We start from the raw sequence: 57,671 nt of genomic DNA, 5'->3' as shown, positions 1-57,671 counted from the left end.
CCGCCGGTAGACGTCGGAGAGCAGCACCGACGGCTCCCAGCCGTCGGGGTCCGCCCCGGTCGCCCGCAGCGCCACGGTGAGCGCGGCGTGCGCCTCGTCCAGCGACAGCAGCACCACCCCGGCGAGCACGAAGACGTCGCCGGCCTCGGCGGGCGAGGCGATCGCCAGCGCCCAGTCGACGGCGTCGCGGGCCTCCGCGGGCCGCTGCTCCTGCGCGAGCACCCAGGCGCGCAGCAGGTACCCCGCGCTGCCGTTGCGCTCCACGAAGGCGTCACTGATCAGCGCGTGCGCCTCGGCGAACCGGCCCTGGCCCACCAGGGAGTGCACGCGCTCACCGCTGCTCGCGTCGTCGTCCGGCGCGTCCGCCGCACCGAACGCGCCGCTGTCAGCCGTTGCCGCCCCTTCCGGACTTGCCGGAGCCGGACTTGTCGTTGCCGCCGCCACCGGCCGGCATGCCCTCGTAGATCTCCTTGCACATCGGGCAGACCGGGTACTTCTTCGGGTCCCGGCCGGGGACCCAGACCTTGCCGCAGAGCGCGACGACGGGCGTGCCTTCCAGCGCGCTCGCCATGATCTTGTCCTTCTGGACGTAGTGCGCGTAGCGCTCGTGGTCGCCGTCACCGTGGGAGAGCTGCGGAGTCGGCTCGACCAGTGTGCCGGTGCCCGCCCCGCGCTCGGGCTCAAGAGTGCTCATAACCGTCAAGCCTAATTGAGAGAGGGATCGTCGGGATACGTGGCCACCATCGCGAGCTTGCCGCGCTGCCGGCGCAGTACCGCCCGCCACATCCTCTCCGGGTCCGGCGCGGACACGTCACCCGGCTCGGACTCGACGACGTACCAGGCGCCGTCGGCCAGTTCCTTCTCCAGCTGGCCCGGTCCCCAGCCCGCGTACCCGGCGAAGATCCGCAGCGAGCCCAGTTCCGCGGCGAGCAGTTCGGGCGGCGCCTCCAGGTCGATCAGGCCGATCGCGCCGTGCACCCGGCGCCAGCCCAGGATCGCCTCGTCGCCGTCCGCACCGGGCTCGCCGGGGACGACGGCCAGGCCGAGCGCGGAATCCAGCGAGACCGGGCCGCCCTGGAAGATCACCGGCGGGGCGACGGTGAGCGCCGCCCACGACTCCAGGACGTCGCCCACGCCGACCGGCGTCGGCCGGTTCAGGACGACGCCGAGCGACCCCTCCGCGTCATGGTCGAGGAGGAGCACCACCGCCCGGTCGAAGTTGGGGTCCGCGAGCTTCGGCGTGGCCACCAGCAGTCGTCCGGTGAGCGAGGACACCTCGGTCATGGTGCACATGATCCCCCAACCGATGCCCGTTCGGAGGGTCAACGGCGGGGTAGGCGGACCCGTCAAGCGCATTACCATCTCTTCTGGTTCCCGCGCGGCGGCGAAAGACCCGCGGCCGTGCACGCCGAAGCCCGTACGACTTCTGAAGAAGATCGCGAGATCCATGACCGACATCGCCGATGTGCTGCTTGTCCATGGTGGGACCCCCCTGGAGGGCGAGATCAAGGTCAGAGGTGCGAAGAACCTCGTGCCGAAGGCCATGGTGGCCGCCCTGCTGGGCAGCGAACCGAGCCGGCTGCTGGGCGTGCCCGAGATCCGCGACGTGCGGGTGGTGCGCGGCCTGCTCCAGCTGCACGGCGTCACCGTGGAGAGCGGCGACGCGCCCGGTGAGCTGGTGCTGGACCCGCGCCGGGTGGAGAGCGCCAACGTGGCCGACATCGACGCGCACGCCGGCTCCTCGCGCATCCCGATCCTGTTCTGCGGCCCGCTGCTGCACCGGCTCGGGCACGCGTTCATCCCGGGCCTGGGCGGCTGCGACATCGGCGGCCGGCCGATCGACTTCCACTTCGACGTGCTGCGCAAGTTCGGCGCCACGATCGAGAAGCGCGCCGACGGCCAGTACCTGGAGGCGCCGCAGCGGCTGCGCGGCTGCCGGATCAGGCTGCCGTACCCGTCGGTGGGCTCCACCGAGCAGGTGCTGCTGACCGCGGTGCTCGCCGAGGGGGTGACCGAACTCACCAACGCCGCCGTGGAGCCGGAGATCGAGGACCTGATCTGCGTGCTGCAGAAGATGGGCGCGATCATCTCGGTGGACACCGACCGCACCATCCGGATCACCGGCGTGGACTCCCTGGGCGGCTACGTCCACCGGGCCATCCCGGACCGGCTGGAGGCCGCCTCCTGGGCGAGCGCGGCGCTGGCCACCGAGGGCGACATCTACGTGCGCGGCGCGCAGCAGCGCTCGATGATGACCTTCCTGAACACCTTCCGCCGGGTCGGCGGCGCCTTCGAGATCGACGACGAGGGCATCCGCTTCTGGCACCCGGGCGGCCCGCTGAAGGCCATCGCGCTGGAGACCGACGTGCACCCGGGCTTCCAGACCGACTGGCAGCAGCCGCTGGTGGTGGCCCTCACCCAGGCGTCGGGGCTGTCGATCGTGCACGAGACGGTCTACGAGTCCCGGCTGGGCTTCACCGAGGCGCTCAACCAGATGGGCGGGCACATCCAGCTCTACCGCGAGTGCCTGGGCGGCAGCGCCTGCCGGTTCGGGCAGCGCAACTTCCTGCACTCCGCGGTGGTGTCGGGGCCGACCAAGCTCCAGGGCGCCGACCTGGTCATCCCCGACCTGCGCGGCGGCTTCTCGTACCTGATCGCGGCGCTGGCCGCGCAGGGCACCTCGCGGGTGCACGGGATCAGCCTGATCAACCGCGGCTACGAGAACTTCCTGGCGAAGCTCCAGGGGCTGGGCGCCGACATCGAGCTTCCGCCGCTGCCGGACAGCGGGGCCGCCGAGGTGGCCTGAGAGCCACGACCCGAGCCGTGGCCGGAGCCGTGGGCCCCGGTCCCGCCGCTGGAGCCCCGACCCGAGCCTTCGTACGGCCCGCAGCGCCCCCGTACGGGCCGTACGAGCCGTATGCCGCCGGTACGGAGCCCGGCCCGGCCGGTACGGCGCCTGCGGGCCCCTGCCGGCCCGGCACACGCCGAGGGCGGCCGTCTCCCTCGGGAGGCGGCCGCCCTCGGCGTTTCGGTGCTACTGCACCACCGGGCTCACTTGCCCTTGGCGGCTTCCTTCAGCTTGGAACCCGCGGACACCTTCACGCTGTAGCCCGCCGGGATCTCGATCGGCTCACCGGTCTGCGGGTTGCGGGCGGTGCGGGCACTGCGGTGGGTGCGCTCGAAGGTCAGGAAGCCGGGGATGGTGACCTTCTCGTCACCCTTGGCCACGATCTCACCGACGGTCTCGGCGAACGCGGCCAGCACGGCGTCGGCGTCCTTGCGGGTCACCTCGGCGCGGTCGGCCAGCGCGGCCACCAGCTCACTGCGGTTCATATCTGTACTCCCGTGTTCTTGCTGCCATGGGGGCGCGAGCCGAAGCTTTTGCTGTGTGCCTCACCGCCCAGGTGTGCATCCTGCCCCCATATATGGGGGGAAAGCCAATCGCCTGCCCGCGCGAGTCGCGGAAAAAGCGCTGGGAGAGGCCAGGCGGCGGCACCCTGGGGCGAGAGCATCACGCGCTGTCGTCAGAGGGTCGACGCTGGGAATCCGTTTCCGCGCTCCGGGGTGACCGCCTTGGCCGCGTTCCTGACCGCGTCCGCGACCGCGCCGGCCACCTTGTCGTTGAAGACGCTGGGCACGATGTAGTTCGGGTTCAGCTCGTCGTCGCCGACGACCGAGGCCAGCGCACGTGCGGCGGCCAGCATCATCTCGGTGTTGACGGTGCGGGACTGCGCGTCCAGCAGGCCGCGGAAGACGCCCGGGAAGACCAGCACGTTGTTGATCTGGTTCGGGAAGTCGCTGCGGCCGGTGGCCACCACGGCGGCCGTCTCGCGCGCCTCGGCCGGGTCCACCTCGGGGTCGGGGTTGGCCAGCGCGAAAACGATGGCGCCCTCGGCCATCCGGGCGATGTCCGCGCCTTGCAGCAGGTTCGGCGCGGAGACCCCGATGAACACGTCGGCGCCCACCACGGCGTCCTTGAGGGTGCCGGTGGCGCCCTCGGGGTTGGTGTTCTCGGCGATCCAGCGCAGCGCGGTCTCGGGGCCGGCGTCCTTCAGGTCGTCCCGCTCGGCGTGCACCACGCCGTGGATGTCGGCGACCACCGCGTGCTTCACCCCGGCCGCCAGCAGCAGCTTGAGGATCGCGGTGCCGGCCGCGCCCGCGCCCGACATGACCACCCGCAGGTCGCCGATCTGCTTGCCGACGCAGCGCAGCGCGTTGGTCAGCGCGGCGAGCACCACGATCGCGGTGCCGTGCTGGTCGTCGTGGAAGACCGGGATGTCCAGCGCCTCGCGCAGCCGCGCCTCGATCTCGAAGCAGCGCGGCGCGGAGATGTCCTCCAGGTTGATGCCCGCGAAGCCCGGCGCGATGGCCTTGACGATCGCGACGATCTCGTCGGTGTCCTGGGTGTCCAGGCACAGCGGCCACGCGTCGATCCCGGCGAACCGCTTGAACAGCGCCGCCTTGCCCTCCATCACCGGCAAGGCCGCCTTCGGCCCGATGTTGCCCAGCCCCAGCACCGCGGAGCCGTCGGTGACCACGGCGACCGAGTTGCGCTTGATGGTCAGCCGGCGGGCGTCCTCTGGGTTCTCGGCGATGGCCATGCAGACCCGCGCCACGCCGGGCGTGTAGACCATCGACAGGTCGTCACGGTTGCGGATGGGGTGCTTGGACTGCATCTCGATCTTGCCGCCGAGGTGCATCAGGAACGTACGGTCGGAGACCTTGCCGATGGTCACGCCGTCGATCGAGCGCAGCTTGCTGACGATCTCGGCGGCGTGGTCGGTGGAACTGGCCGCGATGGTGACGTCGATGCGCAGCTTCTCGTGGCCCGACGCGGTCACGTCCAGGCCGGTGACCGACCCGCCGGAGGACTCGACCGCGGTGGTGAGCCGGCCGACCGCGCCCCCGCTGGCGGGGACCTCCAGCCGTACCGTGATCGAGTACGAGACGCTTGGCGCCGTTGCCATGACTGCCTTCTTCCGGTTCCTGCCTGAGGGATTCTCGTGATGGTCGCACCTACCGGCGGGTACGCGTAAACCCGCCCACAGCAGTGGAATCGTACTTCCGCGATACGGGAGCGGGCCACGCGCGGGGTGCACAGCGGCGGAAGAACACGTGGCGGGCGGGTGACGGACGACCAATTCCGGCCTGCGGGAAGAGGTTCGCAGGAGGGTTTGTTAGCCTGGATACGGCACCGGCTCGATCCAAGCCCCCGGGCCCAACCTTAGGCGCTTCGAGCGCCCACTTGCCGCGAGGCGAGCATGGCGGGTCGGTGTCGCAAGCGTCATTCGGGCGCCCCCTTCGGCGAAGGGGGCGCCCGATGTGCGTCCAGCCGGCCCGACTCGGTCCGCGCGCCGCCCGGCCGGGTTCTGGTCCGCCGCCCGGCCGGGTTCCGGTCCGCCCGGGGCGCGCCGCGGCCGGGCTCAGTCCGCCCGCAACAGGTCCGGCACGCCTGCCGCGTCGGGCAGGTCCGCGGGCACCGCCAGCACCGTGAGCCGCTGCGTGGCCCGCGTCAGGGCGACATACAAGGTGCGCAGCCCCGCCGGGGACTCCTCCGCGATCTCCGCCGGCCCGACCACGACCGTCGCGTCGTACTCCAGCCCCTTGGCCTCCAGGCTGCCCAGCGCGACCACCCGGTCGCCGAGCCCTTCCAGCCAACGCCGGGCCTGCGCGCGGCGGTTCATCGCCACCACGACCCCGATGGTGCCGTCCACCTCGCCGAGCAGCCGCTGCGCGGCGGCCCGCACGTCGGCGCCCAGATCCTCGCCGGCCACGTCGTAGCGCGGCGCGATCCCGGTGGAGCGGACCGCGCGCGGCGACGGGCTGCCGGGCATCGCCAACGCCAGCACGGTGGAGGCGACTTCGGCGATCTCCGCGGGGTTGCGGTAGTTGACGGTGAGGGTGAACCGGCGGCGCGGACGGGTGCCCAGCGCCTCGTCACGCGCCCGGGCCGCCTCGTCGACGTCCGTCCACGAACTCTGCGCCGGGTCACCGACGATGGTCCAGGTGGCGGTGCGGCCGCGCCGGCCGACCATCCGCCACTGCATCGGCGTGAGGTCCTGCGCCTCGTCCACGATCACGTGCGCGTACTCGGTACGCTCCCGCGCCAGCCGCTCCGCCCGCTCCCTGCGGGTCTCGGCGCTCGCCTGCGGCATCAACTCCTCCAGCCCGGTGAGCTGGTCGAGCGGATCGACCTCGCGGCGCTTCTCCCGGGGCGGCGAGCCCAGCAGCGTGTCCAGCTCGTCCAGCAGCGCCACGTCGTGCACCGAGGTGCCGGCCCGCCGCAGCGACCTGGCCACCCGGCGCACCTCCGGCGGGCTGAGCACCCGGCGGGCCCAGCGGGACAGCCGCTTGTCGTCGGCGAGCGCGGCCAGCACCCGGACCGGTTCCAGCACCGGCCACCAGGCGTCCAGGAACTCCGTGAAGTCCGGCTCGGTGCTGATGTCCTCGTCGAAGCCCGCGCGCTCCTGCGCGGCGAGGTCCGGGTCGTCGAACCGGCGGCCGGTCTTGCGCCACAGCGCGTCCAGCAGCAGCCGCCTGGCGCGCGGGCGCAGCAGGTTGACCGGGGTGGTGCCGCCCAGCACCTGCTGGCGCACCGCGTTCAGCTCGTTCGCCTCCAGCTCCACCCGGCGGCCGAAGGCGACCACCCGCAGCCGCCCGCCCTGCGGGCTCGCGCCACCGCCCGCAGCGGTGTCCGGCGGCAGCTCCAGGCAGCCGCGGGCCGCGTTGCGCAGCACCTTCAGCATCCGCAGCGAACCCTTGATCCGGGCCACCGCCGGGTCGTCGTACAGCTCCGCCGTCACGCCGTCGACCAGCGAGCCGACCGCGCGGATCGCGACCTGGCCCTCCTCGCCGAGCGACGGCAGGACGCCCTCGGTGTACGCGACCAGCAGCGGGGTGGGGCTCACGCACAGGATGCCGCCGGAGTAGCGGCGGCGGTCCTGGTAGAGCAGGTACGCGGCCCGGTGCAGGGCCACCGCGGTCTTGCCGGTGCCGGGGCCGCCGGACACCTCGGTCACGGACGCGGCGGGGGCCCGGATCACCAGGTCCTGCTCGGCCTGGATGCTGGAGACGATGTCCCGCATGCTGTGCGTACGCGCCTGGCCGAGCGCCGCCATCAGCGCGCCGTCGCCGACCACCGGCAGCCCGGTGGTCAGCTCCGGGCGCAGCAGGTCGTCCTCGACGCCGAGCACCCGGCGGCCCTTGGAGCGGATCACCCGGCGGCGCACCACCCGGCCGGGCGCGACCGGCGTGGACCGGTAGAAGGGCGCGGCGGCCGGCGCCCGCCAGTCGATCACCAGCGGGGCGTACTCCGCGTCGAGCACGCCGATCCGGCCGATGTGCAGGGTCTCGGCGATGTCCGCGGCGCCGTCGGCGCGGATCGCGTCGTCGGCGGGCTCGATCGAGGTGTACGCCCCGTCCGCGCCCTTCTTGCCGTCCTTGCCGGGCAGCAGGTCGATCCGGCCGAAGAGGAAGTCCTCGAACTCGCTGTTGAGGCGGTTGAGGTGGATGCCCGCGCGGAAGACCTGCGCGTCGCGTTCGGCCAGCGCGCCGGGCGTGCCGACCTGCCCGCGCTTGGCGGCGTCGCTCATCAGGAACTCCGCCTCGTGGATCTTCTCCTCCAAGCGGCTGTACACCCGGTCCAGGTGCGCCTGCTCCGCGGCGATCTCCTGGTCCCGGACCCCCGGTGCTGCGGTCTGCGCGGCCACGCAGGACCCCCTTCTGCTGTGCGACGCCCCGTGCGCGTCCGTGCGTGGGGCAGCCTGCAACCGTACGCGACCTGCGCGCCCGTGCCCACCCGGGCGCGCGCCCGCGGCGGACCCGACGTGCGCCGGGCCCGCCGGCCGGCCCCGCCGCCGGGTCAGCCCTGGGTGCCGGCGAGGGTGGTGCGGCGGCGGTGCCGGGCGACCCGCTCCCGGTTCCCGCACACCTCGCTGCTGCACCATCGGCGGCGCCGGCCGCGCGAGGTGTCGAGGTAGACGCGGTGGCAGCGCTCGCCCTCGCAGCGGCGCAGCCGGTCCCGCGCGGCCGGGTCGGTGAGCAGGTCCACGGCGTCCCGGGCCACGACGGAGGCGAGGGATTCCCAGGTGGGAGGTGCGGCGAGCCGCCTCGACAGCGCGACGGCCGGCTCCGTCTCCTGCTGCGGCGGCTTCCGCGTCGCCGCGTTCGTCGCCGTGCTCGTCGCCGTGTTCGTCGCCGTACGGGGCTCGGTACGCGGCTCCGGTACGGCCGCGGGTGCGGGGGGCGCGGGGCGCGCGAACTGGTTGAGCGCGGCGATGTCGTCCGGGGTCGGCGCGTCGCCGTCCACCTCGCACGCCACCAGCCGCCGCAGCAGCGCGCGCAGCTCGTGGAAGTGGGGCAGCCACCCGCTCTCCACCGGTATCGCGGTGGCCGCGGGGACCAGGCCCGCGCCGTACAGCCACCGGCTCAGCTGCGCGGGGTCCCGCAGTTCGTCCGCGGTCTCCGCCTGCCCGTGCTCCTTCGTGGCCGCCAGATCCAGACACACCCGGCCCCCGTCAAACCGCATCCACCCGCACCTCCCACCCCAGGGTGCCCCTCCGGGGGTGGAGCCGCTACCCGTCCCGCCGCCACGGTTCCGACTCGTACCGGCCTTCCCCGGGTGGTGGGCCGGTCGCGCGGTTCCCCGCGCCCCTGGGTTTGTGCGGCCCGCTCCGCGGAAGGAGGCTCACCCCCAAGGGGCGCTGGGCTGCGGTCGGGGACGTGGCAGAACCGTGACGGGGGGACGCCGTATCCACCACCGGGGGGTGGTCCCGGGAGCGGCGGGAGGCATCAGCCCGGGGGGTCCAGCGCCAACCGATACCCCCGCTTCACCACGGTCTGCACCAACCGCGGCTCCCCGAGGGCGGTACGGAGCCGCGCCACCGCCGTCTCGACGGCGTGTTCGTCGCGCCCGGCCCCGGGCAGCACCCGCAGCAGCTCACCGCGGCCGACCACCCACCCCGGCCGGCGGGCCAGCGCCCGCAGCAGCGCCATCCCGGCCGGGGGCACCGGCCGAAGCAGGCCGTCGACGAGGACCGCGTGCCCGCGCACCTCGACGCGGTGCCCGGCCACCGGCAACGGGTGGACCCGCGCGGGCAGTTCACGCGCGAGCACCTGCACGAGCGGCAGGAGCCGGAACCGCTCGGGCCGCAGAGTCGGAACGTCCCGCTCGTGGAGCGGAAGGGCCGTCACCGGCCCCACGCACGCGGCCAGTACCTCCCCCCGGAACGCCCGCAGCAGATCGTCGAGCCGCCCGCGCTGCTCCGCCCGCTTCAGCAGCGAGGCGACCGCGGGCGCGGAGGTGAAGCTCACCGCGTCGACGCCGCCCGCGAACACCGCGTCGAGCAGCCGGTCGACCGGCCCCAGGTCCTCCGGCGGCATCCACCGGTAGACCGGCACCGCCACCACCCGCGCCCCGGCCGAGCGCAGCGCCTCGTCGAACCCGGCCGTCGGTTCGCCGTGCAACTGGACGGCGACGCACCGCCCTTCGACGCCCTCGGCCAGCAACTGCTCCAGCACCTCGGCCATCGACTCGGAGGCCGGGGACCACGCCTCGGCGAGCCCGGCCGCGCGGACCGCGCCGCGCACCTTCGGCCCGCGGGTGAACACCCGGGCCTCGGCGAGCCGCCGCAGCAGCGCCTCGCCGAGCCCCCACCCGTCGGCCGCCTCCAGCCAGCCGCGGAAGCCGATCGCGGTGGTGGCGACCACCACGTCCGGCGCGTCGTCCAGCAGCCGCTTGGTGGTCGCCAGCAGTTCCGTGTCGTCGGCGAGCGGCATGATCCGCAGGCTCGGCGCCCGCAGCACCACCGCGCCCCGCCGCTCCAGCAGCGTGGCCAGTTCGTCCGCACGACGGGCGGCGGTCACCCCGACGGTGAACCCGGCGAGCGGCGGCACCCCGCCGGCCGCCCCGTTCGGTTCGGAGTCCGCGTCCATCGCTGTCCCACCTCGCTGCTGTCCCCGGGAGGACCATCCTCCCCATCCAGGGTGACGCATGCGGTTCGCCCGGATTTCCCGGGTGTTACGCCCGTCGCCGCCCACCCCGCACCCGCTCCCCCGCCCACCACGTCCGGCCGCCACCGGTATACGACCCGGGCGGCCCGAAAACGAAAAAGCGACGCGGCCCGCTTCGCGGGCGACGTCGCTTCGTCGCGCAGTACTGGGGGGCGCGGGTGCCACAGCCCCCGCAGGCGCGGCGAAGCCGCGCAGAAAACGACGAAGGCGAGGCGGCCCACGCACTCCGCGGGCATACCTCACCTGCCGCCTTCGGGGGTGCGGGTGGCACAGCCCCCGCAGGCGCGGCGAAGCCGCGCAGAAAACGACGAAGGCGAGGCGGCCCGCGCATCCCGCGGGCATACCTCACCTGCCGCCTTCGGGGGTGCGGGTGGCACAGCCCCCGCAGGCGCGGCGAAGCCGCGCAGAAAACGACGAAGGCGAGGCGGCCCGCGCATTCCGCGGGCATACCTCGCCTGTCGCCTTCGTGGAGATGGCGGGAATCGAACCCGCGTCCTGTGGTGCGGAACCAGGGCTTCTCCGAGCGCAGTCCGCTGTGCTTTTCTCGGCCCCGGCAGTCACGCGGACAAGCTACCGACGGGCCCAGCCACTGTGAGATTTCCCGCCGTGCCCCGTGGCCGGGCTCGGCGGTTGAGTCCCCTTAATGATGCCAGGGTCCGGGTCGGGAACACCCCCGGGCTGACACTCCGCAGAGTCTTCGCTAGCTGCTAATTAGGCAGCGAGAGCGAAGGCGGAGGAATCGCGCTTGGAATTGGCGATTATTGGTTTCGGCATATGGTTAACGAGATCATTGCCGCTTCCTCGGCTCGCTTCCCCTGCTTCGACATCCCCAGTCGAAACCGATCATCCCCATGTGGTGTTTTCAAGGTGCACCGCCGGTCACCCGGCGGTTCGGTGCCGGTCCAGCTTCCGCTGGCCCCGCGTTCACCAGTGTAGTGGCAGAACGCGCCACGGGGCCAGCGCATTCCCACGGATCAGGCGCGCTGCCTGCGCCGTGCCGCGGAGACCGCACGGTCCGTCTCGCGCCGGTCCTGCTTCTCCCGCAGCGTCTGCCGCTTGTCGTACTCCTTCTTGCCCTTGGCGAGGGCGATCTCGACCTTCACCCGGCCGTCCTTGAAGTACAGCGCCAGCGGGATCACGGTGTGCCCGCTCTCCTGGGACTTCTGGTCGAGCTTGTCGATCTCCGCGCGGTGCAGCAGCATCTTCCGCTTGCGGCGTGCCGAGTGGTTCGTCCAGGTCCCCTGCGTGTACTCGGGGATGTGCACGTTGTAGAGGTACGCCTCGCCGCCCTCCAGCTGGGCGAAGCCGTCCACCAGTGACGCGCGGCCCATCCGCAGCGACTTCACCTCGGTGCCGGTGAGGACCAGCCCCGCCTCGTAGGTGTCGAGGATGAGGTAGTCGTGCCGCGCCTTCTTGTTCTGCGCGATGATCTTGCGACCCGTCTCTTTAGCCATAGCGGGGCCATTCTCCCACTAGGAGGGGGCACCGAGGCCAGCGAATACCTCGCGGCTCGCGGCGACCGGGTCCTGCCCGCCGGAGACGACCACGTCAGGGGTGATGCCCTTGCCGTCGACGGTACGGCCGTCCGGCAGCCGGTAGTGCCCGACGGTCAGCTCGGCGACCGAGCCGTCCGCGAGGGTGGTGGGCATCTGCACCGAGCCCTTGCCGAAGGTGCGCGAGCCGATCACGACCGCCCGGCCCCGGTCCTGGAGCGCGCCGGAGAGCATCTCGGCCGCGCTCATGGTGCCGCCGTCGACCAGCACCACCAGCGGCACCGCGGTGTCACCGCCGGCCGCCGCGTAGAGCGCCTGCTGCTGTCCGTGCACGTCGTACGTGGCGACCAGGCCGCCGTCGAGGAAGGCCGACGCGGTGGCGACCGCCTCGGTGACCAGGCCGCCGGAGTTGCCGCGCAGGTCGAGCAGGACGCCGTGGTCGGAGTCCTTGACCGCCGCCGCGACCTGCTCGCCGACCCCCTTGGTGAAGGCGTCGACCTTGATCACGGTCGGGCCGTCCTGCTGCCGGGTGACGGTGACCGCCTCGGTGGCGAGGGTCGCGCGGTGCACCGCGACCGTCCAGTCGCGCGCGCCGCGTTCCACGTCGAGGGTGACGGGGCTGCCCGGCACGTTGTCGCCGCGCAGGTCCGCGACGACCTCGGTGACGGGCAGGCCGGTACATCGGGTGTCGCCGATGGCGGCCAGCACGTCGCCGCCGCGCAGCCCGGCCCGGTCGGCGGGGCTGCCGGCCTGGACCTTGGCGACCTGGATGCGGCCGCCGTCGATCCGGCGCACGGAGACGCCGGTCCCGACGTACTGCCCGTTCAGCGCCTGCTGGAAGCCCGCGTACTCCTGGGCGGTGTAGAACGACGACCAGCGGTCGCCGCTGCGGCTGACCAGCTGCTGCGCGGCGTCGGAGCCCGGGGCGCCGGATTCGGGTTCCCGGCTGATGCGGCCGGTGTCCGCCGCCGGGTCCTTGCCCGCGCCCGCCGTGGCCGCCGGGGCGCCGCCGCCGTCGCGCCCGTCGTCGGTGCTTCCGCTGCCCGTCACGCCGCTGCCGGGGGAGCCGAAACCCTTGCCCGTGGCGCCGCCCGAGGGCGCGCCTGCGGCGGTCCGTGCGGCGCCGGCCGGGGCCGAGGCGACCTCGTGGCCGTTCCTGCGGCCCTGTGCGTCCACACCGGTGAGGCTGCTCGCCGCCGCGCCGGTGGCCAGCATCGCGCCGCACACCAATGTCAAGGTGGCCCCGCGGCGCCAGCGGCGGGGCGTCCCGAACAACGACGGGCCGGACATGGCCGGAAGTCTAGGGCAGAAACCGTACGCACACGGCAAGTTGCGGCTACACCCGACCGGGGGCCGCCGCAACCGCGAACGGCGGCGCCCCGGGACCGCGGGCCCGCGAACGGACCCGGCCCCGGGGCGCCGCCGCCCCGCCGTACGAACCTCCGGACGTCGGCCGCCCGGAGCGTCAGCCCCTCAGTTGCTCAGACCTTCAGATAGCGACGCAGTGCGATGAACGCCGCGAACGCCGGCATCACCACGCCGATCAGCAGCACCAGCGGGAGCACCTGCACCACCGGCCCCCAGCCGAGGAAGGACACCAAGGGGATCTTGTCCTGGAGTCTGAGGCCGGCGTCGATCAGGAAGTACCGTCCGCCGAGCAGCATCACGCACGCGAGTCCCGCGCCGACCAGCCCCGCGAAGGCGGCCTCCATGATGAACGGCATCTGGATGTAGAAGCTCGACGCGCCCACCAGCCGCATGATCCCGGTCTCCCGGCGCCGGGAGAACGCGGACACCCGTACGGTGTTGATGATCAGCAGCATCGCCACGGTGAGCATGAACGCCAGCACCACGTACGCGACCCGGGTCATGCCGTTGAGCAGGTCGAAGAGGTTCTGCAGCACCTTGCGCTGGTCCTCCACCGACTGCACGCCCTTGCGCCCGTTGAAGGCGCTCGCCACCACCTCGAACTTCGTCGGGTCCTTCAGCTTGACCTGGTAGCTCTGTTCCATCTGGTCCGGCGTGATGGAGTCGGCGAGCTGCTTGTTGGACTTGAACTGCTCCTTGTAGTGCTTGTACGCGCCCTCGGCCGTCTCGTAGTAGATCTTCTTGACGACCGGCAGCTTCTTCAGGTCGGCGAGGATCTGGGCCTTCTGGTCGTCGGTCACCGGACCGGCGGCGCAGTTGGGCGTGGTGGCCGCGTCGTTCTTGTTGCAGAGGTAGACGCTGACCTCGACCTTGTCGTACCAGTAGCCCTTCATCGCGTCGACCTGCTTGTTCACGAGCAGGGCACCGCCGGTGAGGGCGAGGGAGAGCGCCACGGAGATGACGACGGCAAGGGTCATCGTGAGGTTCCGGCGGAGACCGACGCCGATCTCCGACAGAACGAACTGGACACGCATGGGGGTCGGGGTTCCTTCCGGAGGGTTGGTGCGAGCGGGCCGGCCCAGTCAGTGCTGGTAGCCGTACACACCGCGCGACTGGTCGCGGACCAGTCGCCCCTTCTCGAGTTCGATGACGCGCTTGCGCATCTGGTCGACGATGTTCTGGTCGTGGGTGGCCATCACCACGGTGGTGCCGGTCCGGTTGATCCGGTCCAGCAGGCGCATGATGCCCACCGACGTCTGCGGGTCGAGGTTTCCGGTCGGCTCGTCGGCGATCAGCAGCATCGGGCGGTTGACGAAGGCGCGGGCGATCGCCACCCGCTGCTGCTCACCGCCGGACAGCTCGCCGGGCATCCGGTCGTCCTTGCCGGCCAGACCCACCAGGTCGAGCACTTCGGGCACGGTCTTGCGGATGGTGCCGCGCGGCTTGCCGATCACTTCGAGCGCGAACGCCACGTTCTCGGCCACGGTCTTGTTCGGCAGCAGCCGGAAGTCCTGGAAGACGGTGCCGAGTTGGCGCCGCATCTGCGGAACCTTCCAGTTCGACAGCCGGTTGAGGTCCTTGCCCAGGACGTGCACCATGCCGGTGTCCGTGCGCTCTTCGCGGAGGATGAGTCGCAGGAAGGTCGACTTCCCTGAGCCCGACGAGCCCACCAGGAAGACGAACTCCCCTTTCTCGATCTCCAGCGAGACATCCCGAAGTGCGGGACGGTTCTGCTTGGGGTAGGTCTTGGTGACGCTGTCGAAACGGATCACGTTGGCACCAGGGGTTGCGGGATCGGGGTTTGGGGTAGGGCCGGATAGGGGATGTGGGGGCGACACTACGCGACCCGGCGAGGCGCGCGCAGTCGCGGTGAGCGGTTGGTGGCCCGGACCACAGGGCACACTCGGACAAACCCGTCATCGCCCCCTTCCGCACCGCGATCCCGCCGCCGCGCGACCCTTCCGCGGGCCGCCGTTTCCGGGCCCGCGATGACGCCCTCGGGGCGCCCTTCCGGGCGGAACCTGGCACAGTAGAGAGTGTGCACGTTGTCAGGACACCGCGGCACAAATGGAAGCCACGGGGCGGGCACGGAGTAGACGCGTCGAGCCCAGGGAACGATTTCATGACCGGGGGCGTTCACCGGACGGAAAAGGAGAGCGCGATGACGTTCGACCGACTGGTGTGTGCCAACTGCGCCGGCCCCGTGAGCGAGGGCCGCTGTCCGGTCTGCCGCGCGAACCGCGCGCGCATGGAACAGCAGGGCGGCTGGTCGACGATATCCCCCGCCACCTTGATAGCACTCCTGGTGGCGCTTCTGGCAGTGGTGATCGTCGTGGAGCACGCCACCGCGTGACACGCGCCCGCACAGCGGGCACACCGATACGGACAGACAGACACCGGCGGGCCCGGGGCGCTGAGCGCCCCGGGCCCGCCTGTTCGTGCTGCTGCGACCGTCAGGCCGCGGCGCCGTCGCCGCCGCCGCGGTTGATCAGGCGCGGGGTCAGCCGGAAGCCGACACCGCCCGCGATCAGGGTCGCGGCACCGATGATCATGAAGGTGGTGCCGCTGGAGCCGGTCTCGGCGAGCTGCGAGGTGGTCTTGCCCTGCTGGACCTGCTGGTTGTCGGTGCTGGCGTTGTTGCCGCAGTCGACGCTGTCGCCGGTCAGGGTGCAGGTGTTGTCGTTGCCGCCCGAGGTGGACGAGCCACCGCCGGAGGTGGACGAACCGCCGCTGCTGGAGCTGCCCCCGGTGCTGGAGGAGCCACCGGAGTTGCCGCCACCGGTCGAGCCGGTACCGCCGGTGTTGCCACCGGTGTTGCCGCCCGAGGTGGTGGTGTCGCCGCCGGTCGTGGTGTCCCCACCCGACGTGGTGTCCCCACCGGACGTGGTGTCGCCACCCGAAGTGGTCGTGTCACCACCGGACGTGGTCGTGTCGCCACCCGACGTGGTGTCCCCACCGGAGGTGGTGTCGCCACCGGACGTGGTGTCCCCGCCCGAGGTGGTGTCACCCCCGATCGTGGTCGTGTCGCCGCCCGAGGTGGTGTCCCCACCCGACGTGGTGTCGCCGCCCGACGTGGTGTCCCCACCCGAGGTGGTGTCGCCGCCGGACGTGGTGTCGCCACCCGAAGTGGTCGTGTCACCACCGGTGGTGCCACCGTTGGTCACCCCACTGGTGATGCCACCGTTGGTCACACCGCTGGTGATGCCACCGATGAGATCCAGCGAGCTGGCCGGCTTCACGCTCGGGGTGCTGCTGGGCTGGGAGGCCGCCTGGGCCGCGCCCACGGCCGTCAGGGAGGCGCCGGCCGCGATCACGGCCGCTGCGGCTATGCGAGTGACGCGCAGCCGTGTGTTGCGCTTGGTCATGTCTCAAGTACCCCCATCAGATGTCTGCTTAGGGATGCGCAGCCATGCGGAGTGCGGTGCCACTGGGGCCCGGATGCGCCCGCCCCCAAACGCTCACACCTCATAAACATGCGCATGCCGCGCAACACCCTTGCGACTTTGCCCAGCACCGTCAAGGTCGTTACGCACACCTTGGGCGAATTGCCCGCCTGTGCCCGTCAGTTCCGTACAGCACTGTGACACGGGAGACGCAACTGCCGTTGCCCGCAAGCCGTTACGCGTCGGCCTTCTCGCGGGACTTGCGCCAGCGGATGCCCGCCTCGATGAACCCGTCGATGTCGCCGTCGAGAACGCCCTGCGGGTTGCCGACCTCGTGCTCGGTGCGCAGGTCCTTCACCATCTGGTACGGGTGCAGGACGTACGAACGCATCTGGTTGCCCCAGGAGTTGCCGCCGTCGCTCTTGCCGAGCGAGTCCATCAGGGCCTGCTCCTCCTGGCGGCGGCGTTCGAGCAGCTTGGCCTGGAGGACGTTCATCGCGCTCGCCTTGTTCTGGATCTGCGAGCGCTCGTTCTGGCAGGAGACCACGATGCCGGTCGGCAGGTGGGTGATGCGGACCGCGGAGTCCGTGGTGTTGACGCCCTGGCCGCCGGGGCCGGACGCGCGGTAGACGTCGACGCGCAGTTCGGACTCGTCGATCTCGACGTGGTCGGACTGCTCGACGACGGGCAGCACCTCGACGCCGGCGAAGGAGGTCTGCCGGCGGCCCTGGTTGTCGAAGGGCGAGATGCGGACCATGCGGTGGGTGCCCTGCTCGACGGAGAGGGTGCCGTAGGCGTACGGGACCTTGACGGTGAAGGTGGTCGACTTGATGCCGGCCTCCTCCGCGTACGACGTCTCGTAGACCTCGGTGGGGTAGCCGTGCCGCTCGGCCCAGCGCAGGTACATCCGCTGGAGCTGCTCGGCGAAGTCGGCCGCGTCGACACCGCCGGCCTCGGCGCGGATGTTGACCAGCGCCTCACGGGCGTCGTACTCGCCGGAGAGCAGGGTGCGGACCTCCATCTCGTCCAGCGCCTTGCGGACCTGCTCCATCTCGGACTCGGCCTCGGTGCGGGTGTCGGCGTCGTCCTCGGCCTCGGCGAGTTCGAAGAGCACCGCGAGGTCGTCGATCCGGCCGCGCAACGTCTCGACCTTGCGCAGCTCCGCCTGGAGGTGCGAGAGCCGGCTGGTGACCTTCTGCGCGTTCTCCGGGTCGTCCCAGAGCGAGGGCACCGCGGCCTGCTCCTCGAGCGCGGCGATGTCCCCCCGCATCCGGTCGAGGTCGAGCACGGCCTCGATCGACCCCATGGTGGAGGAGAGAGACTTCAGTTCTTCGGAAACGTCGACGATCGCCACGGGGTCCAGCCTACCGGCTGGTCGGGTGATGGGCGGTTTTCGGTCGCGGGGCGGTCATGCGGCGGCCGTCGCGCGGGACAGCCGGCCCTGGGCGGTCACCACGTAGAGGTCGAGCGTGTGGGCGGAGGCGCTCGCGCCGATCGGTCCGGAGGCGCCGTGCGGCAGCAGCAGATCACCGGCCGGCTCGGCGCCGCTCGCGCTCGCGGCGTTCGCCGCGTCGATCATGGCGGCGGCGGCGAACACGTAGAGGTGGCCGCCGGTGGCCAGCGCGTCCGGGCGCACGTCGCCCGTGAGGTGGGCGAGCACCTTGGCGGGCCGCCACGCGCCGTCGGAGAACGACAGCCGGAGCACCGCGCCGTCCGCCTTGCGTACGACGAACGCGTCCAGGGTGCCGCGGGCGGAGGAGACCAGCGCGGGCGCGTACGTGATCCGGCCGGCCGTCGGGACCAGCGCCCAGGCGTTCCAGCGGCCGTCGACCAGGGAGGCGGTGACGAGGTCGCCGCCGACCCGCCCGACCAGGTCGATCCGGCCGGGCGCGGAGGAGGCGGCCGCGGGCGCCGCGTCGAAGTGGGTGCGCTCGTCGACCTGGAGCCAGGGCTTCCAGTAGCCGCCGGTCAGGGTCCGGCGGTAGAGCAGGCCGTCGGTGCCGAGGGCGAACAGGTCGATCGACCCGGGCCCGGCGGACACCACGGCCGGGTCGGCGTCGACGCTTATACCGGTGAGCCTGTGCCAGGCGCCGTAGCCCGAGCCGTCCCGGACCACGTACCAGACGTTCTTGTCGGTGCCGCGGGCGAAGACGTACGTGTCGCCGCCGACGACGAGCGTGCGCGGGCCGCCGGTGAGCCGCACCCCGGCGGCGGGCGCGTCGCGGAAGGCGGACCACTTCGGCAGGTCGACCGGGGCGCCGGTGCGGCCCTGCGGGGAGTCGGCGCCCCCGGTGGGGGCGGCCGGGGTGCCGTGGCCGGCGTTGGCGCCGTGGGCCGTGTCGGAGCCGGAGCCTGAGTCGGTCGAGGGGCCCTTGTCGTCGCGGGATGTGCCGCCTGGGCCCGGGTGGCCGCCGTGGTCGGGGGAGCCGGCCGAGGCGATGCCCCAGCCGCCGAGCCCGGCGACGGCGAGCGCGGCCGCGGCTGCTGCCGCGAGCTTGATCCGCCGCTGGCGTACGGCGTCGGAGACCGAGCGGTGCCGGGGGCTGGCCGGGCGGTCGGCCGCGGAGGCGCGACCGCGTCCCGCGCCGCTCCCGCCGCCGCCTCCCGCGCTGCCGGCCGGACCCGTCGCGGCGCCCGCGCCGTCGGCCTGGCCGGCCCGGCCCGGGCGCCCGGAGCGTGCGGCCTCGGCTCCGAAGCCCGCCAGTTCCTCGGCGGTCGGCAGCTTGATGCTGGTGTGGGTGTCGCGGCTGGAGTCCGGGGCGGCCCCGCGCACCAGCGGCACGGCGCCGCGCCTGCGGTCCCGCGCCGGGCGGCCCCCGGGGTCGTCGCCGGGCCGGCCCAGGCCCTGGTCGGGGTCGGCGCCGAAGCCGGCGCCGCCCACCGGCTCGTCCGCGTCGTCGTACACCCCGCCGGCCCGCTCCGGCTCGCCCTCCGCTCCGGGCGCGGCCACGTCCAGCGCCGGCAGCCCGGCCAGGTCCGGCAGCAACTCCCGCAGCCGCGCGCCCAGTTCGCTCGCCTTCAGCCGGGACGCGGGCGCCTTGGCCAGGCACTGCGCGAGGATCTGCCACAGCTCCTCGGGCACTCCGGGCAGCGGCTGCACGGTCTCGGTGACGTGCCGGCGCAGTACGGCGCCGGGGTGGCCGCCGCCGAACGGCGTGAAGCCGGCCAGCAGTTCGTAGAGCACGGTGGCCAGGGCGTAGATGTCGACGGACGCGCGCGGCGGCAGGCCCTCGATGATCTCGGGGGCGAGGTAGTCGGGGGTGCCGATGATCCGGGTCGCGCGGGTGCGGCGCGGGGTGTCCACGAGGCGGGCGATGCCGAAGTCGGTGAGCAGCGCGGGCGGCGCGCCGCCGGGGCCGGGGACCGCGGCCGAGTCGAGCAGCACGTTCTCGGGCTTGACGTCCCGGTGCACGACACCGCCCGCGTGGGCGGCGGCCAGGCCGTCGGCGACGTCGGAGGCGATCGCGACGGCCGCCTCGGGCAGCAGGCGGCGCTCGCGCTCCAGCCGGGAGCGCAGATCGGTGCCGCGCACCAGCTCCATCACCAGGGCGAGGTCGGTGCCGTCGACCACGAGGTCGCGGATGCCGACGATGTGCGGGTCGTCCAGCGACAGCAGCGCGGTGCGCTCCTGCACGAACCGGCCCACCAGGTCCTGGTCGGAGGCGAGGTCCTCGCGCAGCAGCTTGATGGCGACCGGGCCTTCGGGTCCCTCGCCGAGCCACACGGTGCCCGCCGAACCGCGCCCCAGCACCTGGTGGGCGGTGTACCGGCTGCCGATCTTCCTGGCCAAGGCTGCTCCGACTCCTCCGACGGTCCGCCGCGTTGCCGAGTGTCGGGGGCGTCGGGTGGGACCGGGACGCCGTGGGGCACCGCGTGATGGCTCGTGTTGGCGACAAAGCTACGCGGCTCGACGGCTGTTCGGGACGCCCCCGGCCGGTGAGGAGGCGTTCTGCCGGAGAAATCACCCTCTGGAAGTCGACAAATCCCCAACCCAGGAGGCGAATCGGGTGGATGCGGGCCGTCCCGAGGGCGCGGCGGGGCATCCTCGGGACGGGCAAGGCCGGGCCGGGACGGGCAGGGTGAGGCCGGGTCAGGCCGAGCCGAGCCGGGACGGGTGCGGCGCGACGGGCTGCGGCGCGACGGGGTGCGGCGCGACGGGGTGCGGCGGGCTTCCGGAACGGTCAGGGTCAGTTGCTGCCGGAGCCGCCACCGGAGTCGCCGGTGATCGCGGAGATCTTGTCCCACGCGGTGTTGACCCAACTCGACGTCGCGTCCCACAGGTTGCGGGTGCTGTTCACCCAGTCGGGCAGCGGCGTGGTGTACCAGACCACGACGAAGATGACCACGAGCACGAGGATCACCATCAGGCAGCCCTTCAGGCAGCCCAGGCCCGGGATCTTCATCGGGTTCGCGCTGCGCCGCGGCTCGCGCGGCTCGTGCCCCCGCGCGGGCGCCGCGGGCGCGGGCGGGCGCTGCGGTTCGTACCGCTGGGGCTCGTAGTTCTGCGGCGGCGGCTGGTAGCGCTGCTGCTGAGGCTGGGGCCGCTGCTGCTGGGGCTGCTGCTGCGGGTAGCCGTACGGACCGGCCTGTCCCGGGTTGCCCTGCTGGGGGTACGGCCGGGCGCCGTACTGCTGCGGGGGTTGCGACTGCTGCGGGGGCTGCTGCTGCGCCCTGCGCACCGGGCGGCGGTAGAGCGGGTCCATCTCCGGCGGGACCTGGCGGACCTCGGTCTGCTCGTTGCGGTGGCGGGCGGCGCTGAGCTGGGACTCCCACGGGTGCGGGCCCTGGGCCTGCGGCGGGCCCTGCGCCTCGGAGGCGGGCAGGACACGGGTGCCGTCGGCGGCGCCGGCCGCACCCGCGGCGTCAGCGGCGTTCGCGGCATCGGCGGCGTCCACGGCCCCGCGGTAGCGGTCCGAGTCGAGCACTCCGGTCGTCGCGTTCGGGTCGTACGCCGAGCTGCCGGCCGGCAGCACCTGGGTGGGTTCGGCGTCGCCGAAGGCTCCGGCGGCCCCGGGGTCACCGGTGCCCGGCACCAGCGCCGGGTCGGCCTCGGGGCCGAGCAGCGCGCCTACGCCGAGTGCCGCCTCGGCCTGCGCCGGGCTGGCGTGCACCCCCACGCCCGCGGCGACCACCCGCAGCGCCCGCGCCAGGTTCTCCGCGCTGGGCCGCTGGTTGGGGTTCTTGCGCAGGCAGCGCTCGATCACGGTCCACAGCGGCTCCGGCACGTTGCCGGGGCGCTCGGCCTGGTCGGTCATGTGGGCGTGCAGCACCTCCAGCGCGGAGTCGCCGCGGAAGGGCGCACGCCCGGTGACCAGCTCGTACATCAGTACGCCGGCGCCGTACACGTCGACCGCCGAGGTCTGCGGGCGGCCCTGCGCGGACTCCGGGGCGACGTAGGCCGGGGTGCCCACGAACTCCTGGGTGCGGGTCACCCCCGGGGAGTCGGCCAGCCGGGCGATGCCGAAGTCGGTCAGCATCGGGTGCATCCGCTCGGCGCCGTCCTCGCCGGTGGTGGTGGCGAGCAGCACGTTGGCGGGCTTGAGGTCGCGGTGCACGATGCCGTCGGCGTGGCTGGCGGCGAGCGCGTCCGCGACGGTGGCGGTCAGCAGGGCGGTGCCGATCGGGCTGAACGGGCCGTTCTCCCGCAGGTAGCGGTGCAGGTCGGGGCCGTCGATCAGGTCCATGACCAGTGCGAGCAGGTCGCCCTCGACCACGAGGTCGCGGACCCGGACGATGTGCGGGTGCCGCAGCCGCAGCAGGGCGGAGCGCTCGCGCAGGAAGCGCATCACCACGTCCGGGTCGCCGGCCAGTTCCTCCTTGAGCACCTTGACCGCGACCAGGGTGCCCTCGTCCTCGCGCACGCGGGCACGCCAGACGGTCCCGGTGGCGCCGCGTCCGAGCGGTTCCTCCAGAAGGTATTTGCTGCCTACCGGCCGCACGTCATGCGCTCCCTGCTGCGTGATGGTCTTTCCCGGTCCGGCCCAGCGTAGAGCCTGCCGCCGCCGGGTGCCGGATTCCCAGGTAGACGCTGCGCCGCGCCCCAACGGTTGCGCCCCCCGCTGTGGCTCACCACCGCGGAAAACGCTCACCCCTTAGGGGCGCGGGGAACTGCGCGACCAGCCACTCACCGGCCGATGGTCCGGCGCACCCACCGCAGGGGGCAGGGCCTGCGGCCCCAGCACGCCACAGCAAGCCGCGCCGTACCCCGAGCCCCCCGCTGTGGCTCACCATCGCGGAAAACGCTCACCCCCCCAGGGGCGCGGGGAACTGCGCGACCAGCCACCCACCGGCCGATGGTCCGGCCCACCCACCGCAGGGGGCAGGGCCTGCGGCCCCCGGCCGCACCAACCGCACCCCCGGGGAGCCAAGATCGTCGGGGCGGGGGCGAACTGTCACCGAGGGGTGGGAGGATGCAGGGGTCAAGTCACCGCGTACGCGCGTCCGTCGAGCCACTGCGCGCGTGACCGCGTAGGTGTACGTCGAGGTGCGGGCGCGGGCGGGGAGCATCTTCCCTGCGCGTACCCGGGCCACGGGGAGAAGGGACCGCGGACGAGATGCAGATCCGGCTGACCGTCCTCGGGCCGCGCGGCAGCGGCCGGGCAGCCCGCGGCTGTGACGTGCTCGTCACCGCTCCCGCGGGCACCGCGCTGAGCACCGTCGCGGGCGCCCTGGCCTCGGCGGCCGGCTCGGCCCAGCCCGGCGGCCGCTCCTCGGGCAGCTCCGTGGTGCTGTACGCGGGCACCGGCCGGCTCGCCCCCACCGCGGTCCTCGGCGTCCCGCCCCTCGTGGACGGCGCGCTGATCTCCCTGCACGCCCCTGCCGAGCAACAAGGCGACCACGGCCAGTACGGCCGCTTCGGGCAGTACGGCAGGCCGCCCGCCGACCTCGCCACGCTGCATGTGGTGGGCGGTCCCGACGCGGGCGGCGTGCACTTGCTCCAGGGCGGGCAGGCAGGTGTCGGCCGCTCCGCCGACGCGGACGTGCCGCTCGACGACCCCGACGTGTCACGGCTGCACTGCGAGATCGCGGTCGGCGCCGACGGCACGGTCACCGTCGCCGACCTCGGCTCGACCAACGGCACCACGCTGTCCGGCCGCCCGGTCGGCACCCACCCGCTGCCGTTCCCGCCCGGCGAACTGCTGCGGATCGGCGAGTCCACGCTCCGCCTCACCCGGGCCCGCCCGGCCGCTCCCCCGCCGCTTTCGACCGCCGTGGACAGCGAGGGGCACCTGCGGGTGGCGCCGCGCGGCGGGGACGGCGGGCCGGAGAGCGGCGCGGAGCCGGGGACCAGGGGTTCGGCCCGCGCCGGACGTCCGACCGCAGGACCGGGGCCGTACGAAGAAGTCCGCGGCGACGATCCGCACGGTGCTCCGACCGGTGCCGGCCGGGGGGCGCCGGACGGTGACGCCGTTCCCGGCGGCGCCGACGGCCACGGGGGCTACGGCGGCTTCGCCGGTGACGGCGGCGCTGGCGGTCACAGCGACCACAGCGACCACAGCGGCCACGACCGCGGCCCGGAGACTCTCGGGGGCGCGGCGTGGCCACCCGCCGAGCCACCCGCCGTGGACAGCTCCCGGCGCGCCACCGGCGAGCGGAACCGCCGCGACCTCGACGAGCCGCCGCGCGCCGGGGTCGTCGGCGCCATAGGAGCGTGGGCCAGGCGGCTGGCCGGCGGTCGCCAGGCGCCCGACGACGCCGGGCCCGAGACGGCCGCGGACGACCCCGCCGCCGCGGAGGCACTGCGCGAGCGCTGGCCCGACCCGGCGGCGGTCCTGCTGACAGCACTCGGCCCGGGCCGCCGGCTGTGGGAGCGCGCCCCCACCCACCCGGACGCGCTGACCGTACGCCTCGGCACCGCCGACCTGCCGGCGCCGGACGGCACCGGGCTGCTGCGCGGCGCCCCGTACACCGTGGACCTGCGGGCCCCCGCCACTTCGGCGCTGACCCTGGCCGGTCCCCGGCCGCGGCTGGCCGGGCTGGCCAGGGCGGTGCTCGCGCAGTTGTGCGCGCTGCACTCCCCCGCCGTGCTGGAGGTGGTGCTGGTCAGCGCGGACCGTACCCGGGGCGCGGACGAGCGCACCGAGGAGTGGTCCTGGCTGAACTGGCTGCCGCACCTGCGGCCCGCGCACGGCCAGGACTGCCGGCTGCTGCTCGCCTTCGACCGCGACCAGGCCGAGGCCCGCACCTCCGAGCTGGTCCGGCGGCTGGAGTCCGGACCGCTCGGGCCCGGGTGGGCGACCGCGCCGGAGTCCGCCGTCACCGCCGCCGCGGCCCGCCACGACGGCCCGTACACGCTTCTCGTCCTCGACGGCGACCCAGGTTCCGCGGCCCTGCGCGACGCCCTGACCCGCATATCGACGGCCGGACCGTCGGCCGGCATCCATGTGCTGTGCCTCGCCGAGACCGGTGAACGCCCCGCCGTCCAGGGCGGCGTGGTGGCCCACGTGTCGGGCGACGTGGCGACCACGCTGCGGTTGGAGGCGGCCCCGGGGACGTACGGCGCGGGGGCGGGTGCGGGCACGTACCCGGCGGCGCCGGTGGACGGCACGATAGTGCTGGACGCGGTGTCCGCGGTGTGGGCCGAGCACTTCGCGCGGGCGCTCGCACCGCTGCGGGAGGCCGACGCCGGATCGGTGGACGTACCGTCACGGCATGTGCTGCCGACCACCGTTCGGCTGCTGGACGAGCTCGACCTCGCGATCGCGACGCCCGCCCGGATCGCGGCGCGGTGGGGCGAGGCGCCCGGGACGGCCGGAGGTGCGGCCGCGGTGATCGGGGTGGGGGCGGGCGGCCGGGTGGCCGTCGACCTGGTGGCCGAGGGGCCGCACGCGATCGTCGGGGGCGCGCCCGGCGCGGGGAAGACGGAGCTGCTGCGTTCGCTGGTGGCCGCGCTGGCGGCGGCGGACCGGCCGGAGCGGCTGGCGTTGGTGCTGGTGGACGGGGCCGGGGCGGAGCGCGGTGAGGGGTTGGCCTCCTGCGCCGACCTGCCGCACGTCTCCACGCATCTGGTGGCCACGGACCCGGTGCGGATGCGGGAGTTCGCGCAGGCGCTGAGCGCGGAGCTGAAGCGGCGGGCCGAGGTGCTCGGCGGCGAGGACTTCGCGGCGTGGCACAGCAGGGGCGCGATGACGGGGATGGTGCCGCATCAGGGCGGGCGCAGGGGAGGTCAGGGCTCTGCCGACTCCGCGACGGGTGCGGGGGGTTCGGCCGCCGGTTCCGCCGGTGCCGCGAGTTCGGCCGGCGCCCCGAGTTCGGCCGGTGCCGCGGGTTCGGCCCGTTCTCCTGGTTCCGCCGGCTCCACCGGTTCCGCTTCGGTCGGCTCCGGGCCGGGTGCGGCCGCGCGGCCCGTGCCCGTACTCCCGCGCCTGGTGGTCGTCGTGGACGACTTCGACGCGCTCGTGGCGCCGGGCCTCGGCAGTCCCGGACGGCCGTCCGCGGGCAGCGTGGTACGGGCGCTGGAAGCGGTGGCGCGGGATGGCGAACGGCTCGGCGTGCACCTCTTCGCCGCGACCGGCCGCCCCGAACGCACCGCGGGCACCGACACCGACGAACGGGCCCGGCTGCGGATAGCGCTGCGGACCGCGGACCCGGAGTCGGCGGCCCTGCTGGTGCACGTCGAGGACCCGGCGGGGCTGGACGACGCCGTGCCCGGGCGCGGCTATCTACGGCGCCCCGGCGGCGCGGTGACGCCGTTCCAGGCCGCCCGGGTCAGCGCGCGCATCCCGCGTACCGCGACGCTGCGGCCGACCGTCGTGCCGCTGGAGTGGGAGCGGATGGGTGACCCGCCGGCGCGCCGCCAGGTCCGCGAACTCGGCAACGGGCCGACCGACTTGGCGCTGCTGGCCAGCGCGCTGCAACGCGCCGCCGAGACGCCGCCGGAGGAGCCCGCGCCGCGCGGCGCGCGCCAGGCGGCCGCCGCCACCGCGCCGGCCGCGCTGATCCAGCCGCGGATCTAGGGCGGGGAAGCAGCCGGGCCCGGAAGGCGGCGCGGCGCGGAAGGCAGCGCCGCAGGGGCGCGGCGCGGACACGGCGCCGTGCGGATCGGACACGGCACGGCGCGGCGCGGACACGGCGCGGCCGGGCGCGGCGCGGCAACTCCGGCCAAATCCCTTGCCAGGGGCCCCGTTCCGGCGTTCGCCGAGGCCCGCGCCAGCACGTTCACCGAGGGGTTCCGCACGGCTTTCCGCCCGGACCTGACGGTCCGTCCGTACCTGCCCCCGAAGGGTTTGATCCAAGATCACGGCATAGTCACAATGACCCCCGCAAGCCCGCGTAAGACCTTGCGAGCGCTGTCGCGACGGGCGTAGGACAGTCGCCACGGGACTGAGGGGATGACGACATGCGTACCTTAAAGCGCACACACACCAAGCACGCACGACGGAGCACTACGCGCATAGCGCTCGCCGCGGTGGCGGTGTCGGCGCTTGCGCTCACCACCGCGGCGTGCGGCGGGGGCAGCGGCAAGAAGGACGATGCCAAGAACACGTCGTCGGCGTCCTCCACGGGGAGCGGGAGCGACGGAAGCGAACTGAAACTGCCCGACCTGCACGGCCAGAAGCTCGAAGTCGCGGCCGTGTGGACCGGCCCCGAACAGAAGGCGTTCCAGAAGGTCCTGGACCAGTTCGACAAGCTCACCGGCGCGAAGTCCACCTTCGTACCGACCGGTGACAGCCAGTCGACCTTCCTCGGCACGAAGATCGAGGGCGGGCAGCCGCCGGACGTCGCGTTCCTCGCCCAGCCGGGCGTGCTGCACCAGTTCGCCGACAAGGGCTGGCTCAAACCGCTCGGCCCGGGCGCGCAGGCGCAGTTGAGCAAGAACTACTCCAAGGGCTGGCAGGACCTGGGCGCTTGGAAGGGCAAGCAGTACGGCGTCTACGCCAAGGTCGCCAACAAGTCGCTGATCTGGTACAACTCCAGCGCCTTCAGCAACGCGGGCGCGACCGTGCCGAAGACCTGGGCGGACTTCCTGAAGACCGCCGAGACCGTCTACGAGTCCGGCACCCCGGCGGTGTCGATCGGCGGCGCGGACGGCTGGACCCTCACCGACTGGTTCGAGAACATCTACCTCTCGCAGGCCGGTCCGGCGAAGTACGACGCGCTCACCGCGCACAAGATCAAGTGGACCGACCCGTCGGTGAAGACCGCGCTGACCACGCTCGCCCAGCTCTTCGGGAACAAGGACCTGGTCGCCGGTGGCACGTCCACCGCGCTCGCCAACGACTTCCCGAAGTCGGTCACCCAGGTGTTCAGCGGCAACCCGCCGAAGGCCGCCATGGTCTACGAGGCCGACTTCGTCGCGTCGTTCATCTCCGCCAACACCAAGGCGAAGGTCGGCACGGACGCGAAGGTGTTTCCGTTCCCGGCGGTCGGCAACGGCAAGGCGCCGGTGGTCAGCGGCGGCGACGTCGGTGTGGCGCTGAAGGACAACGCCGGCGCGCAGGCGCTGCTCACGTATGTGGCGTCCACCGACGCGGCCAAGATCTGGGCGTCCAGCGGCGGTTACCTCTCGCCGAACAAGGCGCTGCCGTTCTCGGCGTACCCGGACGCGACCGAACGCACCATCGCCCAGGCGCTGATCGGCTCCGGTGACGACTTCCGGTTCGACATGTCGGACCAGGCGCCGGCGGCCTTCGGCGGCACCAAGGGCCAGGGAGAGTGGAAGGACCTCCAGGTCTTCCTCGCCAAGCCGTCCGATGTGGCCGGCGTGCAGGCCAAGTTGGAGTCCGACGCGGCCAAGGCGTACGGGAGCTGAGGTCGGATGACTGACGCCTCTGTTCCAGGGGCGGGCGGTCCGGTCGGAGCGGGTGGCGGCATCTCCGGTGCCGTCCCCGTTCCGGCTGGTCCGGGTCCCGTCGGGGGGTCCGCCACGGACTCCGTCGAGGGGCCCGGCTCCGGCCGGCGCCCCGGCAAGCGCCGCAGTGTCATGGGCACCCGCCCGTGGATCGCCGCGCTCTTCCTGCTGCCCGCGCTGGTCCTGCTGGGCGCGCTGGTGGCGTATCCGATCGGCTACACCGTCTACCGCAGCCTCTTCAACGCCAACGGCGACTCGTTCGTCGGGCTGAAGAACTTCGGCACGGTCTTCACCGACCACGGCATCCTCACCGCGGTCCGCAACAACGCGATCTGGGTGGTGGTGGCGCCCACCGTGGCGACCGCGCTCGGCCTGGTCTTCGCGGTGCTCACCGAACGGGTCCGCTGGGGAACCGCCTTCAAGCTGATCATCTTCATGCCGATGGCCATCTCGATGCTGGCCGCGGGCATCATCTTCCGGCTGGTGTACGAGCAGGACCCCTCGCGTGGTGTGGCGAACGCCGTGGTGGTGGCCGTGCACGACACGTTCACCAGCAACTCCGCCTACCCGGGGGCGCGTCCGCGGCCGGACAGCGACCTGAAGCCGACCGCCGGCGGGTCGTTCACCTCCACGTCGACCGCGAGCATCGGCACGTCGGCGGACCTGCCGCTGGTCGGTATCCCGCCGACCGAGCTGCCGTCCAACGCGAAGCAGGCCAAGCCGGCTCCGGCGAAGCCGGGTTCGGTGACCGGCACGGTGTGGCTGGACTTCCGGCCCGGCGGCACCGGCAAGCCCAATGTGATCGACCCGGGCGAGAAGGCGCTGTCCGGGGTGAAGGTGGAGGCGGTCAAGGACGGCAAGGTGATCGCCTCGGCCAAGTCCGGCAAGGACGGCACCTACGCGCTGCCGGCGAAGGCGGCCGGTGCCCAACTGCGGCTGCCCGCCTCGAACTTCTCCGGCAAGTACAACGGCATCAACTGGCTCGGCCCGGATCTGGTCACCCCCTCGATCATCGGCTCCTACGTGTGGATGTGGGCCGGTTTCGCGATGGTGCTGATCGCTGCGGGGCTCGCCGGGGTGCCACGCGAACTGCTGGAGCAGGCCCGGGTGGACGGCGCCGGCGAGTGGCAGGTCTTCCGCCGGATCACCGTGCCGCTGCTGGCCCCGGTGCTGGTGGTGGTGATGGTGACGCTGATGATCAACGTGCTGAAGATCTTCGACCTCGTCTACATCATCGCGCCCGGCAACACCCAGTCCAACGCCAACGTGCTCGCCCTCCAGCTCTATCTGTCGTCCTTCGGCGGCGGCAACGACCTGGGCGTGGGCAGCGCGATCGGCGTGATCCTGCTGCTGCTGGTGCTGCCCGTCATGATCTTCAACATCCGGCGGCTGCGCAGGGAGGGACGGCGATGAGCGCGGATGCGACGGATGAGGGCGCGATCGCGGGAGCGGGTACGGGTACGGGTGCGGGTGCGGCCGTGACGGGCGCTCCGGGCGCGGCGGCTCCGAGCACGGCGGCTCCGAGCGCGGCGTCTTCGGGTGCCGGCCGGCGCGGGATCGGGGCACGGCTGGCCGGCGCCGCGAGTGGCGGGCTGCTCCGGCTGGTCCTGCTGGTGGTGGCGCTGTTCTGGCTGATGCCCACGATCGGGCTGCTGCTGTCCAGCCTGCGCAGCCGGCAGGACATCGCGGCCACCGGCTGGTGGAAGGTCTTCACCTCGCCGACCCAGCTCACGGTCACCAACTACCGTTCCCTGCTGGACAACCACGCGATCACCAGTTCGCTGTGGAACACCGCGCTGATCACCGTCCCGGCCACCTTGCTGGTCGTGGTGATCGGGTCGCTGGCCGGCTACGCCTTCGCGTGGATGGAGTTCCCCGGCCGCGACTGGTGGTTCATCGGGGTGGTGGCGATGCTGGTGGTGCCGGTGCAGGTGGCGCTGGTCCCGGTGGCGAAGCTCTTCGGCAAGATCGGGATCTTCGGCGACATCTCCGGGGTGGTGCTCTTCCACACCGCCTTCGGACTGCCGTTCGCGATCTTCCTGCTGCGGAACTTCTTCGCGGAGATCCCGCGCGAGCTGCTGGAGGCGGCCCGGCTGGACGGCGCCGGCGAACTCCGGCTGTTCGCCCGGGTGATCATGCCGCTGGGCGGCCCGGCGATCGCCTCGCTCGGCATCTTCCAGTTCCTGTGGGTGTGGAACGACATGCTGGTCGCGCTGATCTTCGCGAACAGCGACTCGCAGCCGATCACGGTCGCCCTCCAGCAACAGGTACGGCAGTTCAGCGACAACATCGACATCCTGGCGCCCGGCGCCTTCCTGTCGATGGTGGTCCCGCTGGTCGTGTTCTTCGCGTTCCAGCGGCAGTTCGTCTCCGGCGTGATGGCGGGGGCGGTGAAGTAGCTCCAACCCGGCGCCCGTTCGCCCGCCCACCCGGCGGGAGAACGGGCGCCGTCATGCCCGCACGGCTCCCGTTCCTCGCCGCCCGCGGCTTCGTACGTCACCGAAGTGCCCCGAACCTGACCCGAGTTGACGACGTGGCCGATGCGGGAAGGGCGCCCTCGGTACCATCAGGCCGTTTCGACTATCCAAGGGGGGTGCCCGACATCGCCGGCCACGACGACGGACACATGTACGGCAACGGACCCGCGTACGGCGGGGCAGGCGCGAGCGGCGGTACGGCCGGGCGCGGCGGGGAAAACCCGGACCAGGGCGGCCAGTTACGCCCGCTCGGCCCGCAGGACCCGCGCGAGCAGGCCGGCTACCGGCTCGTCGCCCGGATCGGCGAGGGCGGCATGGGAACCGTCTACCTCTCGCACACCCGCGGCGGGCAGCCGGTCGCGCTGAAGCTGATCCGGCGCGAGTACACCCGCGACGAGGAGTTCCGCCGCCGCTTCCAGCAGGAGGTGCGCGCCGCCCGGCAGGTACAGGGCTACCACGTGGTCCCGGTCGTCGACCACGACACCACCGGCGACCAGCCATGGCTGGCCACCACGTTCGTGCCGGGGCTGCCGCTCAACGAGGCGCTGGCCCGGTACGGCGCCCTGCCGCTGCCGACCGTGCTCCAACTCGTCGGCTGCGCCGCGGAGGCGCTGCGCGCCGTGCACGCGGCCGGGATCATCCACCGCGACCTCAAGCCCAGCAACGTCCTGCTGGCCGCCGGCGGGCCGTGGGTGATCGACTTCGGCATCGCCAGGGCCGCCGACTCCACCCAGCTCACCCGCAGCGGCGGTCTCATCGGCACCCCGCAGTACATGTCCCCCGAGCACGCCAACGGGCTCGAACTCACCCCGGCCGCCGACCTGTTCTCGCTCGGCCTGATCGCCGCCGTCGCCGCCACCGGCCGCCACCCCTACGGCGACGCGGGCGCCATCACCCTCGCCACGAAGATCGCCAACACCTCCATACGACCGCCGGACCTGTCCGGTTACCCCGACGTGCTGCGGCCGGTGCTGACCCGCTGCCTCACCGCCGACCCCGCGGTGCGGCCCTCCCCCGCCGAACTGGCCGAACTGTGCGCCCACGCCGCCGGCCGCTCGCTGCGGGACTTCACCGACTGGCTGCCGCAGCCGGTCGCGGCCGAGATCGTACGGCGGGAGGCCGCCGCCAAAAACCCGCCGCAGCCGGAACCCGTCTCCGGGCCGACCGTGCCGGACCCGCCGGCCTTCGCACCGCCCGGCTCCCAAGCCGGGCAGCCCCCGGTCCCCCCGTTCGCGCCGCCCACCGGGTTCGGAGCGGGCCCGGGCGTGCCGCCGAACCACCCGGGAGCCGGCGCACCCGGTTCCCCCGGTACGGGCATCCCGGGCGAAGGGCAACCACCGGCCGCCTACGGCCCGCCGAACACCGACCCCGAGCCCGACACGCGGCAGGTCCCGACACCCGGCGGCCGTGCCCACAAGCTGCTGGTGATCGGCGGCGGCGCGCTCGCCCTGGTCCTCGCGGTCACCCTGACCTACGCCATCACCCGGTACACCAGCGACAACGGCCATTCCTCCGCCGGCCCGGACCACGCCACCTCGGCGCCGGCCACCCACTCCGGCGGCTCGCCGTCCACCGGCACGCCCAGCAGCCCCGCGACCGCACCGGCCACCAACACGGCCACCACCCCCGGCGGCGGCTCTGCCGTCGACGGCGGCTACCAGGTGATCTTCGCGGACCGCTCGCTGACGGTCCGCCCGCCCAACTCCATCGACCCCGGCCCCGACGTCGACCTCGACACCCCGCTGGTCGACCCGAAGCACAGCCTGTCCAGCAGCCAGGTCGAACTCAACTACGGCGACGACTACCTGACCTTCGACACGCCCACGGGCAAGTCCGCGAGCGCGTCCCCCGTGGCCTGCCGGGAGGCCGCCGAGGCCAACCCGCTGCCGGGCCAGGTCCAGGCGAGCGACCTGGTCGGCGACGACCCGCTGATCAGGACCGGCGACCGGCTCTGCACGGTGACCACCTCCGGCCACCTCGCCATGTGGCTGATCACCGGCACCACCCCGAGCGAGAACTACTACAAGACGCCCGTCTACACCGGCAAGCTCACCTTGTGGAAGATGCCGAGCCCGTAAGGCCGCGGGGCGGGAGCGGGGGCAGGGCGAGCGCGGGTCAGAGGCGGAGGCGGGTCAGAGGCGGGGGCGGGCGCCAGATGTCGGGTGCCCGCCCCCTCGAACCTCAGTCGGACCTCAGTGGTGCGTGCGCAGCAGCGTACGGAAGGTCCGCATCGCCACCGACAGGCTCGCCAGGTCGAACTCCTCCGAACCCTGGATCTCCTCCAGCGTGGTCCTGGCCCGGGTGACCAGACCGGAGTTGCGCTCCTCCCACGCCTGGTAGCGCTCCTCCGGGGTGGCACCGGCCTCGCCCGCGCTGAGCACGTCGGCGGTGAGCGCCGCGTGCGCCGCGAACAGGTCCTCGCGGATCGCCGCCCGCGCCATCGACTGCCAGCGGTCGTCCCGCGGCAACTGGATGATCCGGTCCAGCAGTTGGGTGATCCCCAGCCGGTCGGCGAGGTCGAAGTAGATCTCGGCGACGTCCAGCGGCTCCTTGCCGGCCCGCCGCGCCACATCCACGATGTCCAGCGCCGGGAACACCGAGGAGAACCCGGCCACCCGCGTCGCCAGCTCGTCCGGCACCCCGGCGGCCGTCAACTCGTCGTGCAGCGTGCCGTACCACTCCAGATCCGCGCCGCACAGCAGCTTCGGCAGCCGCGACCACACCGCGGTGACGCCCTCACCGAAGAACTCGATGGTCTCGGCGATCTGGAGCGGCTGCATCCGGTTGTTGAGCAGCCAGCGGGTGCCGCGCTCCACCAGCCGCCGCGAGTGCAGCCTGATCCGGGTCTGCACATCGGCCGCGACCGTGTTGTCCAGCGCCTCGACCGCGTCCCAGATCGGGCCGAGGTCGAAGATCGCCCGGGCCGCGGTGTGCGCCCGCACGATCTCCTCGGTGGTCGCGCCGATCTCCTCCCGGAAACGGTGCAGGAAGGTGGTGCCGCCGGTGTTCACCGTGTCGTTGACCAGCACGGTGGTGACGATCTCGCGGTGCAGCGCGTGGTTGTCGATCTGCGTGGCGAAACGCTCCCTCAGCGCCACCGGGAAGTACGCGTGCAGCAGGGACCGCAGATACGGGTCGTCGGGCAGCTCGGTCTGGATCAGCTCGTCGGCCACGGTGATCTTGGCGTAGGCGAGGATGACGGCCATCTCCGGCTGGGTCAGGCCCACACCGGCCGCGGACCTCTCCCGGATCTGCCGGTCGGTGGGCAGGAACTCCAGCGCCCGGTCCAGCCGGCCGTCCCGCACCAGCCGCCGCATGAACCGCTGGTGCGCGTGGAGCAGGCTGCCGGCCTGCGCCATGCTGTTGGCCAGCGCCACGTTCTGCGCGTAGTTGTTGCGCAGCACCAGGTTGCCGACGTCGTGCGTCATCTCGGCGAGCAGCGCGTTGCGCTGCTTGACCGTCATGTCGCCCTCGGCGACGGTGCTGTTGAGCAGCACCTTGATGTTGACCTCGTGGTCGGAGGCGTCCACGCCGGCGCTGTTGTCGATCGCGTCGGTGTTGATCCGGCCGCCGGTGCCGTCGGGGCCGCCGGAACGGGCGAACTCGATCCGGCCGAGCTGGGTGAAGCCGAGGTTGCCGCCCTCACCGACCACCTTGACCCGCAGGTCGGTGCCGTCGATCCGGATCGCGTCGTTCGCCTTGTCGCCGACGTCCGCCTGCGTCTCGGTCGACGCCTTGACGTAGGTGCCGATGCCGCCGTTCCACAGCAGGTCGACCGGGGCCTTGAGGATCGCCTTCATCAGCTCGGCGGGGGTGAGCTTCGCCGCCTTGGACTCGATACCCAGCGCGGCGCGGACCGCCGCGCTGACCGGGATCGCCTTGGCCGTGCGCGGGTAGATGCCGCCGCCGGCCGAGATCAGCGAGGAGTCGTAGTCGGCCCAGGAGGAGCGCGGCAGTTCGAAGATCCGGCGCCGCTCGGCGTAGGAGGTGGCCGCGTCCGGGTTCGGGTCGAGGAAGATGTGCCGGTGGTCGAAGGCGGCCACCAGCCGGATGTGCTCCGACAGCAGCATGCCGTTGCCGAAGACGTCGCCGGACATGTCACCGATGCCGACGACGGTGAAGTCCTCTTCCTGCGTGTTGTGGCCGGTCTCCCGGAAGTGCCGTTTCACCGACTCCCAGGCGCCGGAGGAGGTGATGGCCATCTTCTTGTGGTCGTAGCCGACCGACCCGCCGGAGGCGAAGGCGTCGCCGAGCCAGAACCCGTAGGAGACGGCGACCTCGTTGGCGATGTCGGAGAAGGACGCGGTGCCCTTGTCCGCCGCCACCACCAGATACGTGTCGTCCTCGTCGTGCCGGACCACGTCCTGCGGCGGCACCACCTCGCCGCCGACCAGGTTGTCGGTGATGTCGAGCAGGCCGGAGATGAACGTCCGGTACGAGGCGATGCCCTCCGCCATCCACGCGTCACGGTCGACCGCCGGGTCGGGCAGCCGCTTGCCGACGAACCCGCCCTTCGCACCGACCGGCACGATCACGGTGTTCTTCACCATCTGGGCCTTGACCAGGCCCAGCACCTCGGTGCGGAAGTCCTCCCGGCGGTCGGACCAGCGCAGCCCGCCGCGGGCGACCTTCCCGAACCGCAGGTGCACACCCTCGACCCGCGGGCTGTACACCCAGATCTCGTAGGCGGGGCGCGGCGCGGGCAGGTCGGGCACGGCCTGCGGGTCGAACTTGATCGACAGGTAGGAGTGCGGCTTGCCGTCCGCCGCGCGCTGGAAGTAGTTGGTGCGCAGCGTCGCCTTGATCAGGGTGAGGAAGGAACGCAGGATGCGGTCCTCGTCGAGGCTGGCGACCTGGTCGAGGGCTCCCTCCAGCTCCTCCAGGATGCCGTCGGTCAGTTCGCTGCCGGCCTTCTGGTGGTCGGGCGAGAGCCGGGCCTGGAAGAGGTTGACGAGCAGCCGGGTGGTGTGGACGTTCGTCCGGAGGGTGTCCTCCATGTAGTCCTGGCTGAAGGTCGAACCGGCCTGCCGCAGGTACTTCGCGTAGGCGCGCAGCACCATCGCCTGCCGCCAGTCCAGCCCGGCGCGCAGCACCAGCGAGTTGAAGCCGTCGTTCTCGGCCCGGTCGGTCCAGGTCGCGGCGAACGCCTCCTGGAACCGCTCGCGCGCGTCGTCGCCCAGATCGCCGAGCGCGGGGTCGAGGCGGAGCCCGAAGTCGTAGACCCACGCCCGCGAGTTGTCGACGCGGCGCAGCTCGTACGGGCGCTCGTCGACCACCTCGACGCCGAGCCGCTGCAGCACCGGGAGCACCGCGGACAGCGACACCGGGGCGCCGGTGCGGTAGATCTTGAAACGGCGCTCCTCGGGGGCGGCGGAGACCGGTTCGTAGAGCGAGAGGGTGAAGTCGTCCTCGCCCAGGCTCTCGATGTGCTGGAGGTCCGCGACGGCGACCCGCGGGGCGAAGTCGGCGCGGTACCCGTCGGGGAACGCGTCCGCGTAGCGGCGACCGAGTTCGGCGGCGCGCTCCTCGCCGCACTCGGCGTTGAGCGCCTCGGCGAAGCCGTCGGCCCAGGACCGGGCGGCGGCGGCGAGCCGGTTCTCGATCCGTTCGACATCGGAGTCGTTGAGCTCGGGGAGCCGGCTGCCGGGGTTGACGCGGATCACGAAGTGCAGCCGGGAGAGCACCGACTCGGTGTTCCAGGCGGTGAAGTCGACGCTGAGGCCGCCGAGTTCCTCCTGGAGGATGTGGGTCAGGCGCAGCCGCACCGCGGTGGTGTAGCGGTCCCGCGGCAGGTAGACCAGCGCGGAGTAGTACCGGCCGTACTCGTCCTGGCGCAGGTAGAGCCGGAGCTTGCGGCGCTCCTGGAGGTACAGCACGCTGGTGACGATGGAGCGCAGCTCGTCGACGCCGGTCTGGAACAGCTCGTCGCGCGGGTAGGTCTCCAGGATCTGGAGCAGGTCGCGGCCGTCGTGGCTGCCGGCCTGGTATCCGGAGCCCTCGAGGACCTCCTCGACCTTGCGGCGCACCACGGGCACCCGGCGCACGGACTCGGTGTAGGCGCTGGAGGAGAACAGCCCGAGGAAGCGCCGCTCGCCGATCACATTGCCCTCGGCGTCGAACTTCTTGACCCCGATGTAGTCCAGGTACGACGGGCGGTGCACCGTGGAGCGGCTGTTGGCCTTGGTGAGGATCAGCAGCCGGTGCTCGCGGGCCTTCTTGCGGGCGTCGGCGGGCAGCCGGCTGAAGGACGGCGAGGTGGGGTGGCCGGGGTGCCCGGGGTGGGTGCCGTCGTTGTGCGGGTGCTGCGGGTCGGAGCGCAGGATGCCCAGGCCGGTGCCGGGCACGGCGACGAGCACGTCCTCGCCCTCGGTGTCGCCCGCCCCGTCGGTGTCGGTGGTGAGTTCGTACTCGCGGTAGCCGAGGAAGGTGAAGTGGTCCTCGGCGAGCCAGCGCATCAGCTCCCGCGCCTCGCCGGTCTCCTGCTCGGGCAGCGGCGGCGGGGAGGCGGCCAGTTCGTCGGCGATGGTGAGCGCGGCCTGCCGCATCTTCGTCCAGTCCTCGACGGACTCGCGCACATCCGACAGCACGCGGCGCAGATCGGCGGTGATCTCCTTGATGTCGTCCCGATCGGTCTCCCGGTCGATCTCGACGTGAATCCAGGACTCCACCAGCACGTCGTGCGGCAGCGACTCGCCCTCGGCCGCCGAGGCGTATCCGATGACCTCGATCAGCTTGCCCGCGACATCGCGGCGGACGTGGAACTGCGGGTGGACGACCACGTGGATCGCCCGGTTGGCCTGGGTCAGCGCGTTGGTGACCGAGTCCACCAGGAAGGGCATGTCGTCGGTGACGACCTCGACCACGGTGTGGCTGCACTGCCAGCCGTTCTGCTCCACCGTGGGGGTGTGCACCCGGAGGTTGGCCGTGCCCTGCGGGCGGTTCTCCGCCAGGCGGTGGTGCGACATCGCGGCACCGTAGACGTCGACCGGGTCGCGGTCGATCAGGTCCTCGGGTGCGCTGTGCAGGTAGTAGCGCTGGAGAAACGCGGTCAGCGCCAGCGCGTCGAGCCCCTGGCCGGGGGGTCCCCCCGCCGGGCTGTTCTCACCTGCCAGAGCCGCCCGTTCGAGAAGCGCCGCCTTGGCTTCGTCCAGCTTGGTCTGCATGTCCTCTGACTCCTGTCGCGCGCCATTGCGTGACGTCGGTTGATGGCACGACGTACCGCGACGCGGGGTTTCCGCTACGGGACGACGCTATGCCGGAAAGGAGGCTCGTCGTGCCCGTCAGCACGCGATGCCCCCGGAGCACGGATCAACAGTGATCACGCCCGCCAGGCTATCGTCCCGGCCGGGGTGGCTGTCATGCGCCGTCTTCGTACAAATGCACCACACACGTTTGGCCCGAATGGACAGAAACCGGGGCTCCTGTCCAGGTCAGCTCGCTATTCGCTCGGCCAGCTCGACGGCCTCGGCGAGGCTGTCGGCGACCGGCACCCCGGCGGTCTCCAGGCTCGCACGGCTGTGTGAACCGCCGGTGTACAGCACCGCGAACGCACCGACGTGGGCGGCGGCGGCCGCGTCGTCCAGGGCGTCGCCGATGACCACGACGGGGCGGCCGTCGAGGCCGTCGAGCGCGGCCAGGTGCCGGGCCATCTGGCCGGACTTCCCCTCGATCGCCGCTCCGCTGCGGCCGTCGATCCGCACGAAGTGCCCGCTGATGCCGTGGGCGGTGACGAACGGCAGCAGCTGCTGGGGCGTGGCGAGCGAGCACAGCGACTGGGTGAGGCCCGACGCCTGCCGGGACGCCAGCAGTTCGGCCGCTCCTTCGGCGAGGGCGCACTGCTCGGCCAGCCGCAGGTAATGCCGCTCGAAGCCCGCGTCCAGCACGGCCCACTCCTCGTCCGAGGGCAGCCGGCCGAGCAACCGCTCGTAGAAGAGCGGCACGGGGACGCAGTACAGCTCGCGGTACCGCTCGGCGGTGATCAGCGGCAGGCCGAGCTCCGCGAAGGAGGCGTTGGTCGCCCCGACCACCGCTTCGATGTCGTTGAAGAGGGTCCCGTTCCAGTCCCATACGAGGTGCGCGTTCACACCAAGAACGTTACTCGCGCACAGCGACAGCCCGTTTCCGGCCTGTGGATAACTTCCGTGCGGGGTCAGCCGATCAGGTGGGGAATCTCCTGCGTCGCATACCACAAAAGCTCGTGATCCTCGGCACCGTCGACGGTGAACTGTGCGTCCTCGTCCCCGGCGTCCACCGCGCCCACCGCGTCGGCCGCCGCCGCCACGTCGGACTCGGCGTCGTCGGCGTCCACATGCACCGCGGCCGCCTCGGCGAGTCGCACCGCACCGGCCAGCCGCACCTCGCCGAGCGCGGCGGGATCGAGGCCGCGGTCGGGGTCGTGACGCACCGCGCCGTCGGCCACGTCGACCGCCACGACCACGCGCCTGCGCGGCACTTCGGGCCGCACGGCCAGCATCCGCAGCGACGCCTGAGCGGCTCGGGTCAGCGCCGCGTACTCGAGTTCCTCGATGTCGTCGGAGACGTACCACTCGCGCAGGCTCGGTGTGACCGCGAAGGCGTCCAGCGGGGCCGGACCCAGCTCGCCCGCCTTGTACGCCTCGGCCAGCCCGGCGAGGGTGGTGGGAATGTAGACGCGCATGGCGTGAAGCATACGGGTGTCACCACCTTCACAGGTGAATCTCTCCCGTCCGACGGATTCCCCCCGGACGGCCGCCCTGCCGCTTGCCCGTGATCCCTGCCGCCGCCTACAACCACCCCATCGACCACCGGAAACGATCTTTGGGGAAACAGCCATGCGCATGACGCCCACGAACCGACCGAGCACCCGCGCCACGGCCCGCCCGGCCACCCGCGCGACACCTCACGCGGCGCCCCATCCGACCGCGCCGCACCCGACCGCGCCGCACCCGGCAGCCCGTCCCGCGCCGGCACCGCATCCCACGGCGCCGCGTCCCGCACCGCCGCACCCGGGCCGCCGTCCCGCCGCCGGCACCGCCCCGCCGCGCCGTACCGACCCGCGCCGCCCCACGACCCGGCCCGGGCCCGCGGCTCGGCCCGTACCACCGCACCTGTGGTTCGCCGAGCGGCTGCTCGACGTCCTCACCGGCCGCCGGCCACTGACCTCCCTCGCCGGCCGGGTCAGGGACGAGGCATACCAGCGGCTGTGGAAGCTGCACGCCGAACGCGAGGACTGGCGGCGCCGCGCCCGCGGCCGTACCCCGTACGTATGCCGCTGCCGGGTCTTCCCCACCGCGGGCGGCGCGCTGGAGGTGACCGCGGTGGTCGCCCTGGACGACGACGTGGTCCGGGCGATCGCCTTCCGCCTCGAACCCGGGAACGCCGACTCAGGACCCGGCTACGGCCGCGCCCGCTGGCACTGCACCGACGTCGCCGCGCGATGAGCCGACCCGCATCGACCTGCGCATCACCCGCGCCGCCGCGTGCGGAAGCGGACGGACGCGGGCGGACGCGGGCCCGCGCGGACGAACGGCTCGGGGCCGGGCCGAATCGGCCCGGCCCCGAGCCGGTGGTACGACGCCGCCGCGTGCGGCGGCGCTGCTTGCCTCGCTGCCTACTTCTTGCGGCGGCGACCGCCCTTGGCGGCCTTGCGGCGCTCCGCGCGGGTCGTGCCCGCCTCCTCGTCGGCGGCGCCGGCAGCGCCCCCGGAGACGCCCGCCTCCTCGAACTCGCCCTCCACGACGCCGCCCTCACCGTCGACCGACGGGGCGGAGAAGTGCAGCCGGTCCGCCCGCTTGGGCGCTTCCAGGCCCTTCGCGCGGATCTCGGGCTGCTTGACCAGCGACGGCGGCGCGTCCTGGACCTCGTCCGTCACCGGCACCTCCTCGACCTGCTGCTCCACCTGGACCTCCAGGTTGAACAGGTAGCCGACGGACTCCTCCTTGATGCCGTCCATCATGGCGGTGAACATGTCGAAGCCCTCGCGCTGGTACTCCACCAGCGGGTCGCGCTGCGCCATGGCACGCAGCCCGATGCCCTCCTGGAGGTAGTCCATCTCGTAGAGGTGCTCACGCCACTTGCGGTCGAGCACCGACAGCACCACGCGTCGCTCCAGCTCGCGCATGATGTCCTCGGTGAGCTGCTTCTCCCGCTCGGCGTACTGCTCGTGGATGTCGTCCTTGACCGACTCGGCGATGAACTCGGCGGTGATGCCCGCGCGGTCGCCGGCCGCCTCCTCCAGCTCGTCGACGGTGACCTTCGCCGGGTAGAGCTGCTTGAAGGCGCCCCACAGCCGGTCCAGGTCCCAGTCCTCGGCGAAGCCCTCGCGCGTCTCGGCGTCGATGTACGCGTCGATGGTGTCGTCCATGAAGTGCTGCACCTGCTCCTGGAGGTCCTCGCCCTCCAGGACGCGGCGGCGCTCGCCGTAGATCACCTCGCGCTGGCGGTTGAGCACCTCGTCGTACTTCAGGACGTTCTTGCGGATCTCGAAGTTCTGCTGCTCGACCTGCGACTGGGCGGACGCGATCGCCCGGGTCACCATCTTGTTCTCGATCGGCACGTCGTCGGGCACGTTGGCCATGGACATCACGCGCTCGACCATCTGCGCCTTGAACAGCCGCATCAGGTCGTCGCCCAGGGAGAGGTAGAAGCGGGACTCACCCGGGTCGCCCTGGCGGCCGGAGCGGCCGCGCAACTGGTTGTCGATCCGGCGCGACTCGTGCCGCTCGGTGCCCAGGACGTAAAGGCCGCCGAGGTCCTTGACCTCCTCGAACTCGGCCTTGACCGCCTCCTCGGCGCGCTCCAGCGCCTCGGGCAGGGCTGCGGCCCACTCCTCGACGTGCTCGACCGGGTCCAGGCCGCGCTGGCGCAGCTCCGCCTCGGCGAGGTCGTCGGGGTTGCCGCCGAGCTTGATGTCGGTACCACGGCCGGCCATGTTGGTGGCGACGGTGACCGCGCCCTTGCGCCCGGCCTGGGCGACGATGGTCGCCTCACGGTCGTGCTGCTTGGCGTTGAGCACCTCGTGCGGGATGCCCCGCTTGGACAGCTGCGCGGACAGGTACTCGGACTTCTCGACGGAGACGGTGCCGACCAGGACCGGCTGGCCCTTCTCGTGCTTCTCGACGATGTCCTCCACGACGGCGGCGAACTTCGCCTCCTCCGTGCGGTAGATCAGGTCGGGCTTGTCCATCCGCTGCATCGGGCGGTTGGTCGGGATCGGCACGACGCCCAGCTTGTAGATCTGGTGGAACTCGGCGGCCTCGGTCATCGCCGTACCGGTCATCCCGCTGAGCTTGTCGTACAGGCGGAAGAAGTTCTGCAGGGTGATCGTGGCGAGCGTCTGGTTCTCGTCCTTGATGTCCACCCCTTCCTTCGCCTCGATCGCCTGGTGCATGCCCTCGTTGTAGCGGCGGCCGGCGAGAATACGGCCGGTGTGCTCGTCGACGATCATGACCTCGCCGTCGATGACGACGTAGTCCTTGTCGTTCTTGTAGAGCTCCTTGGCCTTGATGGCGTTGTTCAGATAACCGACGAGCGGGGTGTTCACCGACTCGTAGAGGTTGTCGATGCCCAGCCAGTCCTCGACCTTGCTGACGCCGGACTCGTGGATGGCGACGGTGCGCTTCTTCTCGTCCACGTCGTAGTCGCCGGTCTCCTCCTTGCCGAGGCTGCCCGCCTCGCCGCGGGTGAGCCGCTTCACCAGGCGGGCGAAGTCGCTGTACCACTTCGTGGCCTGGTCGGCGGGGCCGGAGATGATCAGCGGGGTACGCGCCTCGTCCACCAGGATCGAGTCGACCTCGTCGACCACCGCGAAGTTGTGGCCGCGCTGGACCAACTCGTCCTTCGACCACGCCATGTTGTCGCGCAGGTAGTCGAAGCCGAACTCGTTGTTGGTGCCGTAGGTGATGTCGCAGTTGTACTGCTCGCGGCGCTCGGCCGGGGTCATGTTCGCCAGGATGCAGCCGACGCTCAGGCCGAGGAACTTGTGCACCCGGCCCATCCACTCCGAGTCGCGCTCGGCGAGGTAGTCGTTGACCGTGATCAGGTGAACGCCCTTGCCGGAGATCGCGTTGAGGTACGTGGGAAGGGTGCCGACCAGGGTCTTGCCCTCGCCGGTGCGCATCTCGGCGACATAGCCGAGGTGCAGGGCCGCACCGCCCATGATCTGCACGTCGTAGTGGCGCTGGCCGAGGACGCGCTTGGCCGCCTCGCGGACCGCGGCGAACGCCTCGGGCATCAGGTCGTCCAGCGACTCCCCGTCTTCGTAGCGCTGCTTGAATTCGTCGGTGAGTGCCCGCAACTCGGCGTCGGTGAGCTCGACGAAGTCCTCTTCGACGGAATTGACCTGGTCCGCGATGCGGTGCAGCTTGCGCAGGATCTTGCCTTCACCTGCACGCATGATCTTGCTGATGACGGACACGTAGGCTGACTCCTTGCCGGTCGGGCCTGGCGCGAATTCCCGCGCGGGGCACAGCGCGGGTCCTGTCTGCCTGGCCCTGCTGCAACGGCCATCGTAAGCGAGGACACCAGCGGCCCGGGAGGCCCGGCAGCGGCAAAACGGTTTTCCCCCGGGCCGAGGGGTCCGGGATACTCGGCCGCAGTCCTCCCGCCGCCCGATATGCGGCCACAACGGGGGCCCGGCACCTCTGCCGGAAAGTCCGCCGGAAAGGTGCGCGCCCGCCATGGAAACACCTGTTCTCACCACAAAGCGCCTCCTCCTGCGGGCCCTGGAACCGCGTGACGGCGACGCCCTGTACGCCGCCTGTCAGGACCCAGAGATTCCGCGCTGGACATCCGTTCCCTCGCCGTATCCGCGCGAGCACGCCGACCACTTCATCGACGTCGTGTGCGCGGACGGCTGGCGCGACGACACCATGTACAACTTCGGCGTCTTCACGCGCGACGAAGGCGCCCTGGTCAGCTCGATGGGCCTGGTCCGCCTCCAGCACCTGGCCGCCCCGCAGCGCCAGGCCGAGCTCGGCTACTGGACGGCGAAGCACCAGCGCGGCAAGGGCTACACGGTGGAGGCGGCACGAGCGGTGTGCACCTGGGCCTTCGACGCCCTGGGTGTCGAACGCCTGGAATGGTTCGCGGAGGCCGGCAACGAAGCCTCCCGCGCGGTCGCCCTGAGACTCGGGTTCGCCATGGAGGGCACCGTACGCTCGCGGGTCGTCCACGAAGGCACCCGGCGGGACGCGTGGAGCGGTTCCCTGCTCCCTTCGGACTGGGACCGCCCGTCGCAACTGCCGTACCTCCCGTACGCGAAGTAGCGGCCGCCCACCGCCGCGGGAGAAGTCGCCGGAACGAGTGAATCCGCTGGTCACAGCCGACTGTCAGTGGCCGGTTCTACGCTGGCCGTCATGACTCTCCTGCCGTCACCCGAGCTGACCCTGTCCGCCGACGAAGCCCGCAGGATCGCCCTTCGGGCGCAGGGCCTCCTGGGGGCGCCGGACCGGCGGTCGGGGACCCGGGGCGTGCTGCGGTCCCTCGGCGCGGTCCAGCTCGACACCATCTCGGTACTGGCCAGGTCGCACGAACTGATCCCCTACGCGCGCCTGGGCGCGGTCGGCCGCGACGCGGTGGAGGAGGCGTACTGGTCCGACGGCCACGCCTTCGAGTACTGGTCGCACGCCGCCTGCATCCTGCCCATCGAGGAGTGGCCGCACTTCGCCTTCCGCCGCCGGGCCCGCCGCGCCCGCGGCCACCGCTGGCACATCCTCGAGGACGCCGAGCGCTCCTGCGCGGCCGTGCTGGACCGCCTGAAGATCGACGGTCCGCTGACCTCCACCGAGCTCGGCGGCGCGAAGAACGGCGGCCCGTGGTGGGACTGGTCCGAGACGAAGATCGCGGTGGAGTGGCTGCTGGACACCGGTGAGGTGGTCTGCACGCAGCGCCGCGGCTGGAAGCGCGTCTACGACCTCGCGGAGCGCGCCGTGCCCGACACCCTGCTGCACGACGACATCGACGACACCGAGTGCGTACGGCGCCTGGTCGCGCAGGCGGGTGCGGCCATGGGCGTCGCCACCCGGGCGGATCTTGCGGACTACCACCGCCTCAAGGGCGAGCAGGTCGCGGCCGTGCTGGACTCCACCGGGCTGGTCCCGGTCGATGTCGAGGGCTGGGGCAAGCCCGCCTGGGCCGACCCGGCCGCGCTCGCCGCCCCGCCGCGCGGCCGGCACCGCACCACGCTGCTGTCGCCCTTCGACTCCCTGATCTGGGACCGCCCGCGCACCGAGCGGATCTTCGGCTTCACCCACCGCCTGGAGGCCTACACCCCCAAGCCGAAACGCGTGCACGGCTACTTCGCGATGCCGCTGCTGGCGGGCGGCCGGCTGGTGGGCCGGGTGGACCCTGCCCGGGAGGGACAGACCCTGGTCGCACGCCAGGTCACCCTGGACGGCCCCAAGGCCGTCCAGCCCGCTGCTGACGCCCTCACCGAGGCCGCCGGCTGGGTCGGCTGCACCCGGACCCGGGCCGAACGCGTCCTGCCCGAGTCCCTGCGCGCCCCTCTGACCGCCGCCCTCGCCCGCGGCCAGGGCTAGCGGATCTCCAGGATCTTCTCCCGCATCGCGTAGACCACGGCCTCCATGCGGGAGTGGAGCTGGAGTTTCTCCAGGATGTTGCGGACGTGGTTCTTCACGGTGTTCTCGCTGATGAACAACTGCTTGGCGATGTCCCGGTTGTTCAAGCCGGTGGCCACCAGCTTGAGCACCTCCAACTCGCGGTCGGTGAGCTTGGGCGCCGGAAGCAGCCGCTTCTCGTCGGTGCGCTGGATCATCGACTTGAACTCGGTGAGCAGTTTCGACGCCATCGAGGGGCTGATCTGCGACTGCCCGTCGGCGACCGCCCGGATCGCGGTCGCCACCTCGTCGGTGGAGATCTCCTTCAGCAGGTAGCCCGTCGCGCCGGCCTTGATCGCCTCGTAGAGGTCGGCTTCCTCATCGCTTATCGTCAGCATGATGATCTTGGCGCTGGGCGCGACCTCCTTGATCGAGGTGCACGCCTCGATCCCCCCGCGCCGCGGCATCCTGACGTCCATCAGCACGATGTCCGGCAGCAGGTCGGCGGCCTTCTCCACGGCCTCGGCGCCGTCTCCGGCCTCGCCGATGACCTGGATGTCCTCCTCCTGCGCGAGCACGATCTCCAGGCCCCGCCGAAACAGCGCGTGGTCGTCGACCACGAGTACCCGAATCGGCTCCGCACGGGGCGGACCGGACGGTTCGCCGTACAGCACCGGGCCTCGTTCGCCGGGCGACCCGTGCTCGAAGTCCGGCATCAATTCCTCCCCGTCAGACCAGAGTTGACCACTGGCCCAGCATTTCACGTCCCGGCGCGCCGACGCCCCCGGACGCACCCGGGGGCATTCGACGCTCCTTACTCGCCACAGGCCCTTCGCAGGCCCGCGAGGTCAGACGCCGTGGTGCAGCGCGTCGCCGGCCCCGGCCGGCGACGCCGCACCCGACTCGTCCGCGTTGAGATGGATCACGCCGTAGTCGTAGCCCTGCCGTCGGTAGACCACGCTCGGCTGCTTGGTCTCGCTGTCGACGAACAGGTAGAAGTCGTGCCCGACCAACTCCATCTCGTACAGCGCCTGGTCCAGCGCCATCGGTGCCGCGGCGTGGGTCTTCTCCCTGACCACGAGCGGGCCTTCGCCGTGGACCTCCAGCGGCCCGAACCGGGTCGTGGGCACTTCTCCGTCGACCAACTGATCGGCGACGAGCGTGCCGTCCCCGTTGATCCGCGCGGCGCCCGGCACGTTCTCGGCCACCTCGGCGGCGGGCGTACGGCCGTTGCCCCGGCGGGTGTGCCGCTTGCTCGCGGCCTTCCGCAGCCGGGCTTCCAGCTTCGTGACCGCCACATCCAGCGCGGCGTACGGGTCCGCGGCGGCAGCCTCTGCGCGCACCACGGGGCCGCGGGTGTTCAGCGTGATCTCCACCCGGTCGCTGCGGTCCGCCTGCCGGGGGTTGAGCTCCTTGGACACCTCGACGTCGAGGCTGATCACCTTGCCGTCGAGCTTCTGGATCTTGTCCAGTTTCTCGGCCACGTGCTTCCGGAACCTCTCGGGCACCTCGGTCTTGCGGCCTTTGACGACGATGTCCACGCAGAACTCCGTTCCGGACCGCCCCCGTGACCAGGGGCAATCCCTTTCATGAGGCCGGCGCGGGTGCCAGTCCCTGCCGGCGCTGCGTTAGCTGCCGCTCCGCCACCCGGGCTGATCCGGGTACCGCGAAGCTGCGGCTTTCACCTCCTTCTGCCCCACAGGGAAGATCAACACCCCCGGTGTTCGCTTCCCTCTCTCCCGAACATAGTCCCGGAGTGTGCGTCTCGGCATCCTCAGCGCAGGCTTACCTCCGTTCGGATGAATTCCCACCATGGCCACCTGCATCGATGCGCAAATCAGTCGATCCGAGAATCGTGCGGTCCGGCGACCACCGCGGCGCCGGCGACCCAGCCGCCGACCGCGGCCACGGCACCGGCGGCCACCGCGAGTGACGCCCCGGTGGTCATGAGGTCGTCCACGAGCACCACCGGAGCCGCCGACAGCAGGGGCACGGCGCTGCCCGCGGCTGCCACCGCGCCGCAGAGGTTCGCCAACCTCCCGTCCGCGCTCAGCTCGGACTGGTCGGCGACCGGTCGCCGCTGCCGCAGCACGGCCGCCGCCCGGGCCGGCACGCCCTGCCGCCTCAACTCGCGGGCCGCCGACCGGGCGATCCGGGCGGTGGCGTCGTGCCCCCGCTGGGCAACCGCCCGGCGGGACGAGGGCACGGGCACCAGCAGCAGCGGGCCGCGCTGCGACGCCGGTCTCGGTACCCGTGACCCGGGAGTGCCTCGCAGGGCGGTGCGAGGCACCTCCAGGCCGTGGAGGACCGGCCACAGGCCGAGGCGGGGCCCGTGGTCGGCGTCGGCTGCCGCTGGAGCCCGTCCAGGCAGGTTCCAGCGGTGGCCGACCGCATGCGGGACGGCTGGGCCGGGCAAGGCGCCGATGGGACCGGTCGCCCGGACGACCGCTCCCGCCAGTGCCTCTCCCAGCGGCCGGGCGAGGCCCAGGGCGCCGCGCTCCTTGTGCGCGAGGACGACAGCCCGCACCTCGTCGCCGTACCGGCCCGCCGCGTAGACCGGTGGCAGCCCCGGCGGCTCGGGTGACGGACGTACGCGCCGTGCTGTGGCTGCTCCGCCCAGCAGCCCATGGCACCGCTCGCACAGCTCCGTCCGCGGACTCCCGCAGCCCGCGCAGTCCACCGGGAGGACCAACCCGGTGATCTCCCTCCACCAGCCCCGCATGACTCAACTTTGCGCCTTGCGGCAAGTCCGCTGCCAGTCACTCTTTCGTGGCTGTGGATAACTCGATCTCCACAGGTCAGCCCGGATAGACGGGATTGCTGCCCTTCGGCGAGACCTGCTTCCAGTTCGAGTCGGTGGGCAGTTCGTAGACCCTGCCGTTGTACGAGGCGAGCAGGGGCATCGCCTGGTTCTCCGAGGAGGCGACGGACGTGGCCTCGCTGACGCCCTGCGGCAGGGACCCGGCCGAGCCGTCCGAGCTGATGTACTCGATCTGCTGGGCTCCGCCGGGCTCGGTGTCGAGCACCACGAGCTTGCTGGCACCGGCCCACGACACGGACGTCATGTGTTCTCCTGCGGGTGTCAGGGAGCGCAGGCTGTCGACCGAGAACTCCGGGTGCTGCGCAGTGCCCTCCCGGACGATCCGGCCGAGCATCAGGCGGGTACCGCTGCCCTGCTGCACCACCAGGGCGATCCGCACCCCGTCCGAGGCCACCCGCAGCGACTGAATCCGGCCGTCGAGGTCCGGCACCGGCACCTCGATCGGCTCGCCGGTGCCGTTGGGCAACACCATCAGCTTCGGAGCGTCCTGATCACGGTCGGCCACCCACAAGTCGTCGAAACCGTCCCAGCTCGGTGCGCTCAGCCCGTCCTTGACCTTGCTGGTCACCACCGGTTTGCCGAAGGTCTGGCCGGCAACGAGCGACGCGACCACCAGTTCACGACCGTCGGAGCGCACCCCTGCGGCCGCCTCCTGGTCCCTGCGCACCGCCACCGAGTCCAGGTACGCCTTGCTGGAGCCGAACGGGCCGGGCACCGGTGTCGCCTTCGGTGTGCTGCCCTTGCCGTCGTCGGTCAGCTCCAGCAGCCGGTGCTGGCTGTCGGCTTCGACGAAGTAGGGCCGCGGGTTGGCGCCGACCAGGTTCTCGGGGCCGTAGCTGAGGGCTTCCCCGCTCGGCAGCTTGCACGCGGTGGAACCATCCGCATGGTCCACCTCGGCCGACGCCAACTGCGCGGACGCCTGCGCCTGGACGGTGGCGAAGAGCTGCGCGGCCAGCTCGGTGCAGCGCTGCCCGCGCAGTCCGTCAGCGCTGTGGTCGAGCCGGACCTGAAGCTGCTGCGAGTCGTCCAGCGACACCCCGTGGTCCGGGCCCTTGTCCTCCAGCTTCGTCCCGGCGGGTGTCGCGGTGGTGACGACAGGCGACAGCCAGTCGGTGGGCCCGCCCAGCAGCGCCGAGACCGTCGACACCAGCGGGTCGTTCTGGATACGCAGGTACACCGGGTCGGCGACCAGCGTCGCGTTGCTGCTACCGCCGGCCGGATGCCCGTCCGGTCCGAGCTTGGCGAAGTAGTACATGTTCACCGAGTGGTATATCCGCTGGAAGTCCAGGTCGGACAGCACCAGGCCGTTCTCAAGGCCGTCGATCCTCCACTGGTTGTTCTCCTTGACCAGGTGGAACGACGTGCTGAACGGGCCGTGGTCCGGCTGGTAGGCGTGCTTGGTGTCCACCACGGCCGCCTTCGTCGCCGACAGGGTGACCGTGGTGTATCCCTCCTTGCGACCGCTGCCGCCCACCTCGCGAGGGGTCAGCTCCCCCGAGAACACGGTGATCCCCGTGTTCGGCTTCCAACGGTGCCGCTCCTGCTTGGAGAGGTACTTCTGCGCGGTGACGAAGTCCGACTCGCTGCTGGTCGTCGCTTCCAGGAACCCGTTGACGATGTCGGAGGCGCTCTCGCCCGGACTCGGCGCGATGCCGAAGACCCGCACCTGCGAGTCGGAGTCCGCGCGCTGGCCCTCGCTGACCTTGCGCACCTCGCCGCTGCTGGGCATCGAGGCGCAGCCGGCCAGCAGCAGCGCCGCGAACAGCGCCAGCAACCCTCGCGGCAGCAGCCGCCCCCGGCCGCCCCCCATCACACCCATCAGACGTCGTCCTCCCGCATGGTTTCCCTACGCTCCACGACCCGCGCGCCGCTGCCCGGAAGCGCCGCGGGGTCCGCCACCGGCGGCCGGGTCGACGCCTTGGGCACCAGCGGCATCGACGGCAGTTGCGGTCCACGCGCAGTGGCCTGCCGCACCACGACACCGTCACCTGAAGTACCACCCGGCGAGCCCGTACGCGGCACCGGCACCGACGTCCCCGCCTTGGCCGGCAGACCCGAGGAGTTCAGCCCCCGGTTGCGGCGCGAGTCGTCCGGTTCCAGCGGGATCGGCGAACCGCGCAGGCTGTCCCCCGCGGTACGAGGAAGCGTCATACGGAACTGCGAACCGCCACCCGGCTCGCCCCACGCCTGCAGCCACCCGCCGTGCAATCGGGCGTCCTCCACCGCGATGGAGAGACCCAGCCCGGTGCCACCGGTGGTACGCGCCCGCGCCGGGTCCGCCCGCCAGAAGCGGTTGAACACCCGAGTCGCCTCGCCCGGTTTCAAGCCCACGCCGTAATCCCGCACCGCCACCGCGACGGCGCCGTCGACCGTCGCCAGCCGGACCACCACGTCACGGCCCTCGCCGTGCTCGATCGCGTTGACCACCAGGTTGCGCAGCACGCGCTCCACCCGGCGGGCGTCGGCCTCCGCGATCACCGGCTGCGCGTCGCCGCGGATGATCACACGGGTGCCCTTGCGGTCCGCGAGAGGCTCGGCGGCATCGACGACCTGGCGCACCACGTCCCGCAGGTCTATCGGCTCGGCGGCCAGGTCCGCGGCGCCGGCGTCGAACCTGCTGATCTCCAGCAGGTCGGACAGCAGGGACTCGAACCGGTCCAACTGGTTCTGCAGCAGTTCCGCGGAGCGCGCCGTGACCGGATCGAAGTCCGTCCGGGCGTCGTGGATGACGTCGGCCGCCATCCGCACCGTCGTCAACGGTGTCCGCAGCTCGTGCGACACATCGGAGACGAAGCGGCGCTGCATCCGCGACAGGTCCTCCAGCTGCTGAATCTTGACCTGGAGGTTCTGCGCCATCTTGTTGAACGACTCGCCGAGCCGGGCGATGTCGTCCTCCCCGGTGACCTGCATCCGTTCCTGGAGCCGCCCGGCCGCCAGTCGCTCGGCGATTCCGGCGGCCATCCGCACCGGCGTGACCACCTGCCGCGTCACCAGCCACGCGATCGCGCCGAGCAGCACCACCACGAATATCCCCGCGGTGGCCAGCGTGCCCTTGACCAGCCCGAGGGTCTTCTCCTCCTGGTCGAACGGGAACAGGTAGTACAGCTGGTAGGTGTTCCCGTTGATGTCCGTCAGCCGCTTGCCCACCGCCAACGCCGGCCGCGGCTTGTGACCGTCGTCGGTCTTGACCATCGTGTACTGCTTGAGCGCGCCGGGATGGCTGCGCACCGCGTCGCTCAGCGACTTCGGGATGCTCTCGTCCGGCAGCACGCTGCCTGAGCCACGCGGTCCGCGCACGCTGCCCGCGTTGCCCCCGGCGAAGGGCGGATCGTCGCCCCGCCCAGGGCTGAGCGCGACGATCCAGTACACGCCCTTACCGCCACTGGCGAACTGCTGGACCAGGCTGTTCAGCCATGTCCCCGAGTCGACCCGGCCCTGCGCAGCACCGGAGCCGGACGCCTGCTGGGTCTGGCTGCCCTTGTCCGCCATGTCCTGCGCAATGGAGAAACCGCCGGTCGCCTGGTTCGTCGCGGCCTTCTCCTTCGCGTCGAGCAGCCCGTTCTGCACCTGGCCGATGACCACGAAGCCGAGCAGCAGCACAACGCCCACCGACATCAGCAACGTGAAGGCGACCACCCGGAGCTGAAGATTGCGCCGCCACAGCCGCACCGCCGGCTGCAGCGGACGCCGCGCCCAGCGCACGAACGAGCGGATCACCGGCAGCAGCCCCTGCATCGGATCGGCCAGCCGACTCTCCAAGCGCTCACGCTCGTACGACGCGCACATGTCAGCCCGGTCCTGCCTTGTAGCCGACACCGCGAACGGTCACGACGATCTCCGGACGCTCCGGGTCCTGCTCCACCTTCGACCGCAGCCGCTGCACGTGCACATTCACCAGCCGTGTGTCCGCCGCGTGGCGATAGCCCCAGACCTGCTCCAGCAGCACCTCACGTGTGAACACCTGCCACGGCTTGCGGGCAAGCGCGACCAGAAGATCGAACTCCAACGGAGTCAGCGCGATCGGCTGACCGCCACGCTTCACCGAGTGCCCGGCGACATCGATCAGCAGATCCCCGATCGCAAGCTGCTCAGGTGTCGGCTCCTCGGCACGCCGCAGCCGCGCCCGCACCCGCGCCACCAGCTCCTTGGGCTTGAACGGCTTGATGACGTAGTCGTCCGCCCCGGACTCCAGGCCGACCACCACATCCACCGTGTCGCTCTTCGCCGTGAGCATCACGATCGGCACACCGGACTCAGCCCGGATCTGCCGGCACACATCGATGCCGTCCCTTCCGGGCAGCATCAGGTCCAGCAGCACAAGATCAGGCTTGGCCTCCCGAAAAGCAGCAAGCGCTTTGTCGCCGTCGGCGCAGAACGACGGCTCGAAACCCTCCCCACGCAGCACGATGCCGAGCATCTCTGACAGCGCGGTGTCGTCGTCGACGACCAGGACTCGTCCCTTCATACCGACCATCATCCCATTTGCATATCGATACCGGTGACCTTTGGTGATCGAGGTCACGCTACGCAACCATTCTCCATGGTTGTACGCAGTTGCGCTGTCCCCCTGTGACAGCCTGTGGATAACTTGTGCCGCGACCGCCAGGTGACCTTACCGGCACACGGCTGCCAGCGTCTCCGCCGTCACCGGCGAGACCACTCCGTTCTCCGTCACGATCGCGGTGATCAACTCCGGCGGCGTCACGTCGAAAGCGGGATTGTAGGCCTGAGTGCCCAGCGGGGAAGGCGCCAGGTCGGTCACCTCGCTGCTCGACCGCTGCTCGACCTCGATCGACGCTCCGTCCGGTGTATCCAGGTCGACCGTCGTCGTCGGCGCCACGACGATGAACGGCACGTGGTGGTAGCGCGCCAGCACCGCAAGGGGATACGTGCCGACCTTGTTCGCCGTCGCACCGTCCGCCGCGATCCGGTCCGCGCCCACCAGCACCGCGTCGACTTCTCCCGCCGTGAACAGCGAGCCCGCGGCGCTGTCCGAGAGCAGCGTGTACGGCATTCCCGCCCGCGCCGCCTCATAAGCGGTCAACCTCGCGCCCTGGAGCAGCGGCCGGGTCTCATCCACCCACAACCGCCGCAGTTCCCCGGCCCGGTGGGCTGCCAGCACCACGCCGAGCGCGGTGCCCTGGCCGCCTGACACCAAGGCACCGGTGTTGCAGTGCGTCAGAACCCGGTAGCCGCCGCCGGGCACGAGTTCGGTCAGCAACTGCCCGCCATGGCGTGCCATCGCGTCGCTCGCGGCGGCGTCCTCGGCGTGCAACGCCCGCGCCTCCGCCAGTGCCGCGGCCGCGGCCTGGTCCGGCGCGGCCTTGCGGTAGGCGGCAAGCGCCCGACGCACTCCGTATCCGAGGTTGACCGCTGTCGGGCGAGCCTGCGCGAGCGACTCGGCCGCGTCCTCCACGTCGTATCCGCGCGCCGCCGCCAGCGCGACACCATACGCTCCGGCCAACCCCAGCACGGGGGCTCCCCGTACGACGAGCGCGCCGATCGCGCCCACGAGCCCCTGCACGTCCGTGCAGGCCAACTCGACTTCCTCCTGAGGTAGTCGGGTCTGGTCGAGCAGTACCAGTACCGGCCCCTCGGGCGGTTCCTCCCATCGCAACGCGGGAATGAAGCCGTTCTCAGGTCGCGTGATGTGATCACCCATATCTCTCAGTCTGCCCTGCCAAACCGTGTTGGCGTCAGCCCATGGCACGATGGCGGCTTGAACCAGCCGAGCAACACGAAGAGGGGCAACCTCCGATGACCAACACTCCGGGCTCTACGACGCCCGGACCCTCCGACTCCCCCGAGCCGGACGGCGGCACCGGTCCCGACCCCGCCCCGTCGGCGACACCCGAACGCCCTGTGCAGAGTCAGACAGCTGATCGGCCTGTACCACCTGTACCGCCGCAAGCTCTGCCGCAGCATCCCGATACGCATCCCGGCTGGTCCCCTCAGCAGCCACCGGCCAACACCACGGGTTGGGCCCGCTGGACGCCACCGCAGGGCAGCCGCCCTCCGCTGCCTCCGGCACAGGGCGGACCCCGCTGGGGCGGCCCTCCCCCGCCCAACGGCTGGCAGCAGCAGGGCCCCTGGACCAGGCCGGCCGCTCCTCAGCCCGGCGTCATCCCGCTGCGTCCTCTGGACGTCGGTGAGATCCTCAACGGCTCCATCGTCACGCTGCGACGCCACTGGCGAGCCATCCTCAGCGTCACCTTCGCCGTCGCCCTCGTCACGCAAGCCATCGCCGTCGTTGTCGAGGGGCTGTTCACCGACAACAGCAGCATCCAGAAGATCGAGAACAACGATCACCCGAGCGCCCACGACGTCCTGCACGCGCTACGCGACGCTTACGCCGGACTGGGACTCACCGCGATCATCGCCGCGCTCGGAGTGCTCACCGCCACCGCCATGCTCACCATGGTCACCAGCCGCGCGACGCTCGGCCGTACGGTGTCGGTCGGCGAGGCTTGGCGCGAGGCCCGTCCTCGCGTGGGCCGGCTCATCGGCCTCTCGTTCCTGCTCGTCTTCCTCTACATCGCGGTACTCGTCGTCACCGTGCTGCCGGGAATCCTTGTCGCTGCGGCGGGTTCGTCGGACGGCGGCGCGGCACTGGCCGTACTCGGCGCTTGTGCGGGCATGGTGTTGATGATCTGGCTGTGGATTCTGCTGAGTCTGGCGCCTCCGGCGCTGATGCTGGAGAACCAGAGCATCGTGGGCGCGATGAAGCGCTCGGCCAAACTCGTTCGCGGCGCCTGGTGGCGTGTCCTCGGGGTGGAGCTCCTGACCGTCGTCATCACGTACATCGCGTCGGCCATCATCGAGTTGCCGTTCACGCTGCTGTCAGCGGCCTTCACGAACGAGTCCTTCTCGTCCTTCTACAACTCCGACAGCAACCCCAGTTGGACGTTCCTCATCATCACCGGTATCGGTGCGGTCATCGGTTCGATGTTCACCCTGCCGATCAGCGCCGGCTCGGTCACCCTGCTCTACATCGACCAGCGAATTCGCCGTGAGTCGCTGGACATCGAGCTGACGCAGGCAGCCCAGCAGGACTGAGCGCTCCCAGCCGAAAGGCTGGGAGAACGCAAAAAAGCCTCGGCCCCCAGTCGGAACTGGGGGCCGAGGCTCAATATTTGTTCGGCGGTGTCCTACTCTCCCACAGGGTCCCCCCTGCAGTACCATCGGCGCTGAAAGGCTTAGCTTCCGGGTTCGGAATGTAACCGGGCGTTTCCCTAACGCTATGACCACCGAAACACTATGAAACTGTCCCACACACCACACACCAACCCAGCCCTATAGCTAGATGGGTGTGTGGTTGCTGGTTGTTTCAGAACTACACAGTGGACGCGAGCACACATGGACAAGCCCTCGGCCTATTAGTACCGGTCAGCTCCACCCCTCACGAGGCTTCCACATCCGGCCTATCAACCCAGTCGTCTACTGGGAGCCTTACCCCATCAAGTGGGTGGGAGCCCTCATCTCGAAGCAGGCTTCCCGCTTAGATGCTTTCAGCGGTTATCCCTCCCGAACGTAGCCAACCAGCCATGCCCTTGGCAGGACAACTGGCACACCAGAGGTTCGTCCGTCCCGGTCCTCTCGTACTAGGGACAGCCCTTCTCAAGACTCCAACGCGCGCAGCGGATAGGGACCGAACTGTCTCACGACGTTCTAAACCCAGCTCGCGTACCGCTTTAATGGGCGAACAGCCCAACCCTTGGGACCGACTCCAGCCCCAGGATGCGACGAGCCGACATCGAGGTGCCAAACCATCCCGTCGATATGGACTCTTGGGGAAGATCAGCCTGTTATCCCCGGGGTACCTTTTATCCGTTGAGCGACGGCGCTTCCACAAGCCACCGCCGGATCACTAGTCCCTACTTTCGTACCTGCTCGACCCGTCAGTCTCACAGTCAAGCTCCCTTGTGCACTTACACTCAACACCTGATTGCCAACCAGGCTGAGGGAACCTTTGGGCGCCTCCGTTACCCTTTAGGAGGCAACCGCCCCAGTTAAACTACCCACCAGACACTGTCCCTGATCCGGATCACGGACCGAGGTTAGACATCCAGCACGACCAGAGTGGTATTTCAACGACGACTCCACCACGGCTGGCGCCGCGATATCAAAGTCTCCCACCTATCCTACACAAGCCGAACCGAACACCAATATCAAGCTATAGTAAAGGTCCCGGGGTCTTTCCGTCCTGCTGCGCGAAACGAGCATCTTTACTCGTAGTGCAATTTCACCGGGCCTATGGTTGAGACAGTCGAGAAGTCGTTACGCCATTCGTGCAGGTCGGAACTTACCCGACAAGGAATTTCGCTACCTTAGGATGGTTATAGTTACCACCGCCGTTTACTGGCGCTTAAGTTCTCAGCTTCGCCACACCGAAGTGTGACTAACCGGTCCCCTTAACGTTCCAGCACCGGGCAGGCGTCAGTCCGTATACATCGCCTTACGGCTTCGCACGGACCTGTGTTTTTAGTAAACAGTCGCTTCTCGCTGGTCTCTGCGGCCACCCCCAGCTCAAGAGGTAAACTCCATCACCAGAAGTGGCCCCCCTTCTCCCGAAGTTACGGGGGCATTTTGCCGAGTTCCTTAACCATAGTTCACCCGAACGCCTCGGTATTCTCTACCTGACCACCTGAGTCGGTTTAGGGTACGGGCCGCCATGAAACTCGCTAGAGGCTTTTCTCGACAGCATAGGATCATCCACTTCACCACAATCGGCTCGGCATCAGGTCTCAGACACATGCCGCCCGGATTTACCTGGACGACGTCCTACACCCTTACCCCGGGACAACCACCGCCCGGGCTGGACTACCTTCCTGCGTCACCCCATCGCTTACCTACTACAAGTCCGGTTCAGCGGCTCCACCACTCCCCCTCACTCCGAAGAGATCAGAGGCGGCTTCACGGCCTTAGCATCGCTCGGTTCAGTACTGGGCGTTTCAAAGCGGGTACCGGAATATCAACCGGTTGTCCATCGACTACGCCTGTCGGCCTCGCCTTAGGTCCCGACTTACCCTGGGCAGATCAGCTTGACCCAGGAACCCTTAGTCAATCGGCGCAAGAGTTTCCCACTCTTGTATCGCTACTCATGCCTGCATTCTCACTCGTGAACCATCCACCACTCGCTTACGCGGCGGCTTCACCCGGCACACGACGCTCCCCTACCCATCCACACTCCCGTTGGGGATATTGCGTGAATGACACGACTTCGGCGGTACGCTTGAGCCCCGCTACATTGTCGGCGCGGAATCACTTGACCAGTGAGCTATTACGCACTCTTTCAAGGGTGGCTGCTTCTAAGCCAACCTCCTGGTTGTCTCTGCGACTCCACATCCTTTCCCACTTAGCGTACGCTTAGGGGCCTTAGTCGATGCTCTGGGCTGTTTCCCTCTCGACCATGGAGCTTATCCCCCACAGTCTCACTGCCGCGCTCTCACTTACCGGCATTCGGAGTTTGGCTAAGGTCAGTAACCCGGTAGGGCCCATCGCCTATCCAGTGCTCTACCTCCGGCAAGAAACACACGACGCTGCACCTAAATGCATTTCGGGGAGAACCAGCTATCACGGAGTTTGATTGGCCTTTCACCCCTAACCACAGGTCATCCCCCAGGTTTTCAACCCTGGTGGGTTCGGTCCTCCACACGGTCTTACCCGCGCTTCAACCTGCCCATGGCTAGATCACTCCGCTTCGGGTCTTGAGCGTGCTACTGAAACGCCCTATTCGGACTCGCTTTCGCTACGGCTCCCCCACACGGGTTAACCTCGCAACACACCGCAAACT

At 71.3% G+C, this 57,671-nt stretch carries 37 protein-coding genes, 2 rRNA genes, 1 other RNA gene and 1 pseudogene (2 of these 41 running past the window's edge); 11 read left to right on the top strand and 30 right to left on the bottom strand.

The window, feature by feature from the left end:
* The 3 genes in view from OG896_RS25525 to OG896_RS25515 are tightly spaced (at most 58 nt apart) and all read right to left on the bottom strand, a layout consistent with a single transcriptional unit that may run on beyond the window.
* Positions 1–327, bottom strand: the beginning of a protein-coding gene (locus OG896_RS25525; RefSeq protein ID WP_329369061.1) for a tetratricopeptide repeat protein. The gene continues 861 nt to the left of window position 1, outside the view; 327 of the gene's 1,188 nt are visible here — the first part of the coding sequence; the start codon lies at positions 325–327; its stop codon lies off the left edge, out of view.
* 58 nt (positions 328–385) lie between these two features.
* Positions 386–694, bottom strand: coding sequence for a DUF3039 domain-containing protein (locus OG896_RS25520; protein ID WP_329369059.1), 309 nt, complete (start codon positions 692–694; stop codon positions 386–388).
* A gap of 11 nt (positions 695–705) precedes the next feature.
* Entirely contained in the window at positions 706–1,293 is a 588-nt protein-coding gene (locus OG896_RS25515) for a YqgE/AlgH family protein (RefSeq protein WP_329369058.1), read from the bottom strand.
* 154 nt (positions 1,294–1,447) lie between these two features.
* Here OG896_RS25515 and murA point away from each other — a divergent pair, with 154 nt between their 5' ends.
* Positions 1,448–2,806, top strand: coding sequence for a UDP-N-acetylglucosamine 1-carboxyvinyltransferase (murA, locus tag OG896_RS25510; protein WP_328464601.1), 1,359 nt, complete (start codon positions 1,448–1,450; stop codon positions 2,804–2,806).
* A 245-nt stretch (positions 2,807–3,051) separates the two neighbouring features.
* On the opposite strand, the gene OG896_RS25505 is transcribed toward murA, so the two are convergent.
* The 10 genes from OG896_RS25505 to ftsE all read right to left on the bottom strand — a co-directional run bounded on the left by OG896_RS25505 (position 3,052) and on the right by ftsE (position 14,644).
* The gene (locus tag OG896_RS25505; protein ID WP_103888102.1) at positions 3,052–3,333 is read right to left on the bottom strand and encodes an HU family DNA-binding protein; all 282 of its coding nucleotides are present in this window, start codon (positions 3,331–3,333) and stop codon (positions 3,052–3,054) included.
* A gap of 191 nt (positions 3,334–3,524) precedes the next feature.
* Positions 3,525–4,967, bottom strand: coding sequence for an NAD-dependent malic enzyme (locus OG896_RS25500; RefSeq protein WP_328464608.1), 1,443 nt, complete (start codon positions 4,965–4,967; stop codon positions 3,525–3,527).
* A gap of 456 nt (positions 4,968–5,423) precedes the next feature.
* On the bottom strand, positions 5,424–7,709 hold the full coding sequence (locus tag OG896_RS25495) for a HelD family protein (protein ID WP_329369055.1): 2,286 nt from the start codon (positions 7,707–7,709) through the stop codon (positions 5,424–5,426).
* A 152-nt stretch (positions 7,710–7,861) separates the two neighbouring features.
* Positions 7,862–8,527, bottom strand: a complete 666-nt coding sequence (locus OG896_RS25490; protein ID WP_329369053.1) for a CGNR zinc finger domain-containing protein — start codon at positions 8,525–8,527, stop codon at positions 7,862–7,864.
* A gap of 263 nt (positions 8,528–8,790) precedes the next feature.
* Positions 8,791–9,933 carry a uroporphyrinogen-III synthase gene (locus tag OG896_RS25485; RefSeq protein ID WP_329369051.1) on the bottom strand — a complete coding sequence of 381 codons (1,143 nt, stop codon included), beginning with the start codon at positions 9,931–9,933 and terminating at the stop codon, positions 8,791–8,793.
* A gap of 542 nt (positions 9,934–10,475) precedes the next feature.
* Positions 10,476–10,862, bottom strand: a transfer-messenger RNA (tmRNA) gene (ssrA, locus tag OG896_RS25480).
* Positions 10,863–10,985: 123 nt separating this feature from the next.
* Positions 10,986–11,465: an SsrA-binding protein SmpB gene (smpB, locus tag OG896_RS25475; protein ID WP_329369049.1), complete on the bottom strand. Its 480-nt coding sequence runs from the start codon at positions 11,463–11,465 to the stop codon at positions 10,986–10,988.
* Between the two features lie 18 nt (positions 11,466–11,483).
* Positions 11,484–12,794 carry a S41 family peptidase gene (locus OG896_RS25470; RefSeq protein WP_329369047.1) on the bottom strand — a complete coding sequence of 437 codons (1,311 nt, stop codon included), beginning with the start codon at positions 12,792–12,794 and terminating at the stop codon, positions 11,484–11,486.
* A gap of 191 nt (positions 12,795–12,985) precedes the next feature.
* Positions 12,986–13,906 (bottom strand): permease-like cell division protein FtsX, encoded by a 921-nt coding sequence (gene ftsX, locus OG896_RS25465; RefSeq protein ID WP_328464620.1) that lies wholly within the window; start codon positions 13,904–13,906, stop codon positions 12,986–12,988.
* A 48-nt stretch (positions 13,907–13,954) separates the two neighbouring features.
* Positions 13,955–14,644 carry a cell division ATP-binding protein FtsE gene (ftsE, locus tag OG896_RS25460; RefSeq protein ID WP_037907191.1) on the bottom strand — a complete coding sequence of 230 codons (690 nt, stop codon included), beginning with the start codon at positions 14,642–14,644 and terminating at the stop codon, positions 13,955–13,957.
* Positions 14,645–15,033: 389 nt separating this feature from the next.
* On the opposite strand from ftsE, the gene OG896_RS25455 reads away from it, so the two are divergent.
* Positions 15,034–15,225, top strand: coding sequence for a hypothetical protein (locus OG896_RS25455; RefSeq protein ID WP_328464624.1), 192 nt, complete (start codon positions 15,034–15,036; stop codon positions 15,223–15,225).
* Between the two features lie 100 nt (positions 15,226–15,325).
* Here OG896_RS25455 and OG896_RS25450 read toward each other — a convergent pair whose 3' ends face one another.
* The 4 genes and pseudogenes from OG896_RS25450 to OG896_RS25435 form a co-directional block, all read right to left on the bottom strand.
* Positions 15,326–16,237: a hypothetical protein gene (locus OG896_RS25450; RefSeq protein ID WP_329369041.1), complete on the bottom strand. Its 912-nt coding sequence runs from the start codon at positions 16,235–16,237 to the stop codon at positions 15,326–15,328.
* A 253-nt stretch (positions 16,238–16,490) separates the two neighbouring features.
* Positions 16,491–17,609: a peptide chain release factor 2 gene (prfB, locus tag OG896_RS25445; RefSeq protein WP_329369039.1), complete on the bottom strand. Its 1,119-nt coding sequence runs from the start codon at positions 17,607–17,609 to the stop codon at positions 16,491–16,493.
* 1,110 nt (positions 17,610–18,719) lie between these two features.
* A pseudogene (locus OG896_RS25440) lies at positions 18,720–20,045 on the bottom strand (serine/threonine-protein kinase); the annotation flags it as partial.
* Between the two features lie 397 nt (positions 20,046–20,442).
* A complete protein-coding gene (locus OG896_RS25435; protein ID WP_329369037.1) occupies positions 20,443–22,194 on the bottom strand; it encodes a serine/threonine-protein kinase in 1,752 nt (583 codons plus the stop codon).
* A gap of 615 nt (positions 22,195–22,809) precedes the next feature.
* On the opposite strand from OG896_RS25435, the gene OG896_RS25430 reads away from it, so the two are divergent.
* From OG896_RS25430 to OG896_RS25410, 5 genes are all read left to right on the top strand, one after another.
* The gene (locus tag OG896_RS25430) at positions 22,810–26,211 is read left to right on the top strand and encodes an FtsK/SpoIIIE domain-containing protein (protein ID WP_329369035.1); all 3,402 of its coding nucleotides are present in this window, start codon (positions 22,810–22,812) and stop codon (positions 26,209–26,211) included.
* Positions 26,212–26,594: 383 nt separating this feature from the next.
* Positions 26,595–28,007 (top strand): ABC transporter substrate-binding protein, encoded by a 1,413-nt coding sequence (locus tag OG896_RS25425; RefSeq protein ID WP_402443266.1) that lies wholly within the window; start codon positions 26,595–26,597, stop codon positions 28,005–28,007.
* A 171-nt stretch (positions 28,008–28,178) separates the two neighbouring features.
* On the top strand, positions 28,179–29,459 hold the full coding sequence (locus OG896_RS25420; protein ID WP_329369032.1) for a carbohydrate ABC transporter permease: 1,281 nt from the start codon (positions 28,179–28,181) through the stop codon (positions 29,457–29,459).
* Positions 29,456–30,445 (top strand): carbohydrate ABC transporter permease, encoded by a 990-nt coding sequence (locus OG896_RS25415; RefSeq protein WP_329369030.1) that lies wholly within the window; start codon positions 29,456–29,458, stop codon positions 30,443–30,445. Before OG896_RS25420 ends, OG896_RS25415 begins: the two co-directional genes overlap by 4 nt.
* Positions 30,446–30,639: 194 nt before the next feature.
* On the top strand, positions 30,640–32,601 hold the full coding sequence (locus OG896_RS25410) for a serine/threonine-protein kinase (protein WP_329369027.1): 1,962 nt from the start codon (positions 30,640–30,642) through the stop codon (positions 32,599–32,601).
* Between the two features lie 114 nt (positions 32,602–32,715).
* Here OG896_RS25410 and OG896_RS25405 read toward each other — a convergent pair whose 3' ends face one another.
* The 3 genes from OG896_RS25405 to OG896_RS25395 form a co-directional block, all read right to left on the bottom strand.
* Positions 32,716–37,686: an NAD-glutamate dehydrogenase gene (locus tag OG896_RS25405; RefSeq protein ID WP_329369025.1), complete on the bottom strand. Its 4,971-nt coding sequence runs from the start codon at positions 37,684–37,686 to the stop codon at positions 32,716–32,718.
* A gap of 267 nt (positions 37,687–37,953) precedes the next feature.
* Complete coding sequence (locus tag OG896_RS25400) at positions 37,954–38,607, bottom strand: HAD family hydrolase (RefSeq protein WP_329369024.1); 654 nt, start codon at positions 38,605–38,607, stop codon at positions 37,954–37,956.
* 65 nt (positions 38,608–38,672) lie between these two features.
* A complete protein-coding gene (locus OG896_RS25395) occupies positions 38,673–39,179 on the bottom strand; it encodes a DUF6912 family protein (protein WP_329369022.1) in 507 nt (168 codons plus the stop codon).
* A gap of 160 nt (positions 39,180–39,339) precedes the next feature.
* Here OG896_RS25395 and OG896_RS25390 point away from each other — a divergent pair, with 160 nt between their 5' ends.
* Positions 39,340–39,942 (top strand): Rv3235 family protein, encoded by a 603-nt coding sequence (locus tag OG896_RS25390; protein WP_329369020.1) that lies wholly within the window; start codon positions 39,340–39,342, stop codon positions 39,940–39,942.
* A gap of 170 nt (positions 39,943–40,112) precedes the next feature.
* Here OG896_RS25390 and secA read toward each other — a convergent pair whose 3' ends face one another.
* On the bottom strand, positions 40,113–42,917 hold the full coding sequence (gene secA / locus OG896_RS25385; RefSeq protein WP_329369018.1) for a preprotein translocase subunit SecA: 2,805 nt from the start codon (positions 42,915–42,917) through the stop codon (positions 40,113–40,115).
* Between the two features lie 262 nt (positions 42,918–43,179).
* Here secA and OG896_RS25380 point away from each other — a divergent pair, with 262 nt between their 5' ends.
* Positions 43,180–43,767, top strand: a complete 588-nt coding sequence (locus OG896_RS25380; protein WP_329369016.1) for a GNAT family N-acetyltransferase — start codon at positions 43,180–43,182, stop codon at positions 43,765–43,767.
* Positions 43,768–43,857: 90 nt separating this feature from the next.
* Positions 43,858–45,039 (top strand): winged helix-turn-helix domain-containing protein, encoded by a 1,182-nt coding sequence (locus OG896_RS25375; protein ID WP_329369014.1) that lies wholly within the window; start codon positions 43,858–43,860, stop codon positions 45,037–45,039.
* On the opposite strand, the gene OG896_RS25370 is transcribed toward OG896_RS25375, so the two are convergent.
* The 7 genes from OG896_RS25370 to mtnA form a co-directional block, all read right to left on the bottom strand.
* Positions 45,036–45,773: a response regulator transcription factor gene (locus OG896_RS25370; protein WP_329369012.1), complete on the bottom strand. Its 738-nt coding sequence runs from the start codon at positions 45,771–45,773 to the stop codon at positions 45,036–45,038. The two genes, OG896_RS25375 and OG896_RS25370, sit on opposite strands and share 4 nt — an antisense overlap.
* Positions 45,774–45,905: 132 nt before the next feature.
* Entirely contained in the window at positions 45,906–46,598 is a 693-nt protein-coding gene (hpf, locus tag OG896_RS25365) for a ribosome hibernation-promoting factor, HPF/YfiA family (protein ID WP_328464658.1), read from the bottom strand.
* Between the two features lie 296 nt (positions 46,599–46,894).
* Positions 46,895–47,584, bottom strand: a complete 690-nt coding sequence (locus OG896_RS25360) for a ComF family protein (protein WP_329369009.1) — start codon at positions 47,582–47,584, stop codon at positions 46,895–46,897.
* 271 nt (positions 47,585–47,855) lie between these two features.
* Positions 47,856–49,697, bottom strand: a complete 1,842-nt coding sequence (locus tag OG896_RS25355; RefSeq protein WP_329369007.1) for an LpqB family beta-propeller domain-containing protein — start codon at positions 49,695–49,697, stop codon at positions 47,856–47,858.
* A complete protein-coding gene (mtrB, locus tag OG896_RS25350) occupies positions 49,697–51,613 on the bottom strand; it encodes an MtrAB system histidine kinase MtrB (RefSeq protein ID WP_329374257.1) in 1,917 nt (638 codons plus the stop codon). Before mtrB ends, OG896_RS25355 begins: the two co-directional genes overlap by 1 nt.
* Positions 51,614–51,665: 52 nt before the next feature.
* Positions 51,666–52,355: an MtrAB system response regulator MtrA gene (gene mtrA / locus OG896_RS25345; protein WP_202233941.1), complete on the bottom strand. Its 690-nt coding sequence runs from the start codon at positions 52,353–52,355 to the stop codon at positions 51,666–51,668.
* 135 nt (positions 52,356–52,490) lie between these two features.
* Positions 52,491–53,540: an S-methyl-5-thioribose-1-phosphate isomerase gene (gene mtnA, locus OG896_RS25340; protein WP_329369005.1), complete on the bottom strand. Its 1,050-nt coding sequence runs from the start codon at positions 53,538–53,540 to the stop codon at positions 52,491–52,493.
* 95 nt (positions 53,541–53,635) lie between these two features.
* Between mtnA and OG896_RS25335 the strand changes: the two genes are divergently transcribed.
* Complete coding sequence (locus OG896_RS25335; RefSeq protein WP_329369003.1) at positions 53,636–54,934, top strand: hypothetical protein; 1,299 nt, start codon at positions 53,636–53,638, stop codon at positions 54,932–54,934.
* Positions 54,935–55,013: 79 nt separating this feature from the next.
* On the opposite strand, the gene rrf is transcribed toward OG896_RS25335, so the two are convergent.
* Together rrf and OG896_RS25325 are read right to left on the bottom strand one after the other, a co-directional pair.
* A 5S ribosomal RNA gene (gene rrf / locus OG896_RS25330) occupies positions 55,014–55,130 on the bottom strand.
* 104 nt (positions 55,131–55,234) lie between these two features.
* Positions 55,235–57,671, bottom strand: a 23S ribosomal RNA gene (locus tag OG896_RS25325) (it continues 687 nt past the right edge of the window).

The organism is Streptomyces sp. NBC_00669, assembly GCF_036226785.1.
Taxonomy (GTDB): domain Bacteria; phylum Actinomycetota; class Actinomycetes; order Streptomycetales; family Streptomycetaceae; genus Actinacidiphila.
This window is presented reverse-complemented; position numbering and strand designations above follow the sequence as displayed.

What these genes read in the sequence shown, in the direction of transcription:
- OG896_RS25520 (WP_329369059.1), bottom strand. Translation starts at nt 694, where the DNA reads ATGAGCACTCTTGAGCCCGAGCGCGGGGCGGGCACCGGCACACTGGTC.
- OG896_RS25515 (WP_329369058.1), bottom strand. Translation starts at nt 1,293, where the DNA reads ATGTGCACCATGACCGAGGTGTCCTCGCTCACCGGACGACTGCTGGTG.
- murA (WP_328464601.1), top strand. Translation starts at nt 1,448, where the DNA reads ATGACCGACATCGCCGATGTGCTGCTTGTCCATGGTGGGACCCCCCTG.
- OG896_RS25505 (WP_103888102.1), bottom strand. Translation starts at nt 3,333, where the DNA reads ATGAACCGCAGTGAGCTGGTGGCCGCGCTGGCCGACCGCGCCGAGGTG.
- OG896_RS25500 (WP_328464608.1), bottom strand. Translation starts at nt 4,967, where the DNA reads ATGGCAACGGCGCCAAGCGTCTCGTACTCGATCACGGTACGGCTGGAG.
- OG896_RS25490 (WP_329369053.1), bottom strand. Translation starts at nt 8,527, where the DNA reads ATGCGGTTTGACGGGGGCCGGGTGTGTCTGGATCTGGCGGCCACGAAG.
- OG896_RS25485 (WP_329369051.1), bottom strand. Translation starts at nt 9,933, where the DNA reads ATGGACGCGGACTCCGAACCGAACGGGGCGGCCGGCGGGGTGCCGCCG.
- smpB (WP_329369049.1), bottom strand. Translation starts at nt 11,465, where the DNA reads ATGGCTAAAGAGACGGGTCGCAAGATCATCGCGCAGAACAAGAAGGCG.
- OG896_RS25470 (WP_329369047.1), bottom strand. Translation starts at nt 12,794, where the DNA reads ATGTCCGGCCCGTCGTTGTTCGGGACGCCCCGCCGCTGGCGCCGCGGG.
- ftsX (WP_328464620.1), bottom strand. Translation starts at nt 13,906, where the DNA reads ATGCGTGTCCAGTTCGTTCTGTCGGAGATCGGCGTCGGTCTCCGCCGG.
- OG896_RS25455 (WP_328464624.1), top strand. Translation starts at nt 15,034, where the DNA reads ATGACGTTCGACCGACTGGTGTGTGCCAACTGCGCCGGCCCCGTGAGC.
- OG896_RS25450 (WP_329369041.1), bottom strand. Translation starts at nt 16,237, where the DNA reads ATGACCAAGCGCAACACACGGCTGCGCGTCACTCGCATAGCCGCAGCG.
- OG896_RS25430 (WP_329369035.1), top strand. Translation starts at nt 22,810, where the DNA reads ATGCAGATCCGGCTGACCGTCCTCGGGCCGCGCGGCAGCGGCCGGGCA.
- OG896_RS25425 (WP_402443266.1), top strand. Translation starts at nt 26,595, where the DNA reads ATGCGTACCTTAAAGCGCACACACACCAAGCACGCACGACGGAGCACT.
- OG896_RS25420 (WP_329369032.1), top strand. Translation starts at nt 28,179, where the DNA reads ATGGGCACCCGCCCGTGGATCGCCGCGCTCTTCCTGCTGCCCGCGCTG.
- OG896_RS25415 (WP_329369030.1), top strand. Translation starts at nt 29,456, where the DNA reads ATGAGCGCGGATGCGACGGATGAGGGCGCGATCGCGGGAGCGGGTACG.
- OG896_RS25405 (WP_329369025.1), bottom strand. Translation starts at nt 37,686, where the DNA reads ATGCAGACCAAGCTGGACGAAGCCAAGGCGGCGCTTCTCGAACGGGCG.
- OG896_RS25395 (WP_329369022.1), bottom strand. Translation starts at nt 39,179, where the DNA reads ATGCGCGTCTACATTCCCACCACCCTCGCCGGGCTGGCCGAGGCGTAC.
- OG896_RS25390 (WP_329369020.1), top strand. Translation starts at nt 39,340, where the DNA reads ATGACGCCCACGAACCGACCGAGCACCCGCGCCACGGCCCGCCCGGCC.
- OG896_RS25380 (WP_329369016.1), top strand. Translation starts at nt 43,180, where the DNA reads ATGGAAACACCTGTTCTCACCACAAAGCGCCTCCTCCTGCGGGCCCTG.
- OG896_RS25375 (WP_329369014.1), top strand. Translation starts at nt 43,858, where the DNA reads ATGACTCTCCTGCCGTCACCCGAGCTGACCCTGTCCGCCGACGAAGCC.
- OG896_RS25370 (WP_329369012.1), bottom strand. Translation starts at nt 45,773, where the DNA reads ATGCCGGACTTCGAGCACGGGTCGCCCGGCGAACGAGGCCCGGTGCTG.
- OG896_RS25355 (WP_329369007.1), bottom strand. Translation starts at nt 49,697, where the DNA reads ATGGGTGTGATGGGGGGCGGCCGGGGGCGGCTGCTGCCGCGAGGGTTG.
- mtrB (WP_329374257.1), bottom strand. Translation starts at nt 51,613, where the DNA reads ATGCAGGGGCTGCTGCCGGTGATCCGCTCGTTCGTGCGCTGGGCGCGG.
- mtrA (WP_202233941.1), bottom strand. Translation starts at nt 52,355, where the DNA reads ATGATGGTCGGTATGAAGGGACGAGTCCTGGTCGTCGACGACGACACC.
- mtnA (WP_329369005.1), bottom strand. Translation starts at nt 53,540, where the DNA reads ATGGGTGATCACATCACGCGACCTGAGAACGGCTTCATTCCCGCGTTG.
- OG896_RS25335 (WP_329369003.1), top strand. Translation starts at nt 53,636, where the DNA reads ATGACCAACACTCCGGGCTCTACGACGCCCGGACCCTCCGACTCCCCC.